General features: G+C 71.0%; 54 protein-coding genes and 1 riboswitch (2 of these 55 only partly in view). Of the genes, 18 read left to right on the plus strand and 36 right to left on the minus strand.

Annotation, left to right across the window (positions count from 1 at the left end; translation table 11 throughout):
• Positions 1-391, plus strand: partial view of a right-handed parallel beta-helix repeat-containing protein gene (locus ACIHFB_RS12005; RefSeq protein WP_400126620.1) — the final stretch only. It extends 764 nt beyond the left edge of the window; 391 of the gene's 1,155 nt are visible here — the last part of the coding sequence; its start codon lies off the left edge, out of view; it ends in the stop codon at positions 389-391.
• A 190-nt stretch (positions 392-581) separates the two neighbouring features.
• Here ACIHFB_RS12005 and ACIHFB_RS12010 read toward each other — a convergent pair whose 3' ends face one another.
• The 3 genes from ACIHFB_RS12010 to ACIHFB_RS12020 form a co-directional block, all read right to left on the minus strand.
• Positions 582-1,412: a pectate lyase gene (locus ACIHFB_RS12010; protein ID WP_400126622.1), complete on the minus strand. Its 831-nt coding sequence runs from the start codon at positions 1,410-1,412 to the stop codon at positions 582-584.
• A gap of 83 nt (positions 1,413-1,495) precedes the next feature.
• Entirely contained in the window at positions 1,496-2,350 is an 855-nt protein-coding gene (locus ACIHFB_RS12015; RefSeq protein WP_400126624.1) for a hypothetical protein, read from the minus strand.
• A complete protein-coding gene (locus ACIHFB_RS12020; protein ID WP_210593255.1) occupies positions 2,347-2,913 on the minus strand; it encodes a SigE family RNA polymerase sigma factor in 567 nt (188 codons plus the stop codon). The genes ACIHFB_RS12015 and ACIHFB_RS12020 overlap by 4 nt, the downstream gene beginning before the upstream one ends.
• A gap of 248 nt (positions 2,914-3,161) precedes the next feature.
• Between ACIHFB_RS12020 and ACIHFB_RS12025 the strand changes: the two genes are divergently transcribed.
• Entirely contained in the window at positions 3,162-4,613 is a 1,452-nt protein-coding gene (locus tag ACIHFB_RS12025; protein ID WP_365278220.1) for an NCS2 family permease, read from the plus strand.
• Between the two features lie 95 nt (positions 4,614-4,708).
• Here ACIHFB_RS12025 and ACIHFB_RS12030 read toward each other — a convergent pair whose 3' ends face one another.
• From ACIHFB_RS12030 to ACIHFB_RS12055, 6 genes are all read right to left on the minus strand, one after another.
• On the minus strand, positions 4,709-6,157 hold the full coding sequence (locus ACIHFB_RS12030) for a penicillin-binding transpeptidase domain-containing protein (protein WP_365278222.1): 1,449 nt from the start codon (positions 6,155-6,157) through the stop codon (positions 4,709-4,711).
• Positions 6,158-6,234: 77 nt separating this feature from the next.
• Positions 6,235-6,894 (minus strand): response regulator, encoded by a 660-nt coding sequence (locus tag ACIHFB_RS12035; protein WP_400126627.1) that lies wholly within the window; start codon positions 6,892-6,894, stop codon positions 6,235-6,237.
• The gene (locus tag ACIHFB_RS12040) at positions 6,891-8,141 is read right to left on the minus strand and encodes a sensor histidine kinase (protein WP_400126628.1); all 1,251 of its coding nucleotides are present in this window, start codon (positions 8,139-8,141) and stop codon (positions 6,891-6,893) included. Before ACIHFB_RS12040 ends, ACIHFB_RS12035 begins: the two co-directional genes overlap by 4 nt.
• Positions 8,138-9,196: a hypothetical protein gene (locus tag ACIHFB_RS12045; RefSeq protein WP_400126630.1), complete on the minus strand. Its 1,059-nt coding sequence runs from the start codon at positions 9,194-9,196 to the stop codon at positions 8,138-8,140. Before ACIHFB_RS12045 ends, ACIHFB_RS12040 begins: the two co-directional genes overlap by 4 nt.
• An 80-nt stretch (positions 9,197-9,276) precedes the next feature.
• A complete protein-coding gene (locus tag ACIHFB_RS12050; RefSeq protein WP_365278230.1) occupies positions 9,277-9,750 on the minus strand; it encodes a GNAT family N-acetyltransferase in 474 nt (157 codons plus the stop codon).
• A gap of 3 nt (positions 9,751-9,753) precedes the next feature.
• A complete protein-coding gene (locus ACIHFB_RS12055; protein ID WP_365278233.1) occupies positions 9,754-10,527 on the minus strand; it encodes an IclR family transcriptional regulator in 774 nt (257 codons plus the stop codon).
• Positions 10,528-10,669: 142 nt separating this feature from the next.
• Between ACIHFB_RS12055 and ACIHFB_RS12060 the strand changes: the two genes are divergently transcribed.
• A complete protein-coding gene (locus tag ACIHFB_RS12060; RefSeq protein WP_365278236.1) occupies positions 10,670-12,199 on the plus strand; it encodes an aldehyde dehydrogenase (NADP(+)) in 1,530 nt (509 codons plus the stop codon).
• Between the two features lie 104 nt (positions 12,200-12,303).
• Entirely contained in the window at positions 12,304-12,912 is a 609-nt protein-coding gene (locus ACIHFB_RS12065) for a DUF1349 domain-containing protein (RefSeq protein ID WP_365278239.1), read from the plus strand.
• 111 nt (positions 12,913-13,023) lie between these two features.
• Here ACIHFB_RS12065 and ACIHFB_RS12070 read toward each other — a convergent pair whose 3' ends face one another.
• From ACIHFB_RS12070 to ACIHFB_RS12090, 5 genes are all read right to left on the minus strand, one after another.
• Positions 13,024-13,701 carry a response regulator transcription factor gene (locus ACIHFB_RS12070; RefSeq protein ID WP_365278242.1) on the minus strand — a complete coding sequence of 226 codons (678 nt, stop codon included), beginning with the start codon at positions 13,699-13,701 and terminating at the stop codon, positions 13,024-13,026.
• Positions 13,698-14,921: a histidine kinase gene (locus tag ACIHFB_RS12075; RefSeq protein WP_365278245.1), complete on the minus strand. Its 1,224-nt coding sequence runs from the start codon at positions 14,919-14,921 to the stop codon at positions 13,698-13,700. Before ACIHFB_RS12075 ends, ACIHFB_RS12070 begins: the two co-directional genes overlap by 4 nt.
• Positions 14,922-15,043: 122 nt before the next feature.
• Complete coding sequence (locus tag ACIHFB_RS12080; RefSeq protein WP_400126634.1) at positions 15,044-15,559, minus strand: hypothetical protein; 516 nt, start codon at positions 15,557-15,559, stop codon at positions 15,044-15,046.
• Between the two features lie 105 nt (positions 15,560-15,664).
• The gene (locus ACIHFB_RS12085) at positions 15,665-16,984 is read right to left on the minus strand and encodes an MFS transporter (RefSeq protein ID WP_400126636.1); all 1,320 of its coding nucleotides are present in this window, start codon (positions 16,982-16,984) and stop codon (positions 15,665-15,667) included.
• Between the two features lie 117 nt (positions 16,985-17,101).
• Positions 17,102-17,953, minus strand: a complete 852-nt coding sequence (locus ACIHFB_RS12090) for an alpha/beta hydrolase (RefSeq protein ID WP_365278252.1) — start codon at positions 17,951-17,953, stop codon at positions 17,102-17,104.
• 208 nt (positions 17,954-18,161) lie between these two features.
• Between ACIHFB_RS12090 and ACIHFB_RS12095 the strand changes: the two genes are divergently transcribed.
• The 5 genes from ACIHFB_RS12095 (at position 18,162) to ACIHFB_RS12115 (ending at position 22,284) form a co-directional block, all read left to right on the plus strand.
• Positions 18,162-18,653, plus strand: a complete 492-nt coding sequence (locus ACIHFB_RS12095) for a GNAT family N-acetyltransferase (RefSeq protein ID WP_400126639.1) — start codon at positions 18,162-18,164, stop codon at positions 18,651-18,653.
• Between the two features lie 73 nt (positions 18,654-18,726).
• The gene (locus ACIHFB_RS12100) at positions 18,727-19,467 is read left to right on the plus strand and encodes a DsbA family oxidoreductase (protein ID WP_365287260.1); all 741 of its coding nucleotides are present in this window, start codon (positions 18,727-18,729) and stop codon (positions 19,465-19,467) included.
• 33 nt (positions 19,468-19,500) lie between these two features.
• The gene (locus tag ACIHFB_RS12105; RefSeq protein ID WP_365287258.1) at positions 19,501-20,586 is read left to right on the plus strand and encodes an aminotransferase class V-fold PLP-dependent enzyme; all 1,086 of its coding nucleotides are present in this window, start codon (positions 19,501-19,503) and stop codon (positions 20,584-20,586) included.
• A 56-nt stretch (positions 20,587-20,642) separates the two neighbouring features.
• On the plus strand, positions 20,643-21,248 hold the full coding sequence (locus ACIHFB_RS12110; protein WP_400126642.1) for an RNA polymerase sigma factor: 606 nt from the start codon (positions 20,643-20,645) through the stop codon (positions 21,246-21,248).
• Positions 21,249-21,279: 31 nt separating this feature from the next.
• Positions 21,280-22,284 carry a maleylpyruvate isomerase family mycothiol-dependent enzyme gene (locus ACIHFB_RS12115; RefSeq protein ID WP_400126644.1) on the plus strand — a complete coding sequence of 335 codons (1,005 nt, stop codon included), beginning with the start codon at positions 21,280-21,282 and terminating at the stop codon, positions 22,282-22,284.
• Between the two features lie 43 nt (positions 22,285-22,327).
• Here the strand turns inward: ACIHFB_RS12115 and thpD are convergent, their stop codons facing one another.
• From thpD to ACIHFB_RS12145, 6 genes are all read right to left on the minus strand, one after another.
• Positions 22,328-23,215, minus strand: coding sequence for an ectoine hydroxylase (gene thpD / locus ACIHFB_RS12120; protein ID WP_365287252.1), 888 nt, complete (start codon positions 23,213-23,215; stop codon positions 22,328-22,330).
• A 6-nt stretch (positions 23,216-23,221) separates the two neighbouring features.
• Positions 23,222-23,620, minus strand: coding sequence for an ectoine synthase (locus ACIHFB_RS12125; protein ID WP_365287250.1), 399 nt, complete (start codon positions 23,618-23,620; stop codon positions 23,222-23,224).
• 30 nt (positions 23,621-23,650) lie between these two features.
• Positions 23,651-24,922, minus strand: coding sequence for a diaminobutyrate--2-oxoglutarate transaminase (ectB, locus tag ACIHFB_RS12130; RefSeq protein WP_365287248.1), 1,272 nt, complete (start codon positions 24,920-24,922; stop codon positions 23,651-23,653).
• A 40-nt stretch (positions 24,923-24,962) separates the two neighbouring features.
• Positions 24,963-25,469, minus strand: a complete 507-nt coding sequence (ectA, locus tag ACIHFB_RS12135; RefSeq protein WP_365287246.1) for a diaminobutyrate acetyltransferase — start codon at positions 25,467-25,469, stop codon at positions 24,963-24,965.
• A gap of 328 nt (positions 25,470-25,797) precedes the next feature.
• Positions 25,798-26,325: a DinB family protein gene (locus ACIHFB_RS12140; protein WP_400126648.1), complete on the minus strand. Its 528-nt coding sequence runs from the start codon at positions 26,323-26,325 to the stop codon at positions 25,798-25,800.
• A gap of 53 nt (positions 26,326-26,378) precedes the next feature.
• Entirely contained in the window at positions 26,379-27,479 is a 1,101-nt protein-coding gene (locus tag ACIHFB_RS12145) for a pyridoxal-phosphate-dependent aminotransferase family protein (RefSeq protein WP_400126766.1), read from the minus strand.
• A 196-nt stretch (positions 27,480-27,675) separates the two neighbouring features.
• On the opposite strand from ACIHFB_RS12145, the gene ACIHFB_RS12150 reads away from it, so the two are divergent.
• The 4 genes from ACIHFB_RS12150 to ACIHFB_RS12165 are packed head-to-tail and all read left to right on the plus strand — an operon-like array spanning position 27,676 to position 31,268.
• Entirely contained in the window at positions 27,676-28,527 is an 852-nt protein-coding gene (locus ACIHFB_RS12150; protein WP_365287242.1) for a transporter substrate-binding domain-containing protein, read from the plus strand.
• A complete protein-coding gene (locus ACIHFB_RS12155; protein ID WP_365287240.1) occupies positions 28,524-29,363 on the plus strand; it encodes an amino acid ABC transporter permease in 840 nt (279 codons plus the stop codon). Before ACIHFB_RS12150 ends, ACIHFB_RS12155 begins: the two co-directional genes overlap by 4 nt.
• A complete protein-coding gene (locus ACIHFB_RS12160; RefSeq protein WP_365287238.1) occupies positions 29,360-30,151 on the plus strand; it encodes an amino acid ABC transporter ATP-binding protein in 792 nt (263 codons plus the stop codon). The genes ACIHFB_RS12155 and ACIHFB_RS12160 overlap by 4 nt, the downstream gene beginning before the upstream one ends.
• 22 nt (positions 30,152-30,173) lie before the next feature.
• The gene (locus tag ACIHFB_RS12165) at positions 30,174-31,268 is read left to right on the plus strand and encodes an amidohydrolase family protein (protein ID WP_400126651.1); all 1,095 of its coding nucleotides are present in this window, start codon (positions 30,174-30,176) and stop codon (positions 31,266-31,268) included.
• Between the two features lie 10 nt (positions 31,269-31,278).
• Here the strand turns inward: ACIHFB_RS12165 and ACIHFB_RS12170 are convergent, their stop codons facing one another.
• Positions 31,279-32,550, minus strand: a complete 1,272-nt coding sequence (locus tag ACIHFB_RS12170) for a serine hydrolase domain-containing protein (protein WP_400126653.1) — start codon at positions 32,548-32,550, stop codon at positions 31,279-31,281.
• A gap of 330 nt (positions 32,551-32,880) precedes the next feature.
• On the opposite strand from ACIHFB_RS12170, the gene ACIHFB_RS12175 reads away from it, so the two are divergent.
• On the plus strand, positions 32,881-33,786 hold the full coding sequence (locus ACIHFB_RS12175; protein ID WP_400126654.1) for an SCO1860 family LAETG-anchored protein: 906 nt from the start codon (positions 32,881-32,883) through the stop codon (positions 33,784-33,786).
• A gap of 45 nt (positions 33,787-33,831) precedes the next feature.
• On the opposite strand, the gene cobC is transcribed toward ACIHFB_RS12175, so the two are convergent.
• From cobC to cobM, 5 genes are all read right to left on the minus strand, one after another.
• The gene (gene cobC, locus ACIHFB_RS12180; protein ID WP_400126767.1) at positions 33,832-34,884 is read right to left on the minus strand and encodes an Rv2231c family pyridoxal phosphate-dependent protein CobC; all 1,053 of its coding nucleotides are present in this window, start codon (positions 34,882-34,884) and stop codon (positions 33,832-33,834) included.
• Positions 34,874-35,797, minus strand: a complete 924-nt coding sequence (locus ACIHFB_RS12185) for a sirohydrochlorin chelatase (RefSeq protein ID WP_365287230.1) — start codon at positions 35,795-35,797, stop codon at positions 34,874-34,876. Before ACIHFB_RS12185 ends, cobC begins: the two co-directional genes overlap by 11 nt.
• Positions 35,798-35,864: 67 nt before the next feature.
• Entirely contained in the window at positions 35,865-37,535 is a 1,671-nt protein-coding gene (gene cobJ / locus ACIHFB_RS12190) for a precorrin-3B C(17)-methyltransferase (protein WP_365287228.1), read from the minus strand.
• Positions 37,532-38,773 (minus strand): precorrin-6y C5,15-methyltransferase (decarboxylating) subunit CbiE, encoded by a 1,242-nt coding sequence (gene cbiE, locus ACIHFB_RS12195; RefSeq protein WP_400126657.1) that lies wholly within the window; start codon positions 38,771-38,773, stop codon positions 37,532-37,534. The genes cobJ and cbiE overlap by 4 nt, the downstream gene beginning before the upstream one ends.
• Positions 38,770-39,588 (minus strand): precorrin-4 C(11)-methyltransferase, encoded by an 819-nt coding sequence (cobM, locus tag ACIHFB_RS12200; protein WP_400126660.1) that lies wholly within the window; start codon positions 39,586-39,588, stop codon positions 38,770-38,772. Before cobM ends, cbiE begins: the two co-directional genes overlap by 4 nt.
• A gap of 153 nt (positions 39,589-39,741) precedes the next feature.
• On the opposite strand from cobM, the gene ACIHFB_RS12205 reads away from it, so the two are divergent.
• Positions 39,742-40,458 (plus strand): ZIP family metal transporter, encoded by a 717-nt coding sequence (locus tag ACIHFB_RS12205; RefSeq protein ID WP_365287222.1) that lies wholly within the window; start codon positions 39,742-39,744, stop codon positions 40,456-40,458.
• A gap of 20 nt (positions 40,459-40,478) precedes the next feature.
• Here the strand turns inward: ACIHFB_RS12205 and cobI are convergent, their stop codons facing one another.
• The 10 genes from cobI to ACIHFB_RS12255 all read right to left on the minus strand — a co-directional run bounded on the left by cobI (position 40,479) and on the right by ACIHFB_RS12255 (position 54,100).
• The gene (cobI, locus tag ACIHFB_RS12210; protein WP_400126663.1) at positions 40,479-41,225 is read right to left on the minus strand and encodes a precorrin-2 C(20)-methyltransferase; all 747 of its coding nucleotides are present in this window, start codon (positions 41,223-41,225) and stop codon (positions 40,479-40,481) included.
• Positions 41,210-42,679: a cobyrinate a,c-diamide synthase gene (locus tag ACIHFB_RS12215; protein WP_365287218.1), complete on the minus strand. Its 1,470-nt coding sequence runs from the start codon at positions 42,677-42,679 to the stop codon at positions 41,210-41,212. Before ACIHFB_RS12215 ends, cobI begins: the two co-directional genes overlap by 16 nt.
• Positions 42,673-43,272 (minus strand): cob(I)yrinic acid a,c-diamide adenosyltransferase, encoded by a 600-nt coding sequence (gene cobO / locus ACIHFB_RS12220; protein WP_365287216.1) that lies wholly within the window; start codon positions 43,270-43,272, stop codon positions 42,673-42,675. The genes ACIHFB_RS12215 and cobO overlap by 7 nt, the downstream gene beginning before the upstream one ends.
• Positions 43,272-45,260, minus strand: a complete 1,989-nt coding sequence (locus ACIHFB_RS12225; RefSeq protein WP_400126666.1) for a putative cobaltochelatase — start codon at positions 45,258-45,260, stop codon at positions 43,272-43,274. Before ACIHFB_RS12225 ends, cobO begins: the two co-directional genes overlap by 1 nt.
• Entirely contained in the window at positions 45,257-48,913 is a 3,657-nt protein-coding gene (cobN, locus tag ACIHFB_RS12230) for a cobaltochelatase subunit CobN (protein WP_400126668.1), read from the minus strand. Before cobN ends, ACIHFB_RS12225 begins: the two co-directional genes overlap by 4 nt.
• Positions 48,910-50,418, minus strand: a complete 1,509-nt coding sequence (locus tag ACIHFB_RS12235; RefSeq protein WP_400126670.1) for a cobyric acid synthase — start codon at positions 50,416-50,418, stop codon at positions 48,910-48,912. The genes cobN and ACIHFB_RS12235 overlap by 4 nt, the downstream gene beginning before the upstream one ends.
• On the minus strand, positions 50,415-51,368 hold the full coding sequence (locus tag ACIHFB_RS12240; protein ID WP_365287208.1) for a cobalamin biosynthesis protein: 954 nt from the start codon (positions 51,366-51,368) through the stop codon (positions 50,415-50,417). Before ACIHFB_RS12240 ends, ACIHFB_RS12235 begins: the two co-directional genes overlap by 4 nt.
• A gap of 100 nt (positions 51,369-51,468) precedes the next feature.
• A riboswitch (cobalamin riboswitch) is annotated at positions 51,469-51,611 on the minus strand.
• A 108-nt stretch (positions 51,612-51,719) separates the two neighbouring features.
• Positions 51,720-51,941 carry a hypothetical protein gene (locus tag ACIHFB_RS12245; protein WP_365287206.1) on the minus strand — a complete coding sequence of 74 codons (222 nt, stop codon included), beginning with the start codon at positions 51,939-51,941 and terminating at the stop codon, positions 51,720-51,722.
• Positions 51,942-51,971: 30 nt separating this feature from the next.
• Positions 51,972-53,207, minus strand: a complete 1,236-nt coding sequence (locus ACIHFB_RS12250) for an inorganic phosphate transporter (protein ID WP_365287204.1) — start codon at positions 53,205-53,207, stop codon at positions 51,972-51,974.
• Between the two features lie 143 nt (positions 53,208-53,350).
• Positions 53,351-54,100, minus strand: coding sequence for a lysozyme (locus ACIHFB_RS12255; protein WP_365287202.1), 750 nt, complete (start codon positions 54,098-54,100; stop codon positions 53,351-53,353).
• A gap of 196 nt (positions 54,101-54,296) precedes the next feature.
• Between ACIHFB_RS12255 and ACIHFB_RS12260 the strand changes: the two genes are divergently transcribed.
• The 3 genes from ACIHFB_RS12260 to ACIHFB_RS12270 form a co-directional block, all read left to right on the plus strand.
• Positions 54,297-55,028, plus strand: coding sequence for a class II aldolase/adducin family protein (locus ACIHFB_RS12260; protein WP_400126674.1), 732 nt, complete (start codon positions 54,297-54,299; stop codon positions 55,026-55,028).
• An 81-nt stretch (positions 55,029-55,109) separates the two neighbouring features.
• The gene (locus ACIHFB_RS12265; RefSeq protein ID WP_365287198.1) at positions 55,110-56,237 is read left to right on the plus strand and encodes an alpha/beta fold hydrolase; all 1,128 of its coding nucleotides are present in this window, start codon (positions 55,110-55,112) and stop codon (positions 56,235-56,237) included.
• Positions 56,238-56,395: 158 nt separating this feature from the next.
• Positions 56,396-56,603, plus strand: partial view of a hypothetical protein gene (locus tag ACIHFB_RS12270; RefSeq protein ID WP_365287196.1) — the 5' portion only. The gene runs 1,187 nt beyond the window's last position; 208 of the gene's 1,395 nt are visible here — the first part of the coding sequence; its start codon is at positions 56,396-56,398; the stop codon falls past the right edge of the window.

A 56,603-nucleotide genomic window follows, 5' to 3' on the forward strand; every position in this document is an offset into this window, starting at 1 on the left:
GCTGGGCGGCGGGGGTGTCACGGTCGCGCATGTCGTCAACAACGACGCCGCCTGGGACAACACGTTGAACGGGTTCACGGAGAACTCCAACCCCGGTGCGATCGTGCTGAACCGCAACACCGCGTACGCCAATGCCGAGGCCGGGTTCTACTTCGCCACGGGCAAGGCGCGGCTGGCGCGGAATCTTGCCGTGAGCAACAAGGGCGGGTTGTCGAAGGTGGGTTCCGGGACGGTGAGTGCGGCGAACAACTGGGACAGCGGGGTGAGTGCGCCGTCCTTCGAGTCGACCGACGCGACGACCGCGTACGGAGCCCGCAAGTCGGACGGCTCGCTGCCCGCGACGACCTTCCTGACGACCGGTTCCACCACCATCGGCTCCACGATGAACTGAACGCGCACAGCGAAACGCCCCCGCCGGTCGTCACCGGCGGGGGCGTTCTGTCGCCGGCTGAGGGGGGCTCAGGCCGACGCTGCTGATCGAGGGGGGCTCAGATCAGCAGGTCTGTGCACTAGCAGGGACGTCGAAATGGAACATGTGGTTGTTTCCGCGGCAGGAAGCCGTGGGGAGGGAGCGTGTTCACTCACTGGTACGAGAGGTCGGATGCCGTGAACCGGCAGAAGGTCCCGTCCGGGCCCGTGCCGATTTCGGTGGGTTCGGCGCCCGTGTTGTTGCCCTTGAAGCGCACACACGTCTTGATCTTCTTGCTGCTGTCGCCGTGGATGCGGACCTTGCGCAACGCGGCCGTGTCGCCGTAGTTCGAGTTGATCCCGACGATCGAGTTCATCGGCGCGGTCACGTCCACGTCGTTGACGATGATCGTGCGCTGGTACTGCGTGGAGCAGTTGCCGCAGCTCCGCACCAGCTTGCCGGAGCCCTCGACCTGGAACTTGGTCACGACCAGCTTGCCCGCGCCGTTGAACTGGAGGACCTTGTCCGCCCCGTTCTTCGCACCGCCGCCGTACACCGTGTACACGGACGAGGCGGACTTGCCCTTGAAGGTCGCCGCGTCCTCGCCGACGTCCGTCCACCACACGTTCTGGAGCGTGCAGCTGCCCGCGCAGTGGACGCCGTCCGCGGCCGGGGTGCCGATGATCACGTTCTTGAGGACGGCGCCGTCCGCCAGCTGGAAGACCGGGTCCTGACCCTCGTCCTGACTGTCGCCCCCCAGGGCACCGCTGCCGTAGAACTCCTTGTAGCCGCCGTCGTACGTGCCGGAGACCTTGATGGTGCTGCTCACGGCCTGCTTGCCCGTGGCGGTCGGCCAAGCGGACGCGGCGCCCGCGGAGGACAGCATCGTCGTGGTGAAGAGCGCCGCGCCCGTGATGCCGAGGGCGGTCGCTCCACCGATCACCGCCCGCCGCCTGGTGACCCGGCGACGGTGGCGGACGCGCTGTTCAGCTCGTGCAGTCATGCCATTTCCTTGCGTGGGAGGGGATCCTTACGTCTCCTGGTCGCCACGCGTGCGGAAAGGGTTGCCGCGTCCTCGGAACTTCTTTACGAATCGCCCTCGGACGTCGAGTCGTCGCCCTCGTGAGCCTTGAAGTCGCCCGCCACGGAGAGCTGTTGGCCGCCGACCGCAGCCGTCGCCGCGTAGCCGTCGTCCGCCGCGTCACGACCGCCGCGCGCGTGGTTGTACTGGCCCGCGAACACCCACTCGCCCTTGGCGACCGTACGGTCCTCCTTGAGCACCCAGGTGTAGACGAGGAATCCGTCCTGCTCGCCGACGGTGAGCGTGAAGTCCTGCTCGGGCAGCGACCGCCAGGCACCGGCGGAGCCGACCCCGCCGGTCTGCTTGACCTTCAACCGGACGGTCAGCGCGGTCAGTTGCTCATCGACCTTCAGGGTCACATTGCTCTGCGCCCAGAAGTCGTTGCTGTGCGGGTCGACCGAGCCGTCCGACCAGAGCGGGCCGTCCTCCTCGCCGCGCGCGGGCGCCGGCGTGGCGGAGGGCGCGGACGGCGATGTCTCGGGGCTGCTCGGCGCCCTGGACTCCGGCGGGTCGCTCGGCGCCGGGTCCACCGGCGGGACGGGGGCGCGGCTCGTCGCGTCGGGCGTCGGTGTGGGCGTCGGCGAGACGGCGACCGACTGCTGCGGGGCGGGTTCGTCCTGCACGGCGGACGCCACCGCGTAACCGCCGACCGCCAGTACGCTCGCGACCGCCGCGGTCGCGCTCACCACCCGCACCCAGCCGAACACGGGCGGGAGGGTGGCCCGGTGATCGGGCCGGGTCTGCTCGGTCATACCGCGTTCGACGCGGGCCAGGATGCGCGCGCGGTCGGGCTCGTGCTGTCCGGCCGCCTCGTGCAGCCGGGCGCGCAGCTCGTCGTGCACGTCCCGCCGCATCGTCATCGGTTCCTTCCTCCGGCGTCACCGGTGCGGGCCATCGCCGCATGCACCCTCTGCGGAGCACCCTGTGTGCCGAGCAACCTCTGCAACTCGGCCATTCCCTTCGAGGTCTGGCTCTTCACCGTACCCACCGAGACGCCCAGGGCGAGCGCCGTGTCCTTCTCCGAGAGGTCGAACGCATGCCGCAGCACCACACAGGCCCGTTTGCGGAACGGCAGTCTGCGCAGCGCCTCCTGGACATCGACCACGCCCGCTATGTCGGGGTTCTCGGTCTTCTCCTCGCGCTGCGACCAGAACAGGGCGATACGCCGTCGCTCGCGAACCGCGCTGCGGATCCGGGTACGGGCCAGATTGGCGACGACTCCGCGGGCGTACGCCACCGGATGGTCGGCGGCGCGCACCCGGTCCCAGCGATGCCACAACGCCAGCAGCGCATCGGCGGCCAGATCGTCGGCGGCGTCCGACTCACCCGTCAACAGATGGGCGAGACGCGACAGTTCGGCGTAGTGACGCTCGAAGAAGGCATGGAACTCCACGGAGGCGGCGTCGTCGACGACTGTGCCCACGGGCGACCTCTCCTGGCTCTGCGTGGCATGTGCTGGACATGTGATCGTCCGGCGATCATCCGGTCGAGGTGCGGAAGCGTAGCAGCGTTCGAATGCCAGGTTCGTACGACGCTTCGAACGACGTATGGCAGGCCGCACAGTGAGCAGCTCTGATTCCGTAACACGGAGAAAACCTGAAACAGGTTCAACACGGGAACAATCCAGCCAGCATCCGCACCGATCATTCAGGCAACAAGGAGTACGTGACCATGTCCGATGCACAGAAGGTGGCCGACCGGCCAAGTCCCGCGCCATCCGCCGGGAACAGCCTCGACCGGTTCTTCAGGATCTCCGAACGGGGCTCCACCTTCGGCCGTGAGATACGCGGCGGCTTCGCCACGTTCTTCACGATGGCCTACATCCTTGTCCTGAATCCGATCATCCTCGGCAGCGCCAAGGACAAGTTCGGCGAGCAGCTCGACGCCGTCCAACTCACCACCGCCACCGCCCTGGTGGCCGCGGTGATGACGATCATCATGGGCATCGGCGGCAATCTGCCGCTCGCCCTCGCCGCCGGCCTCGGCCTCAACGCGGTCGTCGCCTTCCAGATCGCCCCGCTGATGAGCTGGGACGACGCAATGGGCCTGATCGTCCTGGAAGGCCTGCTGATCTGCGTGCTGGTGGTGACCGGCCTGCGCGAGGCCGTCATGCACGCCATCCCGCAGCCGCTCAAGCAGGCGATCAGCGTCGGCATCGGCCTGTTCATCGCGTTCATCGGCTTCGTCGACGCCGGTTTCGTCAGCCGCATCCCCGATGTCGCGAACACCACCGTGCCGGTTCAGCTCGGTGGCACCGGCACGCTCACCGGGTGGCCGATCCTCGTCTTCTGCCTCGGAGTTCTGCTCACCATCGCGCTGCTCGCCCGGAAGGTGAAGGGCGCGATCCTGATCAGCATCGTCGCCATGACGATCGTCGCGCTCATCATCAACTCGATCGCCGACATCAAGGCCTGGGGTCTGACCACGCCCGAGTGGCCCGACAAGATCGTCGACACCCCGGACTTCGGGCTCCTCGGCCAGTTCAGCCTGTTCGGCGCCTTCGGTGAGACCACGGCCATCACGGTCGTCCTGCTGATCTTCACGCTGATCCTGTCGGACTTCTTCGACACCATGGGCACGGTCGTCGGTGTCAGCGCGGAGGCGGGCCTCCTCGACGAGCAGGGCAACGTCCCGAACCTCGGCCGTGTCCTGCTCATCGACGGTGCGGCGGCGGTCGCGGGCGGCGCGGCGTCCTCGTCCTCCGCGACGTCCTACATCGAGTCGGCGGCGGGTGTCGGCGAGGGCTCGCGCACGGGCTTCTCCAACCTGATCACCGGCGGCCTGTTCGCCCTCGCCCTCTTCCTGACCCCGCTGCTCACCATCGTCCCGCTCCAGGCGGCCGCGCCCGCGCTGGTCGCCGTCGGGTTCCTGATGATGACCCAGGTCAAGCACATCGACTGGGACAAGTACGAGATCGCCATCCCGGCGTTTCTCACCATCGCGGTGATGCCCTTCACCTACTCGATCACCAACGGCATCGGGGCGGGGTTCCTGGCGTACGTGGTGATCAAGTCGGTGCTGGGGAAGGCGAAGGAGGTGCACTGGTTGTTGTGGGGGGCGTCGGTGCTGTTCCTGGTCTACTTCGCGATCGACCCCATTGAGCAGGTTCTCGGCGTGAAGTGAGTGCGGCGCTGCGCGACCGGCCGCAGGTTCGTTGTGGCTGGTCGCGCACGCGCGGCGGAGCCGCATATTGATACGCCCCGCGCCCCTTCGGGGCGTTACTGCAACGCTGCTTGCATCATTGCCTTGGCCACCGGGGCCGCCAGGCCGTTGCCGCTCACCTCGGAGCGGGCCGCGTCCGACTGCTCGACCATGACCGCTACCGCGACCTGCTTGTCACCGGCCTTCGCGTACGACGTGAACCAGGCATACGGCGTCTTGCTGTTGTTCTCGCCGTGCTGGGCGGTACCGGTCTTGCCGCCCACCGTCGCGCCCGATATCCGGGCGTTGGTGCCGGTGCCCTTCGACACCACCGTCTCCATCGCGGACTGCAACTGGTCGGCCGTGTCGGAGCTGACGATCCGCGTGGTGTCGGCCGCGTCGTCGTAGTTCTCCAGCACATCGTCACCGCTGTCGGTGATCTCGGACACCATGTGCGGGGTGACCATCTCGCCGCCGTTGGAAATGGCGGCGGACACCATGGCCATCTGCAACGGCGTGGCCGTGACGTCGAACTGGCCGATGCCCGTCAGCCCGGTCTGGGCCTTGTCCATCCCGGACGGGTACACGCTCGGATAGGCGCGCACCGGCACGTCCTGCGTCTCGTCGTTGAAGCCGAACTTCTCGGCCATCGCCTTCAGCTTGTCCTGGCCGAGGTCGACGGCCATTTTCCCGAAGACGTTGTTGCAGGAGTACTGGAGGGCGGTGCGGATGGTGGCGTTCTCGCAGGGCGCGGACGCGCTCTCGTTCTTCAGTGGGGTCGTCGTCTCCGGCAGCGTGTACGGATTGGGACTGACCGTCTTCTCGTCCACGTTCGAGTACAGCCCGTCCTCCAGCGCGGCCGCCGCCACGACCAGCTTGAAGGTCGACCCCGGCGGCAGCGGCTGGCGCAGCGCCCGGTTGGTGAGCGGCTTGTCCGAGTCCTTGTTGAGCTTCGTCCAGGCGTTCCCGGCGGTGTCCGCGTCGGTCAGCGACGACGGGTTGTACGACGGGGTCGACACGACCGCCAGGATCTTGCCGGTCGTCGGGTCGATGGCGACGGCCGCGCCCTTCTTGTCGCCGAGCGCGTCGTACCCCGCCTTCTGCACGGCCGGGTCGATCGTCGTCACCACGTTGCCCGGATCGGCCCGTTTGTCGGTGACCGTGTCCATCATGGTCTTCAGCCGGGTGTCCGTGCCGTTGAGCAGGTCCTGGTAGATGCCCTCCAGCTGCGTGGGTGCGTAACTCTGCGAGGCGTAGCCCGTCACCGCGGCGTAGAGCTCGCCGTCGGTGTACGTGCGCTTGTACGCGAGGTCGCTGCCCTTCGTCCGTGCGGAGCCGGTGATCGACTCCCCGGCCACGATGATGTTCCCGAGGGGCGATGAGTACGTCTCGATCGCGTTCCGTCGGTTCTTGCTGTCGTCTGCGAGCGCCTGGCCGTCGTAGAACTGCACCCACGTCGCCCTGACCAGCAGAGCGAACACCAGCAGCAGCGCGAAGACGGATGCGCGCCTGATCGTCTTGTTCATCCCGCTCAGAAGACGATCGAGATGGTGCGGATCGTTCCATTCCGCTCGCCATTCTCATCGGGTGTTCATGAACCCGGTCAGGGCGACTTCAGGAATCCCGCCTCGTACGCGGCGATCACCGCCTGGGTGCGGTCCCGGGTGCCCGTCTTCGCGAGGACGGCCGCCACGTGCGTCTTCACGGTGGCGGGGCCGACCCCCATGCGCCGCGCGATCTCCGCGTTGGTCAGCCCGGCCGCCATGTGCCGCAGCACGTCGCTCTCCCGTCCGGTGAGCCTCGCCACCCAGGCCGGCGGCGTGGCGTACGCGCGCGCGTGCTCGGCGGCGAGGGCCCGTACGGCCGACGGGAACAGCAGGCTGTCGCTGTGTGCGACCAGCCGTACCGCCTGCACGAGTGCCTCGGCCTCCGCCCGCTTGAGCAGGAACCCGGCGGCGCCGGCGCGCAGTGCGTCGTACACATAGGAGTCGTTCTCGAAGGTGGTGACGACGACGACGCGGGGCGGTGCGTCGAGTGTGGCGAGGATCTGTTCGGTGGCCCGGATGCCGTCGATCTCGGGCATGCGCACGTCCATGAGGACGACGTCGGGTGTGAGGTTCCGTACGACGGACACCGCCTCGGCCCCGGTCGCCGCTTCGCCGACGATTTCCATGTCCGGCTCGGCGGAGAGGATCGCGCGCAGGGCGGTGCGGACCATGCGCTCGTCGTCGGCGAGGACGACACGGATGGGTGGGCGGGTCATGCGGGTCCCTTCGTCGGCAGTCGTACGTGCAGCCGCCAGGTGCCCTCGACCGGGCCCGCCTGCGCGGTGCCGCCGAGCAGTCGGGCACGGTCGGTCATGCCGGGCAGGCCGTGTCCGCGGGGGCGCTTCGCTGGATGGGGCGCTGCCGAACTGTCCAGTGGGTTCTCAACGGTGATGTCCAGGTGTTCGTCCGCGGCCTCGATGCGGAGGGTCACGGGCTGGCCGGCCGCGTGCTTGAGGGCGTTGGTGAGGCCCTCCTGCACGATGCGGTAGGCCTCGCGGGAGACGACGGGCGGCAGGGTTTCGGGGGTCACGCCGATCGTGTCCGTGATGTGCAGACCGCCGGCGCGGGTGCGGCGCAGGAGGCCGGCAAGGTCGGCGGCGAGTGTCGGAGCCGGGACGGTCGAGTCGCCGTCCCTCAACACGCCGAGGACGGCGTCGAGTTCGCTCACCGTGCGGCGGGTGGTCTCCTCGATCGCGGCGAGGGCCTCGCGGGCGAACTCCGGGTCGGTGTCGAGGACGCGGCGCGCCGCGCTCGCCTGGAGGGTGACGGCGCTGAGGGCGTGGCCGACGGAGTCGTGCAGCTCGCGGGCGAGCCGGTTGCGTACGGCGAGGTCGGCGGCGCGTGCCTCGGCGGCCACGAGCCGGTCCTCGGTGGTGGGGCCGAGCAGGGCGGGTGCCCAGCGGGCCAGCAGCGCGCCCGAGCCGGCGGCGCAGGCGGCGAGTGCGACGAGCATGGCCACGCCCGCGACCGGCGACAACGCCAACGCCCAGGCGTGGTCGAGGGCTTGGGGCAGTTCGAGCCGGGTGTCGCGGAGCCCCGCGAGGGCCGGCAGCACGATCAGCACGACGGCGAACGGCGGTACCGCGAGCGACATCCCGGCGACGACCCCGCCGAACCCGAGATGCAGCGTGAACCAGGCCGCCGTACGCCCCTTCGCGGACCGGGTCCGCGCGGGCCCGTCGGCGAGCCGGTCCCCGTCCACACCGCACAGCGACCGCACGACGGCGACTTCCAGCGGCCGGGTCAGCGGGAACAGAGAGGTGAGGGCGGCGAGGGGCAACCCGGCGGCGAACGAGAGGAGTTGGAGGGTGAAGGACCCGAACACGTCCGTGGAACCGGTCGCCGGTCCTACGACCACCGAGCCGACCAGGACGTACGGCATCGCGAGCGCCCCACCGAGGATCAGATGGATCCAACGCCGCCGGGCCCGCCGCCCGAACAGAAACCGGCCGGACGCTCTCACGCCGGTCGGTTCTCCACGGCGGTGGACCGCTCGGACGCCGGTGTCCGTGCCGGCGCGGCGACGGAGCGGTCCGGCACCGGTCGCCGCACCACCCCGGCGGACCGCTCCGCGAAGAAGTGGGTGCCGAGGGTCGCCACCAGGATGCCGACGATCATCTGGCCAGCGTAGGCGAGGTGCATGACCGGTGTGGGGCGGTCGGTGATGTCGTCCACGCCGGGGAGGGACGCGAGGGCGAGCCAGCCGCCCCAGCAGGCGGTGGCGGCGGAGCCGATCCAGGCGAGGGCGAGGGGCACCTTGACGGGCAAGGAGGGGGCGGTGCGGAAGGCGAGCAGGCAGGCTCCGGCGACAGCCGCGACGAGGAAGACGGCGGTCATGGCTTCCAGGACGTAGAAGTCGCAGGTGCGGTCGTCGGCCCGCCCCGCGCTGAGCCCGGCCGCACTGCCGAAAGCCCACAGGAGGTGCAGGGTGAGGGGCAGCAGGGCGAGTACGGCGGCCGCGCCGGCCGTGACGCGCTGGGCGGCGCCGACCGCGCCGAGGGGCAGCTCCCACACCCGGCCGCACCACAGGTGGCCCCAGCGGTCGCGGGCGTACAGCGCGAACAGCGTGCCGAGGGCCAGGCCCTGCACGATGAACCCGGTGTAGACGACCCTGAACACCCACTCGTCGAGGAAGGGCTCCCGGCCGGTGTCGGCGGCCCTGTTCACGCTGCCGCCGAGGGCCTTCACGAGGAGCTGCAACGGGAACCCGGTCATGATCGGCGCGAGCAGCCCGGTCGCGACCCAGACCGGGAACACCAGCAGCCACGCGGGCACCCGCAGGCCCCACGGCCGGGTCAGCACCAGCGCCAGCACGATCACGGCACTGTCCAGGACCACGGAGAGACTGTTGGCGACGGCCATCGAAGTCCGGTGCTCCAGCAGCGAACTGCCCTCCGGTATCCCCACCCGACTCCCGGCGACCCAGGCGACCTTGAGGGCGAGATACGGCACGCAGGAGACCACGGCGACGGCACGGAGGAGCCGACGGGACCTGGTGGCGACCAGTGTCTGCGTCATACGCCCACGCTCCCGCGCGGACCGGGCGGAGCACCTCCTGCCCCACGACGATCCGCCTCCGCCGGACGGGGGAGGCGGCCTCAGCCCTCCAGCGTCAGGACGATCTCGTCGATCTCCTCGCCCCGCGCCTGGGCGAACCCTCTGATCCGGGAGGTCAGCCGGAATCCGCACTTCTCCAGCACCCGCCGGGACGGCTCGTTGTCCGCCGCCGCCCGCGCGTACACCGGGCGTTCGGGCACCGTGGCCAGCAGCTCTCGCAGTGCCGCGGTGGCGATGCCCTGCCCCCAGTAGGCCCGGTCGATCCAGTACGTCACCTCGCGCTCGTCCGGCTCTCCGAAGACCGCCGAGTGCCCGACCACGTCACCGTCCGCCAGGATCGTCCGCATGACGACGTCCGGCGAGGACCGGATCCGCTTCCAGTGGGCGTCGAAGGCATCCCGGTCGGCCGGATCCTTCGGTGTGAAGGCCGCCATCCACAGGGCCTCCGGGTCGTTCAACTGCCGGTAGAAGACAGGCAGGTCGCTGTCGTGAACCGCGCGGAGAACCACATCCATGGGTCAGAGCCTACGGGTCGCCAGTGTCAGTCGGTCCCGCGCGTCGAACAACGCGTCCTTCACCATCTGCTCATGGGCGGGGGTCAGCCGGGCCACCGGCACCGAACAGCTGATCGCGTCCCGGGCCGGGGTGCGGTACGGGATCGCGACGCCGAAGCAGCGCAGCCCCAGCGTGTTCTCCTCGCGGTCGACGGAGAAGCCCTGCTCCCGGACCTGGTGCAGCTCCTCGATGAGCTTCTCGCGGTCCGTGATCGTGTGCTCGGTGAGGGCGGGGAGCGTCTCCGGGAGCATCTTGCGGACCTGCTCGTCGGTGTAGGTGCTCAGCAGCGCCTTGCCCAGCGAGGTCGAGTGCGCGGGCAGGCGGCGGCCGACCCGGGTGAACGGGCGCAGATAGTGCTGCGACTGCCGGGTGGCCAGGTAGACGACGTTCGTGCCGTCGAGACGGGCCAGGTGGATCGTCTCCGTCGTGTCGTCCGACAGCCGGTCCAGCGTCGGCCGGGCCGCCGCGACCACCTCGTCGCCGTCGATGTACGACGTGCCGACCAGCAGGGCCCGTACGCCGATGCCGTACCGCGTGCCCGTCGCGTCCGTCTCCACCCAGCCCAGCTCCACCAGCGTGCGGAGCAGCATGTACAGGCTGGACTTGGGGTATCCGACGGCCTCCTGGACCGCCGCGAGCGAGTGCATTCCCGGGCGTCCGGCGAAGTATTCGAGCAGTTCAACCGTCCGCACCGCGGACTTGACCTGCGCTCCGCCCCCCGTCTCGCCAGCCGACATCGCCCTTGACCCCTTCGTTCGACGAGAAGCTGAAGATATAGTCTCCGACAGCATATTCATCATCAGAGACAGCGTTCAGTATATCGAACGACCCTGGTGAATGACCCCGTACTGCGGCATTACATGTGTGGAGGGACCCGCGGTGGCAGCAGCACCAGTCTGGAGTGTCGACCCCCGAACCGGGAAGCAGCGGGAACAGGTTGCGGTGGAGGCCACAGCCCAGGAGGTGGACGCCACCGTCCGCGCCGCGCAGGACGCGCGCGGTGCCCTGGCCGACCGTACGGTCCGTTCTGCCTTTCTGCGTACCGCCGCCGACCGGCTGGAGGCGGCCAAGGACCAGCTGGTCGAGGCCGCCGACGCCGAGAGCGCGCTCGGCCCGGTCCGGCTGACCGGTGAACTCGCCCGCACCTGCTACCAGTTGCGCGCCTTCGCCGGCATCGTCGACGAGGGTGCCTTCCTCGACGTCGTCATCAACCACCCCGACGCCACCGCGACCCCGCCGATCCCGGACCTGCGCCGCTACAAGGTGCCCCTCGGCGTCGTCGCCGTCTACTCGGCCTCCAACTTCCCCTTCGCCTTCTCGGTCGCCGGCGGCGACACCGCGAGCGCGCTGGCCGCGGGCTGCCCCGTCGTCGTCAAGGCCCACCCCGACCACCCGGCCCTGTCCGAGCTGGTCGCGGCCGTGCTGCGGGCCGCCGCCGCGGCGCACGGCATCCCCGCCGGCGTCGTGGGTCTCGTCCACGGCTTCGAGGCGGGCCTCGAGCTGATCAAGCACCCGCTGGTCGCCGCGGCCGGTTTCACCGGTTCGGTACGGGGCGGGCGTGCCCTCTTCGACGCGGCGGCCGCACGTCCGGTCCCGATTCCCTTCCACGGCGAGCTGGGTTCGCTGAACCCCGTCCTCATCACGGAGGCCGCGGCCTCCGAGCGCGCCGAGGCCATCGGTACGGGCCTGGCCGGTTCCATGACGCTGGGCGTCGGACAGTTCTGTGTGAAGCCAGGGCTCGTGCTGGCGCCGCAGGGCGCTGCGGGCGACCGGCTGGTCAAGTCGCTGACGGAGGCGGTCAGCGACACGGAGGCGGGCGTGCTGCTCGATCACCGGATGCGGGACAACTTCGTGGCCGGGGTCGCCGAGCGGGCCCAACTGCCCGACGTGGACTCGCCGGTGACGCCGGGCGCGGGCAGTGAGCACACCGTGAGCGCGGGGTTCCTGACCGTGCCCGCGAAGAAGCTGGCGGCGGAGGGCGAGCACGAGCTGCTCCTGGAGGAGTGCTTCGGGCCGGTCACCGTCGTGGCCCGCTACGAGGACGAGGCCGAGGCCAAGGTCGTGCTGTCCCGCCTGCCGGGCAACCTCACCGCGACCGTGCATCTGTCCTCCGAGGAGGCGGCGGGGGAGGGGCGTGGGCCCGAGCTGCTGGCGGAGCTGACGCCGATCGCCGGCCGTGTGCTGGTGAACGGGTGGCCGACGGGGGTCGCGGTGGCGCCCGCGCAACATCACGGGGGGCCGTACCCGGCGACGACGTCGACGTCCACGTCCGTGGGCGGCACGGCCATCGAGCGGTGGCTGCGGCCCGTTGTGTACCAGGGGGCGCCCGAGGCGCTGCTTCCCGCGGAGCTGCGGGACGAGAATCCGTTGGGGCTGCCCCGGCGGTACAACGGGCGTCTGGAGCGGTAGCGCCGTCGGGGTGCGGTTGTTCGCGGGGTTGCCGGCCGGCTGTGGCTGGTCGCGCAGTTCCCCGCGCCCCCAGGTGGCTCCACCAGGCCTGAGATACTGGAGCGATGGACGTGGAACTCTCCGAACTTCCCTTCCCCCTCCGCACCTATGGACCCGACGGGCACTGGGCCTACGAGGACGGGTTCCTCTCCGGGTGGGCCGGGCCCCGGCAGGATCGGTTCGTCCCGCCCACCGGTGAGGGGCTGGACCCGGCGTCCGACGCGCCTCGCCTCCTCGGTGCCCCCGTCGGCGACTTTCAGCTGATCGCCCGTGTCACCGTCGGGTTCGCGGCGGCCTTCGACGCGGGGGTGCTGTACGTCCATGTCGGCGAGCGGGCCTGGGCCAAGTTGTGCCTGGAGTACTCCCCGGACGTGCCCACCGTCTGCACGGTGGTCACCCGGGGTCACTCGGACGACGCCAACTCCTTCACCGTGGAGGGCAGTTCCGTCTGGCTCCGGGTGAGCCGGACCGGCCGTTCCTTCGCCTTTCACGCCTCCCGCGACGGCGAACGCTGGACCTTCGTCCGGCTGTTCACGCTGGGCGGGGCGGAGGAGACCGGCGCCGCCCTGGTCGGCTTCATGACGCAGTCGCCGATGGGGGAGGGGTGTGTGGTGACGTACGACCACATCGAGTTCAGGGCGGACTGGCCGAAGGACCTGCGAGACGGCAGCTGAGCGCTCCGCGGGAAGCGCGGTGATGAACCCGCGGGCCCGGTGGGGGCTGGTCGCGCAGTTCCCCGCGCCCCTTACGGGGCGCGATACCGCACCGGACTTCACCAAGGCCGCTCAGCCGCCGTCGGCCAGGTTGTTGCGGTAGGCGTATCCCACCGCCTGGGCGCGGTCGGTGGCGCCGATCTTCGCGAAAATGCGGTTGATGTGTGTCTTCACCGTGGCCCGGCTCACCACGAGCCGGGCGCAGATCTCATCGTTGGACAGCCCCTGGGCGATGAGGGTGAGCACCTCGGCCTCGCGCGGGGTCAGACCGTCCGGCAAGGCATCCCGTCGGGTGTCGGGCGCGGCGGCCTCGGGCTGGAGGGTGGCGACGAGCCGGGCCTGGACCACGGGGTCGAGCCAGGTGCGTCCACGGTGGACGTTGCGGATCGCGGCCTCGACCTCGTCGTCGTCCGCGTCCTTGGTCAGATAGCCGCGGGCGCCCGCGCGCAGCGCCGGGAAGACGGAGTCGTCGTCGGCGTAGGTGGTCAGCACCAGCACCGCGCTGTCCGGCGCCCTCTCCCGTACGGCGGAGGTGGCCGCGACGCCGTCCAGTACCGGCATGTTGAGGTCCATGAGGACGACGTCGGGGCGCAGCCGCTCGGCCAGCTGGACGGCCTCCGCGCCGTCACGGGCCGCGCCGACCACCTCGATGCCGTCCAGCATGCCGATCAGCAGGACGAGCCCGCCCCGTACGACCTGCTGGTCGTCCGCGACCAGGACCGTGATCCGCTCGCCGTCGTGCTCGGTCATACCGGGACCTCCATCCGTACCCGCCAGCCCTCCGGTGTCGGTCCGGCACCGGCGCTGCCGCCGACCGCGCTCAGCCGCTCCCGCATGCCCCTCAGCCCCAGGCCGGAGCCCTCGACCGGCGCGGCCGGGGGCGGCTCGGATGTGGTGCGCCGGTCCTCGACCGTCAGGATCGTGCTCTCCGGTTCATAGCGGAGGGTCACCGTCGTGCGGGCCCCGCGGGCATACCGGGCCGCGTTGGTCAGCGCCTCCTGGGCGCCGCGGTACAGCGCCAGGTCCGCGTCCGAGGCCAGGGCGCGGCGGACCCCGGTGACCGACAGGGTGACGTCGAGTTCCAGATCGACGCGGTAGCGCTCGACCAGCTCGGGCAGGCGGTCCAGCGAGGGCGTCTGCTGTCCGCGCAGCGCGCCCACCGCACGCCGTGCGTCGCCGAGTCCCTCCTTGACGAGCTTCCCGGCCCGGTCGAGGAGTTCCTGGAGGTCCTCGCCGGCGCCATCACGCCGCGCCATCCGCCGCCCGGCCTGCACCTGCACCGCGAGCCCCGACAGGGTCTGGGCGAGTACGTCGTGCAGGTCCTGGGCGATACGGGTGCGCTCGGCCAGCGCGGCCGCCTCGGCCTCGGCCTCCCGGGCGTCCGCCAACTGCGCGAGCAGCAGCTCCGCCCGTTCCTCGTTGTCACCGGCCTGCCGCATGGTGATCGCCATCAGGGCGAGGACCACGCAGAACAGCAGCTGGCTGAGCAGGTTTCCCGCGCTGGCGTTCGCCCCGATCAGCTCGGCGGCGACGAGACCGCCCACCACGACCGAGCCGAGGACGACGGCCTGGCGCCGCGGGAGTACGAGAAACGCGGACAGCACCGCCACCGACGGCGGCAGGACGGACGTGGAACCGGGCTGGACGACACCGAGCGCGAGCCCGAACCCGGTGATCAGCAGGCAGAACAGAACACACGTGGCAGGGGACACCACCTGCCACAGCCCGGAGGCGACGGCGGCCAGCGGCAGCAGGCAACCGGCCAGGACGAGGGTGACGACGAGATGCTCCCCGTGCCCGCCGGGCGCCGGATCGGAGTACAGCGCCTGCACCACGATGGTGGCCATGATCCCCCACAGCACGGGCCGCAGCCGCCGGTTCCGGCGCTCGCGCCGGGCCCGGACGTCGGCGAGCGCCGCGGCCAGCCGTGGACTGACCACGGCCGACGCTTCGCCCGCGAGATCCGTCATGCTGTGAAGGATAGGGAGACGCCCGGTGACCGGCGCGACGGGCACCGGCCCGGACCCGGGAAGCCGGGGCCGAGCCGGTGGGTTGCTGCCGGGTCGGGGACTTTGTCGGAGCGCCATCGGGCTCAGGCCCGGGCCGCCGTGGGGGCGTGCGAGGAGATCTGCCGGGCCTTGAACCGCACCACCGCGAGCCGGAACGTGACCTGTGCCAGGGCCATCAGCAGCAGCGCTGCCGTCCAGGCGGCGGAACCGGTGATCAGGTTGTCCCGGCTGAACCGGGCGATCGTCGTGACGCCGCTGTGGGTCGCCCAGTACTCGAACCCGGCGCGAGCGGCCATGCCCACGATCCACAGCGCCGCGGCCACCACCCCGGCCTGCGCCAGGGCGACGCCGTCCGAGGCACGGCTCATCCGCGTGGTGGCACCACAGGCGATGCCCAGGACCGCACCGGCGACGACACCCAGGACGTACAGCCGGACGTCGTGCCCCTCGGTCGGGAAGGACTTCAGGTAGTAGGCGGCCGCGGCAGCGACGCACGCCACGGGCAGCAGCGCATTGCGCAGCGTCTGCCGGGTACCGCGGATCTGCGGGATGACCAGGAGGACCAGGGCCGCGGAGATCAGATAGTCAGTCGTCGTCATACCCACGAGCGTGCCGCGCGGGACGCATCCGATCGTCGGCCCGCGAGTTGACCGCGGGGTTGATTCCGGCGTCAACCCAGGGGTTGACGCACGAAGGCAGCCCGCCTATCCCGCCGGAAGACGGCGGCTGAGGAGACAGCTCACCGCGAACAGCGCCGCACCGAGCCCGAGACTCACCCGCATCCCCGCCACGAACCCACCGGCGACCAGCGCCCCGAACACGGCGATCCCCAGTCCACCGGACACTTGCCGCGCGGCGTTGAGCACCCCGGCCGCAAGACCCGCCCGCTCGGCCGGCACCGCTTCCATCATCACGGCCGTGAGCGGCGGCACGGTCAGCGCGCAGCCGACCGCCAACGGCACGAGGAGTACGGCCACCAGGGCGGGAGACGTGCCGGAGTCGACGTACAACAGGACGAGCAGGCCCGCCGTGGCCAGCCCCTGACCGATCAGCATCGGCCGCCGCGGCCCGTACCGTCCCGCGATCTTGCCCGACGTCACGTTCGTGATCCCGATCAGGCCCGCCATCGGCAGGAACATCAGTCCGGCGTAGAGCGCCGAGTGCCCCTGCACCTGCTGGAAGAAGAGCGAGAAGACGAACACGGCCCCGTAGAACGCCACGCTGCACGCGGCGCCCGCCACCACCGCCGCGGTCACCTCCCGGCTGCGGAAGAGCCCGAGGGGGACCACGGGGTGCGGGCGGCGGGCCTCGATACGGAGAAAGGCGAGCACCGCCACGACCGCCGTACCCAGCGCGGCAACTCCCGTCGCTCCGCCCTCGATGACCGCGAACGTCAGTGCCGTCAACGCCACGATCGCCGCCGTCTGCCCCGGCAGGTCCAGCGGGGCCGGCCGGCGTACGGAGCGCGGTGCCCGTACCAGCAGGGCGAGGGCCACCGCGCCCAGCGGCAGATTGATGAAGAAGATGCCCCGCCAGTCCCAGGCCGTCGTCAGCGCGCCGCCCGCCACCGGGCCCAGCGCCACCGCCACCGAACCGCCCGCCCCCCATGCGGCCACCGCACGGGCCCGCCGGGCGGGATCCGGATACGCCTGCCGCACCAGCGCGAGCGAGGCCGGCAGGACGAGCGCGGCGGCCACCCCCTGCGCCACGCGCGCGCCGATCAGCGTCGGCAGGCTCGGCGCCAGACCGCAGGCCGCCGAGGCGAGGGTGAACACCGCGATACCGATCGCATACGCCCGGCTCGCCCCGACCCGGTCCGAGAAGGCACCGGTGGACAGCATCAGCGCCGCGAACGCGAGCGTGTACGCGTCCACCACCCACTGCAAGCCCGACATCCCGCCGCCGAGCGCGGATCCGATGGACGGCAGCGCCACATTCACGACGGACGCGTCGAGGGTGATCAGGGAGAAGCCGAGGAGGGAGGCGGCGAGGGTGAGGGCGGGGGACGGAGGGGGCTTCAACATCCCATGAACGTGGGCGTGTTGATCCGCAGTGGTCGGGTCATGGCTCGGCATGCCTCCATCCTGCGAACGTTCGGCGCCCCGGTCCATGGTGCCGGACCGGGGCGCTTGTCCCGAGCGTCAGCCGACCGACCTGGCGGCGTCGCTGATGAGATCGGCGACGACCCTGGGGTGGCTGAGCATCACGACGTGGGAGGACTGGGGCACTTCAACCACCTTGCGTGCGTTCGCACGGCTGTACATCCAGCGCTCGCAGGCCGGCGGGATCGCCTTGTCGCGGCCGGCGACCAGACCCCACGACGGGATCGTCTTCCAGGCGGCGGCCGTGGTCGGGAAGACGAACGAATCGGCGTCGAACGGCCGCTGCGTGGCCTGAAGGACCCGGAAGTCACCGGTGGATATATCAGCGGCGAAGGCCGCCTGGCCGTCCTTGCTCAGGTACAGGTCGATTCCGGTCGTGCCGTCGGCCTTCGTGTACGGGACCGGCACACTCACCGGCTCGACCTCGCTGCCGGGGAACTTGGTGATGAGCTCCCCCTGCGTCTCGCCCACGTCGGGCGCGAACGCCGCGATGTAGACCAACGCCTTGACGTTGGCCTTCCCTGCCGCGGCATTCGTGATGACCGTTCCACCCATGGAGTGCGCGACCAGCACGACCGGTCCGCTGATGGAGTCCAGCAGGCTCGCGATGTACGGAGCGTCGGTCGGAATGCCCCGCAGCGGGTTCGCCGCGCAGACGGTGCTGTAGCCCCTGTCCTGCAACACACGGATGGTGGCGTTCCAGCAGGACGAATCGGCGTAGCCGCCATGCACCAGCACGATCGTCGGCTTCACCTTCGACCTCTCCTCACCGCTACCGGCCGGCGCCGTCGCCGCCCCGGCCGTTCCTTCCGACCCGGCGATCAGCGCCGCCGACCCGGCCAGCGCCGCTCCGGTGGCCAGCACCTGACGACGGGAAACATCGGTACTCATGGGAGTCCTCACGTAATGGGTTGGGGAAACGGCCTGAAGCTCGACTCATCCGCACACGGGCGGTTTGATCGGCGTACGCCGTGGACCCTATGAGGAGCACTTTTGCGACGGCATCCGTAAAATGACCTAGATTCGGGGGCCGACGGCCCGGCCGTCGCCTTCAGCTCTCGATCGGAACCGGCGCCCCGGTGGGCACGTCCTCATTGGCATGATCAGCGAGCGTCCGACCGGAAACCGAGTGATCCGTACGGCCCTGTCAGCCGAGGCGGAGACCGTGGCCGCGCTGCACGAGCGGGCGCGGGCGACGTACTACCCGGACGGTGTCCCGGAGGACGGCACGGACTGGCTCGCCGCCTGGCGGAGCGTGATCGAGCGGCCGGACGCCCATGTGCTGTGCGCCGTCGAGGACGGCCGTATCACCGGCATCGCCTCCTTCCGCACCCCGGACGGCGCCCCGCCGGACGCGGTCACGCTGTTCCAGTTCCACGTCGACCCCGGTCACTGGCGCTCCGGTGTCGGTACGTCCCTGCATACGGCCTGCGTCGAGCAGTGGCGGGCCGACGGCAAGAGCACCGCCGTACTCGATGTGCATGTCGACAACCGGCGGGCCCAGGCCTTCTACGGCAGCCGGGGCTGGGTCGCGGAGCCGTCCGGCGAGGGGCACCACCTGCGGCTCCGCCTCACGGTCGACGGGGAATGAACGTCGCCGCTTGAACGTTCACTCATCCCGCGGAGGGAGTCTCCGTTCCCGTGCGACCTGGAGAGCCGAAGACATGCGCGTCGAGATCTGGAGCGACATCGCCTGCCCCTGGTGCTACGTGGGCAAGGCCCGCTTCGAGAAGGCGCTCGCGGCCTTCCCGCACCGGGACGACGTCGAGGTGGTGCACCGGTCGTTCGAGCTGGACCCGGGCCGGGCCAAGGACGACATCCAGCCGGTGATCCGGATGCTCACCAAGAAGTACGGGATGAGCGAGGCGCAGGCGGAGGCCGGTGAGGACAACCTCGCTGCGCAGGCCGCCGCCGAGGGCCTGGACTACCGCACCCGCGGCCGTGACCACGGCAACACCTTCGACATGCACCGGCTGCTCCACTTCGCCAAGGAACAGGGCCGGCAGAACGAGCTGATCCAGCTCTTCTACCGGGCGAACTTCGCCGAGGAGCGCTCCGTCTTCAACGACGACGAACGCCTCGTGGAGCTGGCCGCGGCCGCCGGCCTCGACGCCGGCGACGTCCGCAAGATCCTCGCCGACCCCGACGCCTACGCCGACGACGTCCGGACCGACGAACGCGAGGCGGCCGAGCTGGGGGCGAACGGCGTGCCCTTCTTCGTCCTCGACCGGAAGTACGGCGTCTCGGGCGCCCAGCCCGCCGAGCTCTTCAGCCAGGCCCTGACCCAGGCGTGGGACGCACGCTCACCGCTGACGCTCATCGACCGGGGCGACGCGGACGCCTGCGGCCCGGATGGCTGCGAGGTGCCTCAGAGCCAAAAGCCGCAGGCCGGGGCTGACGTATAAGCGTTCCTTCGCGGAACCACGCAGAAAATCGCAATGGACTACGACTTCACCGGAGCCCAGAGTGGACTCATGGAGACCTTCGAGAGCCTCGTCCGTTCCGAGTTCGCCCCGAAGAACACCTATTTCAACACGGCGAGCACCGGGCTGATGCCGGCCCGTACGGTGGCCGCCATACGGACCGCCGTGGAGGCCTCGGCCGCCGGCCGGCCGACCGACATGTTCGCCGACGTCGAGGCCGCCCGCGCCTCCTTCGCGCGCCTGACCCGGGTACCCGACCGCAGGGTGGCGGCGGGGGCCTCGGTCGCCGTCTACACGGGCCTGATCGCAGCCTCCCTCCCCGAGGGCGCCGAAGTCCTCACCGCCGAGGCCGACTTCAGCTCCACGGTGACGTCGTTCCACATCCGCGGCGACCTCAAGGTGCGCACCGTGCCGCTGGAGCGGATGGCCGACTTCGTACGGCCCGGCACCGCGCTGGTCGCGGTGAGCGCCACGCAGTCGGCCGACGGCCGGATCGCCGACCTGCCCGCGATCCGCGCGGCCGCGCAGGCTCACGGGGCGCGCACCTACGTCGACGCGTCCCAGGCCATCGGCTGGCTCGACCTCGACGCGGGCGCCTACGACTACGTCACCTCCGTCGCCTTCAAGTGGCTCCTCTGCCCGCGCGGCGTCGCCTTCCTGGTCGTCCCGGAGGACCTCGGCGCCCTCACCCCGGTCTTCGCCGGCTGGGTCGCGGGGGAGGATCCCTGGGAATCCTGCTACGGCCCGGTCGAGGAACTCGCCCACTCCGCACGGCGGTTCGACGAGAGCCCGGCTCTCTTCTCCTACGCGGGCGCCCGCCGCTCCCTCACCTTGATGGAGGAGCTCGGCGCGGACGCCGTGCGCGCCCACGATCTGGCCCTCGCCGACCGGTTCCGCAGCGGCCTCGCCACCCTCGGCCACACACCCGTCCCGGCCCCCGGGTCACCGATCGTGTCCGTGCCCGGACTCGGCCACCGGCAACCCGAACTGAGCAGGGCCGGAATCGAGGTCTCCGACCGTGCCGGCAACCTGCGCGCCGCCTTCCATCTGTACAACACGACCGCCGATGTCGACCGTCTCCTGGACGCCCTGTCTCCCTGAACCACTGGCGCGGGCCGCGCGAGGACGCTAGGAAGGGCACCAGGGGTGGTGGTGCCGTGGAGTCCACGGGCAATACGTCCGTCGAGCTGCCCGCCGACGCGGAGCTGCACCGGCGGCTGGTCTACGGCGACGAGTCCGCGCTGGCCGAGGTGTACACGGCGTACGGCGGCCTGGTGCGGCGCGTCGCCATGCGGGTGACCCGCAGTCCCGGCGCCGCCGAGGACGTGGCGCAGGAGGTCTTCGCCCAGCTCTGGAGCAGACCGTACGCCTTCGACGCGAGCCGCGGCTCGATGCGCACCTGGCTGTCCATGCTGGCCCACCGGCGGGCCGTGGACTGGGTGCGCAGTGAGGCCCGGCACCGCAAGGACGCGCGCGCCGACGACTCCGCGCTGCAGACCATCCCGGACGCCGCACCGGGACCCGACGAGACGGTCGTCGACCGCGAACGCTCCCTCCTTCTGCACTCCGCCCTGGCCGAACTCCCGCAGCCGCAACGGGAAGTGGTGCACCTCGCCTACTTCGCGGGCCGCACCTACCGCCAGGCGGCCGTCGAACTCGGCATCCCCGAGGGCACCGCCAAGACCAGGCTGCGTACGGCTCTGCGCACCTTGGCCGAATCTTTGGCCGACCCGCCCGATCCGGCGCTGGAAAGAGGCGCATGATGGCCATGGACAGGGTGCGAGGAGGTACGGGGTGACCACGGACCACGACGGTGTACGGGATCTGCTGGCCGCCTGGGCGTTCGGTGCACTGGAACCGGCCGACGAGCGGACGGTCCCGCCGCACCTGGCCGAGTGCGAGAGCTGCGCCGCGCAGGCGGAGCGGTGGCGCCGGACGGTCCGTCTGCTGGACGGCCCACGCTCGTACGACACCCCTGAACGCCCCGCGTCCGACGTCCTGTCCGCCGTTCTGCGCACCCGCCCCGGCGCCCCCCGCGTCGCCGCGCACGCGGCCCCGTACGCGGCGGCCGTCGCCGGTCTGAAGGCGCTGCTGCCCGAGGCCGCCGGCCGCTGGGGCACGCCGGTCGTGCACGACTGGGACGTGCACGCGACGATCGCCCACCTCCTCGCCGCCGACGAACACCTCGCGCGACTGCTCGGCATCGACGCGCGCGTGCCGCCCTCGACGATCGCGGACGGCGCCGGCTGGACGGAGGCCTGGAGCCGGCGGACCGAGGACGTCATCGCCCACGAGTACGGCCGCAGCCCGGACGAGACGGTCGCGGACTGGTCCGCGCAGGCGGACGCGCTGCTCGCCAGCCCCGAAGCCCTGGACGCCGAACGGGCCGCCCACGCCGTGACGTTGATGGGGGCACGGCTGCCGGTCGCCGACCACTTCGTGGTGCGCGCCTTCGAGGCGTGGATCCACACCGACGACATCGGCCGTGCCCTGGGCCTGGCCGTCCCGCCGCCGCCCGAGCAGCACCTGTGGCAGTTGGTCCGGCTGGCGGTCCGCATCCTGGGCCTGGCCCTCGGACCCACCGCGCCGCCGGTGCTGTTCGCGGTCACCGGCGGCGAGGAATGGGTGCTGGGCTCGGAAGACGAGCCCGTACGGGCCGAACTCGTCCTGGATCCCCTCGACTTCTGTCTGCTGATCGGCGGCCGTCACACCGCCGACGAGGTCCCGCACGGCGCCACGGGCGACCGTACGGCCGTACGGAACGTGCTGGAGCGGGCGGCGTCACTGGCCTGGCTGTGACGCCGCCCGCTCACCAGAGGGCTTCTACTTGGCGAGAGGTCCTCTACCTCACGGGCGTGAAATCCGTCGCTCCAATGAACTCCGGGCGCCGAATGGGGGCCGCGAACGGGTCGACCGCCGCGTTCTCCACGCTGTTGAACACGATGAACACGTTGCTGCGCGGGAACGGCGTGATGTTGTCGCCCGACCCGTGCATGCAGTTGCAGTCGAACCAGGTCGCCGAACCCGCCCGGCCGGTGAACAGCTTGATGCCGTACTGGCCGGCCAGCGAGGTCAGCGCCTCGTCGGACGGCGTGCCCGCGTCCTGCATCTGGAGGGACTGCTTGTAGTTGTCCTTCGGCGTGGCCCCCGCACAGCCGAGGAACGTCCGGTGCGACCCCGGCATGATCATGAGGCCGCCGTTGGTGTCGTAGTTCTCGGTCAGCGCGATCGAGACGGACACCGTGCGCATGTTGGGCAAGCCGTCCTCGGCGTGCCAGGTCTCGAAGTCGGAGTGCCAGTAGAAGCCGCTGGCCCCGAAGCCGGGCTTGACGTTGATCCGCGACTGATGGACGTACACGTCCGAGCCGAGGATCTGCCGGGCCCGTCCGACGACCCGCTCGTCACGCACCAGCGTGGCGAACAGCTCGCTGATCCGGTGCACTTCGAAGACCGAGCGGATCTCCTGGGACTTGGGCTCGACGATGGAGCGCTCGTCGGCGCGGATCGCCGGGTCGGTGACGAGCCGCTCCAACTCCTGCCGGTACACGGCGACTTCGTCCTCGGTGATGATCTGCTCGAGGGCGGCGAAGCCGTCCCGCTCGAAGGCCTGGAGGTCGGCCGCCGAGAAGGGGCCCGGCGTGCCGGGCGCGGACCAGACGACGGGGTCCTGGCGGGGTACGGCCACCTCGGAAGCGCCTCGGGTGGGGTACAGGTCCGTGATCGTGGTCATGAGATGTCAGCCCTCCTCGGTGAGCAGCGGGTACACGCCGTTCTCGTCATGGTCCTCCCGTCCGGTCACGGGCGGGTTGAAGACGCAGATGCAGCGGAAGTCCTGCTTGATCCGCATCGTGTGCCGCTCGTGTCCGTCGAGGAGGTACATGGTGCCGGGCGTGATCGTGTACTTCTGCCCGGTCTCGTCGTCGGTCAGCTCGGCCTCGCCCTCCACGCAGACGACGGCCTCGATGTGGTTCGCGTACCACATCGACGTCTCCGTACCCGCGTACAGGATCGTCTCGTGCAGGGAGAAGCCGACCTTCTCCTTGGCGAGGACGATGCGTTTGCTCTCCCAGGTGCCGGATTCGGCCTTCACGTGCCGGTCGGTGCCTTCGATGTCCTTGAACGAACGGACGATCACGGTGCTGAACAGCTCCTTATCTCGGGTGATTCACACGGTTTCGCGTACGGCACGAGCGAGGACGCGCAGGCCCTCGTCGAGCTCTTCGGGGGTGGTGGTGAGGGCCGGCAGCAGTTTGACGACCTCGCTCTGGGGGCCGGACGTCTCGATGAGCAGCCCGAGTTCGAAGGCGCGCGTGGCGACCCGGCCGGCCCGGTCCTTGTCGTGGAACTCCAGGCCCCACACCAGACCGCGGCCCCGGTACTCCTTGATGTCGGCGAGGTTCTCCTCGGTGATGGAGATCATCGCCTGTTCGATCTGCTCGCCCTTGGACCGGGTCTGCTTCTCCATCGCGGATCCGTCGGCCCAGTACGCCTCCAGGGCCGCGGTGGCCGTGACGAAGGCGGGGTTGTTGCCGCGGAAGGTGCCGTTGTGCTCGCCCGGCTCCCAGATGTCCAGCTCGGGCTTGAACAGGCACAGCGACATCGGCAGGCCGTAGCCGCTGATGGACTTGGACACGGTGACGATGTCGGGCGTGATGCCCGCTTCCTCGAAGGAGAAGAAGGCGCCGGTGCGCCCGCAGCCCATCTGGATGTCGTCGACGATGAGCAGCATGTCCTGCCGCTCGCACAGCTCGGACAGCGCCCGCAGCCACTCCGGGCGGGCCACATTGATGCCGCCCTCGCCCTGCACGGTCTCCACGATCACGGCGGCGGGCTTGTTGAGCCCGGACCCCTGGTCCTCCAGGAGCCGCTCGAACCACAGGAAGTCCTCGACCGTGCCGTCGAAGTAGTTGTCGAACGGCATCGGCGTGCCGTGCACCAGCGGGATGCCCGCGCCGGCCCGCTTGAAGGCGTTGCCGGTGACGGCGAGCGACCCCAGCGACATGCCGTGGAAGGCGTTGGTGAACGACACGATGGCCTCGCGCCCCTTCACCTTCCGCGCCAGCTTCAGCGCGGACTCGACGGCGTTGGTGCCGGTCGGCCCCGGGAACATGACCTTGAACGGCAGATCACGCGGGCGCAGGACGAGGTCCTGGAAGGTCTGGAGGAAGCTGCGCTTGGCGGTGGTCGACATGTCGAGCCCGTGCGTGACGCCGTCCCGCTCCAGGTAGTCGATCAACGCCCGTTTCAGCACGGGGTTGTTGTGTCCGTAGTTCAGGGATCCGGCGCCGGCGAAGAAGTCCAGGTACTCGTGGCCGTCCTCGTCGTACATACGGCTGCCCTGAGCACGGTCGAAGACGGTGGGCCAGCCGCGGCAGTAGCTGCGCACCTCGGACTCCAGGGTCTCGAAGACGCTGAGGTCGGGCTGGGTGATGGTCACGACGAATCGCTCCTCGAAGCGTAAGTGTGTGGGGGGAAGGTCAGAGAGACAGGGGTCCGATGCGGTACAGGACCTCGGGATCGTGCGGACCGTCGGGGAACTGCCCGGTCTCGAAGAGGACTTCACGCTCGACGCGCGCACCGTGGCGTTCGGCGTACGAGATGAAGAGCCGCTCGGACGCGGCGTTGCCCGGCGTGATGGTGGTCTCGACGTCGGTCAGCGGACGCTCGGCCGCGACGCGCGCGGTGAGCCCGTCCAGCAGCCGGGCCGCGAGCCCCTGTCCCTGGTGCTCGGAGTCGACGGCCACCTGCCACACGAGCAGGGTCCGCGGGCGCTCGGGCCGCACATACCCGGTGACGAAGCCGACGGGCCTTCCGTCGGCGGCGCGCGCCACGGCCGACGTACCGGCGAAGTCACGGCACCACAGCAGATAGCTGTACGAGGAGTTGAGGTCGAGCTTCCCCGAGTCCCTGGCGATTCGCCAGAGTGCGGCGCCGTCCGACACCGCCGGACGGTCGATGTGCAGGTCTGCTTGTGCGGCAGTCATGCGAATTGAATTTACCGAGGGAAAATCCGAATTGCATGGCCGGACGGGGTTACGTGTCGACGGTCCGTGTGTTATCGCGCGGGCGCGAGCCGAGACGTGAAAGTGAGAGGTATGGGCTGTTTGGCCCGGCAGATAAGGGGCAAATCGGCAGCGATGTGTAACGCGTCACAACCATGTAACCCTCACGAGATCTGCCCGAATTACACCGGTTGGCGTTCGCGAAATCTTGGTGTTTAGGTCGAGGGAAAGCGGGCAGAAGAATACGGGAAGCTGCTCTCGATTGAATTCCCGAATTGCACGTCGAGAATCCTGTAATTCAATATCGAATTCAGGCTCCGGTCACCCCGTCGATCCGCTCCCGCAGCAGGTCCGCATGGCCGTTGTGCCGGGCGTACTCCTCGATCATGTGGATGAGCACCCAGCGCAGGCTGACCTCCAGACCGGTGAACGGCGCGTCCACCATCCGCCCGATGTCGTCGGGCGACCGTCCGGCACACAGCTCGTCATTCCGGGCGACCTCGTGCCGCCACACCGCGAGCGCCTCGTCCAGCCCGCGCTCAGGATCCAGTACGTACCCGGTCTCCTCGCCGTAGACCGGTGGCACGTCAAGGCCGGCGAACACCCGCTGGAACCAGTTCCGTTCGACCTCGGTGACGTGCTGGACGAGCCCGAGGAGCGTGAGCGAGGACGGCTCGACCGGCGCGAGCCGCACCTGGGCGTCGTCCAGCCCCGCGCACTTCAGCGCGAGAGTGGCCCGGTGAAACGCCAACCAGCTTTGCAGCATGGGGAGTTCGTCACCGGTCATGAGGGGGACGGGGCGGCCGTCGGGGAGGGTGAGGGGTGTGTCGGTGGTCATGGGGCGAGCATGGCACGGGGCACTGACATCGACCTGGGGTCGATCCGCGGGTGCTACCGCCAGGCCGCCTCTGCCGCCCGCCGGGCCGCCTCCGGATCCACGCCCAGGTCCTTCTCGGCCAGCGCGGCGCCCAGCGCCGTCAGGCTTGCCAGCACGACATCCCGCGTCGCGTCGACGCCGTAGTGGTTCACCCGGATCATCTCCTTGGCCAACGCGCCCCCGCCCGCCGCCAGCGGCAGCGCGGGATCCGACGCCAGCGCCCGGGCCACCAGCTCGGACGCCACCGTCCCGGCAGGTGCCCGCAGGGTCGTGGCCACCGGCGCCGCGTCCGCCGCCTCGTGCACGTACGACTCCAGCCCGCCGCCCAGCGCCGACGCCCCGGCCCTCGTCGCCGCGGCGGCACCGGCGTGCCGGGCCATGACCGTGTCCAGACCGTCCGCCTCGATCCGCTCCACACACGCTTCGAGCGCCAGCATCTCCAGCTGGGCCGGGGCGTGGAGCAGCGCACGGCGTCCGCCGTCGATCCACCGCTCCTTCCAGTCGAGCAGCGAGAGATACGACCGGCGCGGCGCCCGGGGATTCGCCGCCATCCGTGCCCACGCCCGCTCGCTCACCGACACGGCCGACACCCCGGCCGGTCCGCCCATCGCCTTCTGCGCCCCGATCACGCACAGGTCCACGCCCCACGCGTCCGGCAGCACCGGCTCGGCCCCGATGGAGGCGACGGCGTCCAGGTAGAAGAGGGCGCCGTGCTGCCGTACGACCTCACCGATCTCAGCGACCGGGTTCGTGTTGCCGGTCGCCGCCTCCGCGTGCACCAGCGACACGAAGTCGATCTCCGGGCGCTCGGCGAAGGCGTCCCGGATCTGCGCTGCGGTGACCGCCGTGTGGAAGGGCACGGCGAGATCGATCACCGTGGCGCCGCAGTCCCGCAGCCAGTCGCCGAAGGTCTGCCCGTACGGGCCGGTGATCACGTTCAGCGCGGTCGTGCCGGGCCCGGTGGTCCCGCGGATCGCGCCCTCCAGCGGCAACAACGCCTCGCCCTGCATGATCACGACGTCCTGCTGGGTACGGAGGAGTCGTGCCACGCGGTCCTCGATGGACGCGAAGTGCGTGGCGCTCAGCGGGGCCAGGTCGAGGAAGGGGTGGGTCACGGCGGTGCTCTCTTCGCTCACGGGGATCGACGGATCGCTCACGGGGAGCGACGCCAACGAGCGTAACCGGCGCCCCGGATCCGGCCCCGACCGGCGACTTCTTAGGCCGGACAGCGGCTCAGCCATCGGTTTGGTTTGAGGTACTCAAACTTCTCCTTATAATCGGAACTTATTGTTCCCTCACAGGAGGTCCCCCGTGATCACGGTCCTCGGGCGCCGGGCCCGCATTCTGGCCGCCACCACCGCGACGGCCGGGCTGGTGCTCGTGGCCGGCTGCTCATCGGACGACGGCGGCAGCGGCACCCAGACCGCCGCCGGCGGGGTCACCCTGGTCAAGGGCGGTCAGCTCACCACCTGCACCCACCTGCCGTACCCGCCCTTCCAGTCGGAGATCGACGGCAAGGTGCAGGGCTTCGACGTCTCCCTGATCGACCTGGTCGCCAAGAACCTCGGCGTGAAGCAGGAGATCCTCGACACACCGTTCGAGAACTTCAAGACCGGCGCGTTCCTCAACTCCGACGAGTGCGACCTGGCCGCCGCCGGCATGACCATCACCGAGGAGCGCAAGAAGAACGTCGACTTCTCGGACCCGTACTTCGACGCCACCCAGGCCGTGCTGGTCGACAAGAAGAGCGGCATCACGTCCTTCGCCGGCCTCAAGGGCAAGAAGGTCGGCGCCCAGGCGCAGACCACCGGCGAGGACTACGCCAAGAGCCAGGGCCTGGACCCGGTCTCCTTCGAGTCCTCCGACGCCGTCCTCAACGGTCTGCGCACCGGCCAGGTAGAGGCCGTCGTCATCGACTACCCGGTCGTCCAGGGCTGGCTGAAGGACAAGGCCAACGCCGCCGCCTTCGATGTCGCCGAGCAGGTCAACACCGGTGAGCAGTACGGCTTCACGGTGAAGAAGGGCAACGCCAAGCTCCTGGCCGCCATCAACAAGGCGCTCGCGGACGCCAAGGCCGACGGGACGTACAAGAAGCTGTACGAGCAGTGGATCGGCCCGTACGACGACTCCGCCGCGTCGCCCTCGGCCTCCGCCTCCTCATGAGCGGGACCACCGAGAGCACTGAAGTCCAGCCCCGCAAGAAGGGGTTGACCCGGAGTCAGAAGCGGCGCGTCTCGCGCGGCATCCAGTACGCCGTCTTCGTCGCGGCCGTGGTCGCCTTCGCGGTCTCGGCCGACTGGGACCGGCTGAAGAACCAGTTCGCCCAGTGGGACATCGCCGAGCAGATGTTCCCGGACGTCATCACGCTGGCGCTGAAGAACACCGTGCTGTACACGCTGTCCGGCTTCGTCTTCGGCCTGGTCCTCGGCATGGTGATCGCGCTGATGCGGCTGTCGTCCGTCGGGCCGTACCGCTGGCTGGCGAGCATCTACATCGAGATCTTCCGTGGTCTGCCCGCCCTGCTGATCTTCATCTTCGTGGGCGTGGCAGTGCCGCTCGCCTTCCCGGGCACCGAGATCCCCGGCGGCACCTACGGCAAGGTCGCGCTCGCCCTCGGTCTCGTCTCCGCCGCGTACATGGCGGAGACGATCCGCGCGGGCATCCAGGCGGTGCCCAAGGGGCAGATGGAGGCGGCCCGTTCACTGGGCTTCTCACCGGCCCGGGCCATGGTCTCGATCATCGTCCCGCAGGCGTTCAGGATCATCCTCCCGCCGCTGACGAACGAACTGGTGCTGCTGTTCAAGGACTCCTCGCTGGTGCTGTTCCTCGGCGTCACCCTGGAGGAGCGCGAACTGTCCAAGTTCGGCCGCGATCTGGCCAGCCAGACCGCCAACTCCACGCCGATCCTGGTCGCGGGCCTGTGCTATCTGCTCGTCACGATCCCGCTCGGCTTCGTCGTACGCCGCATGGAGACGAAGGCCCAGGAGGCCGTCAAGTGAGTCGTCCAGAGATCCAAGTCCGGGACCTGCACAAGTCCTTCGGCGACAACGAGGTGCTGCGCGGCATCGACCTGGAGATCGGCCAGGGCGAGGTCGTGTGCGTGATCGGCCCGTCCGGCTCGGGCAAGTCGACGCTCCTGCGCTGTGTGAACCTGCTCGAGGAACCCACCAAGGGCCAGGTCTTCGTCGGCGGTACGGAGCTCACCGACCCGGATGTCGACATCGACGCCGTACGTCGCCGTATCGGCATGGTCTTCCAGCAGTTCAACCTCTTCCCGCACCTGACGGTGACCGAGAACCTCACGCTCCCGCAGCGCCGGGTGCTGGGGCGGGGCAAGGCCGAGGCCGGGAAGGTCGCCGCCGAGAACCTGGCCCGCGTGGGACTGTCGGAGAAGGCGACCGCGTACCCGTCGTCGTTGTCCGGCGGTCAGCAGCAGCGCGTCGCCATCGCCCGCGCACTGGCGATGGGCCCCGACGTGATGCTCTTCGACGAGCCGACGTCGGCGCTCGACCCCGAGCTGGTGGGGGACGTCCTGGCGGTCATGCGCATGCTGGCGCAGGAGGGCATGACCATGATGGTCGTCACCCACGAGATGACCTTCGCCCGCGAAGTCGCCGACCGCGTCGTCTTCATGGACGGCGGAGTGATCGTCGAGGACGGCACCCCGGAGCAGGTCATCACCAACCCGAGCCACGAACGCACCCGCCACTTCCTGTCCCGGCTCCTGGATCCGGCGATGGCGGAGGTGGAGGAGGAGACGTCGGACCAGGTGGGCAAGGACCGATAGCGGCTTGGCTAGGGTGCCGTACATGAGCGATCAGGGTGCGGTGCTGCACGTGAAGGGCCGGGTCCTCGTCGGGCCCGACGACGTCCGCGACGAACTCTGGGTGATCGGCGGGAGGATCTCGTACGACCGTCCCGCCGACGCCCGCGACATCCGCACCGTCGAGGGCTGGGCGCTGCCCGGACTGGTCGACGCCCACTGCCATGTCGGCCTCGGCCTGCACGGCCCGGTCGACGCGGACGTGGCCGAGAAGCAGGCGCTGACCGACCGGGAGGCCGGCACGCTGCTCCTCCGCGACGCGGGCTCGCCCTCGGACACCCGCTGGATCGACGACCGCGAGGACCTGCCGAAGATCATCCGGGCCGGCCGGCACATCGCCCGCACCCGCCGCTACATCCGCAACTTCGCGCACGAGATCGAGCCGGACGACCTCGTCGCGTACGTCGCCCAGGAGGCCCGCCGCGGCGACGGCTGGGTCAAGCTGGTCGGCGACTGGATCGACCGCGACCTCGGCGACCTGTCGGCCTGCTGGCCGCGTGAGGCGGTGGAGGCGGGGATCGCCGAGGCCCATCGCCTGGGCGCCCGTGTGACGGCCCACTGCTTCGCCGAGGACTCCCTCCGCGACCTGGTCGAGGCGGGCATCGACTGCATCGAGCACGCGACGGGCCTCACCGAGGACCTGATCCCGCTGTTCGCCGAACGGGGCGTCGCCATCGTCCCGACCCTGGTCAACATCGCCACCTTCCCGCAGCTGGCCGCCGGCGGCGAGGCCAGGTTCCCCCGCTGGTCGGCCCATATGCACCGGCTGTACGAGCGCCGCTACGACACGGTCCGCAACGCCTACGACGCCGGTATCCCGGTGTACGTCGGCACGGACGCGGGCGGCTCCCTGGCCCACGGCCTGGTGGCGGGCGAGGTCGCGGAACTGGTCACCGCCGGCATCCCACCGGTCCAGGCCCTCTCCGCGACCGCCTGGGGCGCCCGGAGCTGGCTGGGCCGCCCCGGCCTCGACGAGGGGGCACCGGCGGACCTCGTCGTGTACGAGGGCGACCCACGAGCGGACGTACGGGTCCTGGCGGCACCGCGGCGGGTGGTCCTGAACGGACGGGTCGTCGGCTGAGCGGCAGACCCTAGTGGGCCGCGTTCTGGGCCGGCAGGTTGAAGATGTGCTCCGGGCTGACGATCTTCGTGATCGCGTCGCCGAAGAGCGTGCTGGGCTCGGTGTTCTTGTAGTTGATGTCGGTGTTCAGCAGCACGACGATGGTGGCTTGGGCCGACGGGAGGTAGATCGTCAGGGACTCGTAGCCCGGCAGTGAGCCGTTGTGCCCGATCCAGCCCTGGACGTTGAAGATGCCGAGGCCGTACCCGGCGCCCGGGATCGTGGTGGGCGGTGTGGTGAGCCGCTGCTTCTGGGTGGCGGGGCTGATCAGGGTGGTGCCGTCGGGCAGGACGCCGGTGGCGACGGTCGGCGCCCACAGGCGCAGATCCTCCAGCGTGGAGATCATCGCGCCGGCCGCCCAGGCCCATGAGGGATCCCAGTCGGCGGAGTCGGCGACCTTCCCGTCCGCGGTCTGGTCCGTGTACCCCTGCGCGTGCGGGTTCGGGAACGTCGCGTCGGTCGGGAAGACCGTGTCGTCCATGCCGGCCGGTTCGAGGACGTTCTCCTGGATGTAGTCGTTCAGCGGCTGATCGCCGGCCTGCTCGACGACCAGACCGAGCAGGATGAGGTTGGTGTTGCAGTAGTAGAACTCCGCGCCCGGTGCGAACAGCACGGGGTGCTTGAACGAGTAGGCGAGCAGTTCCTGCGGGGTGAAGGGGTCCTGCGGATCGGACGTCAGCGCCTTGAAGAAGTCCGGGTCCTGGGAGTAGTTGAAGAGCCCGCTGCGCATCCCGGCCAGCTGACGCAGGGTGATCTTGTCGCCGTTGGGCACGTCGTCGACGTACTGGTCGATGGTGTCGTCGAGGCCGACCTTGCCCTCGTCGACCAGCTTCAGCAGCGCCGTCACGGTGAAGGTCTTGGTCTCGCTGCCGATGCGCATGAACAGGTCCGGCGACATCTTCCGGCCGTCGCTCTTGTCGGCGACGCCGAACGACTTCACATGGGTCCCCTGGTCGGGCGTCCATATCCCCACGGTCACGCCGGGCACGTTCGCCTCTGACATGACCTGCTGCACGGCGTCGTCGACCTGCTGTTTCACCTCGGGAGTGAGCGTCACGAAACCGTCTGTCGCCGAGGGTGAGGGCGATGGTGGTTCGGTACCGGTGGGGGTGCCGGTGGCGGCGGTGGTGGGGGCGAGCGATGGCGCCCCGAAAGCGGTTCCGCCCCCGATGGGAACCGCGAGCGCGCCTACCGCCACGGCAGTCACGGCCCCCCTGCGCAGTCGTCCGCACGAACGCGTCATGGGCTGACTCCAAGCACCCGAAGAGAAGCCCGCGACCAGGGCCGCAAGGCCCTTTCCCCTCAGCATAGGAGCGCTTGTGCCGCGTTGCCTGTCGGCGCCCGGCGCGGCGTCGAGTTGACGTATGCGCCTCTTGGTGCTCCGGAGCGTCAACCGGCGCGTTCGAGTCAAGGCAGTTGAACGAGTGACTGTGGGGAACATCCGTGCCGAGCGATTCGAAAAGGTTCACGGAAAACCCACGATGGGGTGAAGTGGCACCGGAATGCCGCCGGTTCACCCTCAGTGCGTAATCCTTGCCGGGTCCCAGGCAAGTCTCCTTTGGGGGTCCCCACCTTGAATGGCTCCAGTTTCCGTATGCCCGCACGGCGTTTCGCCACAGTCGCGACGGCCACCGCGCTGGCCGCCGGTCCCGCGGCCCTGGCCGGCGCGGGCCCCGCCCACGCGACCGAGGACGGCCGCGCAAGCGCCGTCGTACTGCGCACCGGGCTTGATGTGTCCCTGCTGAACAAGACCGTGAACGTCCCGCTCACGGTCTCGCTCAACGAAGTGCAGGCGCCGCAGAGCGCCGAAAAGACCGCGCTCACCGCCCAGTTGAACGGGGTCGAGGGCGGACAGCCCATCCAGGTGCTGCGCGCGGACGTGGCGCAGTCGAAGGCGACGGTCGCCGACGGCAAGGCCGAGGCCTCCACCAACCTCGCCCATGCGAAGCTCCACGTCCCCGGTCTGCCGCTGCTGTCGCTCATCGAGGTCGACGGCGTGACGTCGAAGGCGACCTGCGAGGCCGGTGAGACGCCCAGCGCCTCCTCGAACCTGCTGGGAGCCGTCACCGTGCTCGGCAAGAAGGTGACGGTGAGTACCGGCGGCACCACGGACGTGAAGGTCCCCGGCATCGGTGAAGTCCGGCTGGATCTGTCGAAGACGGAGACGACGACGACCAAGGCGGCCGCCACCGCCCTCGAACTCACCGTCTCCGTCAACCCGTTGAAGCTGAACGTGGCCGAGGTGACGGGCACCCTCACACTCGCCGAGGCGACCTGTGAAGCGCCTGCCGCTCCCGCCGCCCCGAGCCAGGAGCCGGGCGCCGAGGTCGAGCCGCAGGGCGACCAGGCCGCTCCGGCCGAGGACGGGCTGGCCGAGACCGGCGGCAGTTCGGCGACCCCGTACATCGCGGGCGGCGCGATCGCCCTGGTCCTGGCGGGCGGAGGAGCGGTGGTGCTGTCACGTCGCCGCCGGAGCTGACCGGCGTCCGACCGTACGGCTGAGGGCGGGGCTGGGAGCAGGTGCTCAGTGACGCGCCAGTGCCCGGTCCAGCGCGTGAAGGAAGGAGCCGACCGTCCCCCGGTCCCGCACCGCCAGCCGCAGCCACTCCTCGTCCAGGCCGGGGAAGGTGTCCCCGCGCCGCACCGCGAACCCCAGCTCGCGCAGCCGCCGCCGTACGTCGGCCGCGTGCGGCAGCCGTACGAGAACGAAGGGGCCCTCGGCGGGCGCCACGACCCGCACCCCGTCGAACTGCCCGAGTCCGGCCACCAGATGGGCCCGGTCGGCGGCGACCCGGTGGGCGGCATGCCCGGCCTCCGCGAGCGCCTGCGGCTCCATGCAGGCCTCGGCCGCGGCCAGCGCGGGCGTGGACACCGGCCACAGGGGCTGGGCGCGCTCCAGGTCGGAGATGGTCTCCGGCGCGGCGAGCACGTACCCGATCCGCAGGCCCGCCAGCCCCCAGGTCTTGGTCAGACTGCGCAGGACGACCAGGCCCGGTACGTCCCTCCGCCCGGCCAGCGCCTCCCGCTCGCCCGGCACGGCGTCCATGAACGCCTCGTCGACCACCAACGTCCGTCCGGGACGGGCCAGTTGGGCTATCTCTTCGGCCGGATGAAGCACCGACGTCGGGTTGGTCGGGTTGCCGATCACGACCAGGTCGGCGTCCTCGGGTACGGCGGCCGGGTCCAGCCGGAAGCCGTCCTCCGCCCGCAGCACCACCCGGTCGACGCTGTGGCCGGCGTCCCGCAGCGCGGCCTCCGGCTCGGTGAACTGCGGGTGCACGACGACCGGTCGGTGCACCTTCAGCGCCCGCGCCAGCAGCACGAAGGCCTCGGCGGCCCCCGCGGTCAGCAGCACCCGTTCCGGTGCGAGCCCGTGCCGCGCCGCCACCGCCGCACGCGCGCGGCGCCCGTCCGGGTAGGCCGCGAGCCCGGCCAGCGAGGCGGCGATCCGCTCGCGCAGCCAGGGCGGAGGCGTGTCGGCACGGACGTTGACGGCCAGGTCGACGAGGGCCGAGCCGTCGTCCCGCACCTCGGCGTCACCGTGGTGCCGCAGGTCGTGCCCGCCCTCAGTGCGCATGCGCATGTCCGCCGTGGTGGTGCCCGTGCTGGTGGTGCCCGTCGTCGTCCGGGTGGAAGTGCGGCTGCTGCGGCAGACCCACCTTGTCCTCGAAGCCGGGCAGCGCGATCCGGTAGACGCAGGAGTCGCAGTTCATCCGCAGATCGCCCTGCACGGCCTCCTCGTACCGCTCCATCACCAGATCGAGCAGCTCCGGCTCCGGGCCGATCACCTCGGCCGAGACCACCTCGACCTCGGGATGCGCGGCCGCCCACCCCTCGGTCTGCGCCTTCACCCGGTCCGGCAGGATGCCGGTGAACAGGAAGTACGGCAGGACGACGATCCGCCGCGCGCCCAGCATCACGCACCGGTCGAGGCCGCTCGGCACGTCCGGCGCGGCGAGCGACACGAACGCCGTCTCCACGCCCGCGTATCCGCGCCCTTCCCACAGCAGCCGGGCCGCCTTGTGCACCTCGGCGTTGGCGTCGGGATCCGTGGACCCCCGCCCGACCAGCAGCACGGTGACGTCCGCCCGGTCGTAGGGCGTGCGGGCCGGACCGCCGAGCACCTCGTCGAGCCGCCGCTCCAGCACGTTCAGCAGCGCCGGGTGCGGGCCCAGCGGACGGCCGTAGGTGTACGAGATCCCGGGGTGCCGCTCCTTCTCGCGGGCCAGCGCCGCCGGGATGTCCCCCTTGGCGTGCCCGGCGGAGACCAGCATCAGCGGTACGGCGGCGAACCGTCGTACCCCGCGCTCCACCAGCTCGGCCACCGCGTCGCCCAGGGGCGGCGGGGACAGTTCGATGAAGCCGCCCGCGACCGGAAGTTCGGGGTGGCGCAGCCCCAACTCCCGTACGAAGGCACGGAACGCCTCGGCTCCGGCATCGTCCCGGGTGCCATGGCCGGCGATGAGCAGGGCGGGCGGAGCGGTGGTCACTGTTTCTCCTCGGCGTATGAAAGGGGGTGGTGCAGCGGGGTGCAGGGGGTCGACCGAACCACGCGGTTCACAGGGCCTCCTCCTGCCAGCGATAACCGCGCGGCGTCACCATGCGCCCCGCGATGTCCCGGGTCGCCGTGTTGCCCACGGTGACGACGGTCATCATGTCGACCGTCGCCGGATCCAGGGCGGCCAGGGTCGTCAGCCGAGCGGACTCGTCCGGCCGTGAGGCATTCCGTACGACTCCGACCGGCGTCGTTCCCGTCCGGTGCTCGGCGAGGATCGCGAGCGCCTTCGGCAGCTGCCAGTCGCGGCCGCGGCTGCGCGGGTTGTAGAAGGTCACGACGATGTCCGCCTCGGCCGCCGCCCGCACCCGCCGCTCGATGACCTCCCACGGCGTGTGCAGGTCGGACAGGCTGATCGACACATGGTCGTGTCCGAGCGGCGCACCGAGGATCGCGGCGGCCGCGAGCGCGGCGGTCACGCCGGGTACGCCCACGACGTCGATGTCGTCGGAGGCCTCGGCGAGCGCGGGGGAGGCCATGGCGTAGACACCGGCGTCGCCGCTGCCGATCAGGGCGACGGCCTGTCCGCGCCGGGCTTCCTCGACCGCGGTCCGGGCCCGCTCCTCCTCCGCGCCGAGCCCCGACTCCAGCACCCGGGTGCCGGGCCGCAACAGGTCGCGGATCTGGTCGACGTACTGGTCGAGGCCGACGAGCACGGCAGCGCGCCGCAGTTCGGCCTTGGCGCGCGGGGTGAGCAGATCCCGGGCGCCCGGTCCGAGCCCGACGACCGCGAGGCGCCCGCGCGCGGGGCGGCGTACGACGGCACAGGTGACCATCGCCGACTTCCGCTTGGGCACGAGGAGTTCACCGCCGCCGATGAGCGCCGACGCCTCCGCCACGGAAGGCGTGCCGACGGCGGCGAGCGGCGCGTTCGAGGGGTTGGGCACCCGGACCCGGGCCAACTCCTCGGCGGAGTACGTCACCAGCGGCACCCCGAGCCGCTCGGCGGCCGCGACGATCCCGGGCTCCTCGGCCTTGGCGTCGACGGTGGCGAGCGCGGCGATGCTACGGCCGGACAGTCCCGCCTCCCGCAACGTGCCCTCGACGAGCCCGAGGACCTCGTCGGCCGGGGCGTTCCTGGAGGCGCCCACACCGACGACGAGCGACGGCGGGCGCAGGACGACCTCGTGCCCGGAGAGTTCGACCGTCCGGTCGGTGACCCGGATGGTGTACGCACCGTGCGGTGCCACGGGGAGGGGCGGCAGCGGCCACGGGACCTCGGTCTCGAGGGTGACGGGTTCGCCGTCCAGCAGCGCACGGGAGACCGCGGACACGGCCCCCTCCACCGGGAACCCGAGCATGTCGAGACCCGGCACGCCGACGGAGTCGGTCGCCGTGGTGACGACGGGCTCGGAGCCCAGCAACTCGCCCACTTCCAGGGCGAGTTCATTGGCCCCGCCGCCATGCCCGCCGACCAGCGACACGGCGAACCGCCCGCCCTCGTCGACGCACACCACACCGGGATCGGCCCGCTTGTCGGACAGCAGCGGCGCGATCAGCCGGACCACCGCCCCGGTGGCCAGAAAACACACCAGCTGCTCGCACTCCGCGAACGCGAGCCGTACGGCGTCCCCGACCGGGCCGTCGTACACCCGGGTCCGCTCCGGCCACGCGGCGGCCAGCCGGTCTCGCGCAGCCGCGCCCGCCGCGGTGGCGGAAATGAGGCCGATCACTGGGCAACTCCCTTGATGTCGTCGGGTTCTTGAGGTCTGACGCCCCACAGCAGAAAAACGGGATTGGTCGCCGCGAGCCGGGTCACGTCTCCCGGCAGCGGCGCGAGCCGCGAGGACTGGAGCAGCACTCCGTCGCAGCTGAACCCGGCGCCGGTGAGCGCCTCGCGCACCGCCGGTACCCGGTCGAGTGCGGCCATCGCGACGACGACCGTGCGGCGGGCGCGCCCTGCGCATCCCGCGACGATGGCGGGCAGGTCGCGTCCGCCCCCGCCGACGAACACGGCGTCGGGATCGTCGAGTTCGGACAGCGCGCCGGGCGCGCTCCCGTGGACGACCCGCACGTCCACCTCGTGTGCGTCGGCGTTCGCGCGGATCCGCTCGACGCCGTCCCCGGTCTTCTCGACGGCGACTACGGCGGCGCCGAGCCGTGCGCACTCGACGGCCACGGAGCCGGAGCCCGCGCCGATGTCCCAGACCAGCTCGCCGAGACGCGGTCCGAGCCGGGCCAGGGCGAGCGCCCGTACCTCGAACTTGGTGATCATGGAGTCGCGGTGGGCGAACGCGGCCTCGTCCAGCGCCCATCCGGCCGGCCCGACAGCGGGTCCGGCCACCGTGCGCACGCCCTGCGAGAACCGCGCCTCGTCCAGGCACAGCACCACACTCACCGCCGTACCCCAGTCCCGCCCGGCGGCCTCACGCGGCGTCACCCGCTCCACCCGTTCACGCTCGGGGTCGCCCAGCGCGGACGCCACGACGAGGACGCGCTCACTGTGCAGCAGGGCGGCCCCCAGCTCGGCGGGACCGGCCCCGGGGCCCGTCAGCACCGCGACCTTCGCCTGCGCCCGGCACACATTGACCGCCGTCCGCAGCTCCCGCCCGTGCGCGCTGACCACCACCGCGTCGTCCCACGTCAGCCCGGCCCGCGCGAAGGCGGCGGCGACGGAGGACACCCCGGGCCGGATGTCGAGCAGCCCGGGGCCGAAGCGCTCGGCGAGCACACGGACGATCCCGAAGAACCCCGGGTCACCGGAGGCCAGCACGACGACCGGCGCCTGCTTGCCGACGTACGCCTCGATCCGGTCGAGGGCGGGCGCCAGTGGACCGAGCACGACCCGCTCGGCCCCCGACGGCAGCCGTACGGCGTCGAGATGACGCTGCCCCCCGACGACCAGCTCCGCGACGCCGAGGACGTCCTCGGCGGGCGGCGCCCCCGTCCCCGTACCGATGACCGTGATCATGTACTCGCCCCGCGTTCCCGCAGCGCCCTGCGGGCCTCGGGGTCGGCCTTGCGGTAACCGTGGAAGTGGCCGGGGTGGTACAGGTGCGAGCGGGTGCCCTGGGCGTCGAGGGCGGGGCCGACCAGGAAGAGGGTGTGCTTCCAGAGCTTGTGCTCCTTGACGGTCTCCTCCAGGGTCTCGATCGTGCAGCGCACGACCAGTTCCTCGGGCCAGGTCGCCTGGTAGGCCACCACGACCGGCGTGGTCGTCGGATAGCCGCCCTCCAGCAACTCCCGTACGAGCTGCCCGCTGCGGGCGGCCGACAGGAAGATCGCCATGGTCGTGCCGTGCTTGGCGAACTCCCGGACCTCCTCGCCGGGCGGCATCGGCGTCTTGCCCCCGCCGAGCCGGGTGAGCACCACGGACTGCGCGACCTCGGGGATCGTCAGCTCCCGCTGGGCGAGCGCGGCCACGGCGGAGAACGCGGAGACACCGGGCACGATCTCGGTGGCGATGCCGAGCACGGCACACCGGTCGAGCTGCTCCTGCGTACCGCCCCAGAGCGCGGGGTCCCCGGAGTGGATACGGGCGACCCGCAGACCATGGGTCCGGGCCCGCTCGTACACCGCGACCACGTCCTCCAGGGACATCGTCGCCGAGTCGAGGATCTCCGCGTCCTCGCGCGCGTGCTGGAGAACCTCCGCCTGGACCAGGCTGGCCGCCCAGATCACGACATCGGCCTCGGCGATGGCGCGCGCGGCACGGAACGTCAGCAGATCGGCGGCGCCGGGGCCGGCACCGACGAAGGTCACCTTGCCGGCGGTGGCATCGGCCATGGGGAATCGGTCCTCTCGTACAAGCAGAAGCGGTCTTACAAACTGCAACGCGGTCTTACGAAATTCGGCGGTGCTGCGAAGTCGGGCGAAAAGTCAGTGCGTTCGGGAGTGCCGGACATGCGCGCACGCACAGTGATCGGATAGCAAGGCTCTATGGCGGTCTTCGTCGCGCTCGGCGCGTTCCTGATGACGCTGGCCGGCGGCTGGACGGCACAGCGCGTGACCGACCGCCGTCATCTGGTCCTGGGCCTGGCCGGCGGACTGATGCTGGGCGTGGTCGGCCTGGACCTGCTGCCGGAGGCGCTGGACGCGGCGGACACGGACGTCTTCGGCGTACCCGCGGCCCTGGTGCTCTTCGTGGCCGGCTTCCTCCTCGCCCACCTGGTGCAACGGCTGCTGGCCGCCCGCGCGGCGCCGACGGGTCACGGCCGGACGCCCGAGGTGGGCATGTCGGCCGCGGCCGCGATGGTCGGGCACAGCGCCATGGACGGCATCGCGATCGGCGCCGCGTTCCAGGTCGGCGGGGACATGGGCGTGGCGGTCGCCCTCGCCGTCATCGCCCACGACTTCGCGGACGGCTTCAACACGTACACGATCACCCGCCTGTACGGGAACGCCCGCCGCCGGGCGGTCGCCATGCTGGTGGCGGACGCCGCGGCCCCCGTCCTCGGCGCGGCCTCGACGCTGCTGTTCACCATCCCGGAGGAAGCGCTCGGCTACTACCTCGGCCTCTTCGGCGGCGCACTGCTCTACCTCGCCGCGTCCGAGATCCTCCCCGAGGCCCACCAGGCGCGTCCCGCCCGCTCGACGCTGCTGTGCACGATCGCCGGGGCGGCCTTCATCTGGCTGGTCGTGGGCATCTCCGGCTGAGCCGCCCGCACCGCGGCCGTTCACAGCTTGCCGCCCCGCCCGCCGTCGCGTCGCGCGGGCGCGATGAGCGTCGACAGATAGGGGAGGGGCGAGCCGTCGAGCTCCGCGGCGGGCCGTACGGACTCCTCCGGCAGCCCGAGCGCCGAGCCCCATACGGCGTCCTCGAGCCGCCCGGTCTCCCTGAGCGCCTCCGCGACCTCCGCGGCCTGCCGCCCGAACTTGTAGGCGACGACGGTCCCCGGCCCGGCCAGCGCGTCCTTGAGCACCGCGGCCCCGGCGGTCACCGGCACGAGCGTCAGCGGCTCGGTCCCCTCGGTGAGCACGGCCCCCGACCGCGAGGCGAGATCCTGCATGGCGGTGATGCCGGGAACGGTCTCCACGACCGTTCCGGGCACCGACTCGCCGATGGTCTGGGCGAGATAGGTGAACGTCGAATAGACGTTGGGATCGCCGATGGTCGCGAAGGCGACGGCCTCGTGCGCCTTGAGCAGCTGGGCGACCCGCTCCCCGGCGGCGTCCCAGGCGGCTTCGCGCCGTTCCCGGTCGCTGCGCTCGTTCAGCGCGAAGACGACCCGTACGACCTTCTCCTCGGGCACGTAGTGCAACACGGTGGCCTCGGCCCGCCCCCGTTCACCGGTGTCCATCACGGGAACGACGACGACATCCGCGGCACGCAGAGCGTTGACGCCCTTGACGGTCACCAGCTCCGGATCGCCGGGACCCACACCGACTCCGATCAACCTGCTGCTGCTCATGACGTCCGGCACCTCTCCACGAACCGACGGGCGACACCGGGCTCGGACGCCCAGTGCGTGTGCAGATAACTCGCGTGCACGCCCTGTTGTACAAAACCTTCGACCCGCCGCCGCGGGGAGCGCACGCCCCATGCGGGAGCCGCCCCCGCCTCCGGCTCGACGACCGTCCGATGAAACTCATGCCCCCGCATCCGTGTCCCGGCCACCGCAAGCACACTGTCGCTCACGGCCACCGCGTCCCGATACCCGAGCGTGAGCCGCCCGCTCATCCGTGCGCTCACCTCCAGCACCCCGCACATCGGCCGCCCGTCCAACTCCCGGCACAGATACAGCAGCCCGGCACACTCGGCGGCGACAGGAGCACCGCCCTCCGCGAGAGCGGCGACAGCCTTCCGCAGCGGTTCATTGGCGGACAGCCGCTCGGCATACACCTCGGGGAAACCACCCCCGATCACCAACCCCCGCGTCCCGTCCGGCAGTTGCTCATCCCGCAGAGGATCGAACGCGACGACTTCGGCACCGGCGGCGGTGAGGAGTTCGGTGTGCTCGGCGTAGGAGAAGGTGAACGCTTCTCCGCCGGCGACGGCAACAACGGGCGCTTTGAAGCCCTGGCGGGCATCTTCCAGCCCGTCCGGCGTTTGAGGACGAGGCCTTTCGGGCCGAAAGCGGGGGTCTGGGGGCGCAGCCCCCAGGGTTGGGACGGGAAGGGGCGGCGGGGGCGAAGAAGCCAGCACCTCAGCCGCATCCCAGGCCGCACACGACAACGGACCCGCGCTCCGCGCCACCCCGAGCAGCGCCTCCAGATCGCACCCTCGCGCAACCTGCTCGGCCATCGCCGCCACCGCGTCCACGGCCTCCGCCCGCCGCTCGGCGACCGGCACCAGCCCCAGATGCCGCGAAGGCGTGTCCACCTGCGCAACCCTCCGCAGCACGCCCAGTACCGGCACCCCCACCGACTCCAACGCCTCCCGCAACAACCCCTCATGCCGATCGGACGCGACCTTGTTCAGGATCACGCCCCCGACCCGCACCTGCGGATCCCACGACACGAACCCGTGCACCAACGCCGCCACGGACCGCGACTGCGACGACGCGTCGACGACCAGCACCACCGGCGCCCGCAACAGCTTCGCGACCTGAGCCGTGGACGCCAGTTCACCTTCCCCCGCGGCCCCGTCGTACAGCCCCATCACACCCTCGACCACGGCGAGGTCACACCCACGAGCCCCGTGAGCGAACAACGGCCCGATCAACTCCGGCCCGCACATGTACGCGTCGAGATTCCGCCCCACCCGCCCGGTGGCGAGCGCGTGATACCCGGGATCGATGTAGTCCGGCCCCACCTTGTGCGGAGACACGTCAAGCCCCCGCGCGGCGAACGCGGCCATCAGGCCCGTGGCAACGGTGGTCTTGCCGCTGCCGGACGAGGGCGCGGCGATGACCAGCCGGGGAACGGATGTCACCACTCGATGCCTCTCTGCCCCTTCTGCCCGGCGTCCATCGGATGCTTGACCTTGGACATGTCGGTCACGAGATCGGCGAAGTCGACCAGCTTCCCGGGCGCGTTCCGCCCGGTGATCACGACATGCTGGTTCCCCGGCCGGTCCCGCAGCACGGAGACGACCTCATCGACGTCGACCCACCCCCAGTGCATCGGATAGGCGAACTCGTCCAGCACATACAGCTGGTACGTCTCGGCGGCCAGATCCCGCTTGACCTGCTCCCAGCCCTCGCGGGCCTTCTCCTCGTTGTCCATCTGGGAATCCCGCTGGACCCAGGACCACCCCTCGCCCATCTTGTGCCAGGCGACGGACCCGCCCTCCCCGGAGTCCCCGAGCACCCGCAGCGCCCGCTCCTCGCCGACCTTCCACTTGGCCGACTTCACGAACTGGAACACCCCGATGGGCCAGCCCTGGTTCCAGGCCCTCAGCGCCAGCCCGAAGGCCGCGGTGGACTTGCCCTTGCCCACGCCGGTGTGCACGACGACCAGCGGACGGTTGCGCCGCTGACGGGTCGTCAGTCCGTCGTCCGGCACGACACTCGGCTGTCCCTGAGGCATTACGCGGCCCTCCTCTGTACGTCCTTCACCAGGCCGGCGATGGAGTCCGCCCGCAGCTCGTCCAGCGTCACGGCCGTACCCCCCAGCTCACCCGCGAGCTGCCCGGCGAGCCCCAGCCGCACGGGCCCGGCCTCGCAGTCGACGACGACGGACGCGACCCCGTCGGCCGCGAACAGCCGAGCCGCACGCCCGGCGAGCGCGACCGGCTCGGGCCCACCGGTGGCCCGCCCGTCCGTCACCAGGACGACCAGCGCCCGCCGAGCCGGATCCCGCAGCCTCTCCACCCGCAGCACGTCATGCGCCTTCAGCAACCCGGCAGCCAGCGGCGTCCGCCCACCGGTCGGCAGGGACTCCAGCCGAACAGCCGCGGCATCCACGGACGAGGTGGGCGGCAACGCCACATCGGCGCTCGAACCCCGGAAGGTCACAAGCCCCACCTTGTCCCGCCGCTGATACGCATCCAGCAGCAGCGACAGCACCGCCCCCTTCACGGCGCTCATCCGCTGCCGGGCCGCCATCGACCCGGACGCGTCGACGACGAACAGCACGAGATTCCCCTCGCGCCCTTCCCGGGTCGCCTGCCGCAGATCGTCCCGCCGTACGACGAGCCCACGCCCGACCCGCCCACGGGCTCGCTGATGCGGGGCGGCCGCCTGCACGGTCGCCGCCAGGTGCAGCTTGGTCAGCGCCCCTCGGGGCCGCCGCGCCCCCGTCGTCCGCCCGTGCTCGGTCCGCGCCCGCGAACGCCGCCCGGCGGCACCCTCCCCGATGCCGGGGACGCTCAGCACCTTCGTACGAAAGGGTTCCGCGGCCCGTACGGCGGACTGCTCCCCGGCGCCCGAGGCCTGCGGCTCGCCGCCCTCACCGGCCTCGGGCCGGGCGCCCGTGTCACCGCCCTGCGGACCGTCGTCCTCGGGCGACTGCCCGCCGCCCCCGCCCGGTCCGCCGCCGTCGGGATCGGGGTCGGGGTCGTCGTCGCCGGAGAACTCCTCCAGCGTCTCGTCGAGCTTGTCCTCGTCGAGTCCCGGCGCGTCAAAGGGATTCCGCCGCCGCCGGTGCGGCAGCGCGAGCAGGGCGGCCTGCCGTACGTCCTCCGCCAGCACCTCGGTCCGCCCGGCCCAGGCGGCGAGCGCGGTGGCCGTCCGTGCCATCACGATGTCGGCGCGCATTCCGTCCACCTCGAAGGCCGCGCAGGTCGCCGCGATCTGCCGCAGCGCACCGTCGCCGAGTCGCACGGACGGCAACAGCTTCCGCGCCGCCACGATCCGCGCCCGTACGGCGGCCTCCTCGTCGGCCCAGCGGGCGGTGAAGGAGGCGGGATCGTCGTCGTAGGCGAGCCGTCGCCGTACGACCTCCACCCGCTGGTCCGGCTCACGGGAGGCCGCGACCTCGACGGTCAGCCCGAACCGGTCGAGCAACTGCGGCCGCAGCTCGCCCTCTTCGGGGTTCATGGTGCCGACGAGCAGGAAACGGGCGGCGTGACGGACCGAGACGCCTTCGCGCTCCACGTACGAGGCGCCCATCGCGGCCGCGTCCAGGAGCAGGTCGACGAGGTGGTCGTGGAGGAGGTTGACCTCGTCGACGTAGAGGATTCCGCGGTGTGCGTCGGCGAGCAGGCCGGGCTCGAAGGCCTTGACGCCCTCGGCCAGCGCCCGCTCGATGTCGAGCGCGCCGACGAGCCGGTCCTCGGAGGCGCCGACGGGCAACTCGACCATGCGGGCGGGGCGTTGCACCCCGGCGCCGGTTTCGTGCGGGCCGTCCGGGCAGGCCGGGTCGGGTGCGCCCGGGGCGCAGGAGAAACGGCACCCGGCGACCACGTCCACCTCCGGCAGCAGCACCGAGAGCGCGCGTACGGCCGTCGACTTGGCGGTGCCCTTCTCGCCGCGCACCAGCACGCCGCCCACCGCCGGTGACACGGCGTTCAGCAGCAGCGCGAGCCGCAGATCGTCCTGGCCGACCACGGCCGTGAACGGGAACGGGGTACTCACTTCTCGTCGCCCTCCAGATCGCCTTCGAGCTCCAGGTAGGTGGCGCGCAGCCGTTCGAGCGTGTCCGCGTCGGGCTCGGCCCACAGTCCGCGGTCGGCGGCTTCGAGCAGCCGCTCGGTGATGCCGCGCAGCGCCCAGGGGTTGGACTTCTTCATGAAGTCCCGGTTCTCCGGGTCGAAGACGTACTCCGCGCTCAGCTTCTCGTACATCCAGTCGTCCACGACCCCGGCCGTCGCGTCGTAGCCGAAGAGATAGTCGACGGTGGCCGCCATCTCGAAGGCTCCCTTGTAGCCGTGCCGCCGCATCGCCGCCATCCAGCGCGGATTGACCACGCGGGCGCGGAAGACGCGGTGCGTCTCCTCGCCGAGGGTGCGGGTCTTGACCTGGTCGGGGGTGGCGGAGTCGCCGACGTAGGCCTCGGGGCTGGTGCCGGTCAGATGGCGCACCATGGCGACCATGCCGCCGTGGTACTGGAAGTAGTCGTCGGCGTCGACGAGATCGTGCTCGCGCGTGTCGACGTTCTTGGCGGCGACCGCGATCCGCTTGAACGCCGTCTCCATGTCCCCGCGCGCCGCCCGTCCGTCCAGCCCGCGCCCGTAGGCGTAGCCGCCCCACACCGCGTACACCTCGGCGAGGTCGGCGTCGGAGCGCCAGTTGCGGGCGTCGATGAGCGGGAGCAACCCGGCGCCGTACGCGCCCGGCTTGGAGCCGAAGATACGGGCCGTCGCGCGCCGCCGGTCGCCGTGCTCGGCGGTGTCCTCGTCGGCGTGCGCCTTCACATGGTTCTGCTCGACGGGCTCGTCCAGCTCGGCGACCTTGCGGACGGCGTCGTCGATCAGACCGACCACGTGCGGGAACGCGTCCCGGAAGAAGCCGGAGATACGGACCGTGACGTCGATGCGGGGCCGGCCGAGCTCCGTCAGGGGTACGACCTCGAAGCCGGTCACCCGGCGTGAGGCGTCGTCCCACACCGGGCGGCAGCCGAGCAGCGCGAGGATCTCGGCGATGTCGTCGCCCTGGGTGCGCATGGCGGACGTGCCCCAGACCGTGAGACCCACGGACTTCGGGTACTCGCCGGTGTCCTGGAGGTACCGCTGCACCAGCGAGTCCGCCAGCGACTGCCCGACCTCCCAACTCAGCCTGGACGGAATGGCCTTGGGGTCGACGGAGTAGAAGTTGCGGCCGGTCGGCAGGACGTTGACGAGACCGCGGGTCGGGGAGCCGGAGGGGCCCGCCGGGACGTAACCGCCGTCAAGTGCCTTGAGGATGTGGTCGATCTCGTCGGTCGTCCTCGCGAGCCGCGGCACCACCTCGTCGCAGGCGAACTCCAACACCGCGACGGCATCCGGGAGTTCGACGCCCACGACCTCGCGCACCAGAGCGGGAACGGCCGTCCTGTTCCAGTCGCGCTCCTCCATGCCCTCGGCGAACCGGCGGCACAACTGCTCAAGGAGGTCGATCGCGTCGGCTCCCGTGCGCGCAGGCCCCTCGACCAGCGAGGTCAGCCCGTCCGGCACCTTCACCGGCGCGCCCGGCTCGCCCAGCAACTCCTTCTCGCTCAGCCCGAAGTGCTCGGCCAGCGAAGCCCGCAGCCCCGGCAGCGCGTTGGCCTGTCCGCCCCACACCTGAGAGGCGCGCAACACGGCGAGCACGAGGTTCACGCGCGGCTCGCCGACCGGCCCGCCGCCGAGGATGTGCAGCCCGTCCCGGATCTGCACGTCCTTGATCTCGCACAGATAGCCGTCGATGTGCATCACGAACTCGTCGAAGTCACCGTCGTCCGGCTGGTCGTCGACGTGCAGGTCGTGGTGCAGCTCGGCCGCCTTGACCAGCGTCCAGATCTGCGCGCGGACCGCCGGGGCCTTCGTCGGGTCCAGGTCGGAGACGAGCGCGTACTCGTCGAGGAGCTGCTCCAGCTTCGCCAGGTCGCCGTAGGTGTCGGCCCGCGCCATCGGCGGCACGAGGTGGTCGACGACGGTGGCGTGTCCGCGCCGCTTGGCCTGGGTGCCCTCGCCGGGGTCGTTGACGATGAAGGGGTAGATGAGGGGCAGTTCACCCAGCACGGCATCCGGCGCGCAGCCGCCGCTGAGCCCGAGTCCCTTGCCGGGCAGCCATTCCATGGTGCCGTGCTTGCCCATGTGGACGACGGCGTCGGCGCCGAACGAGTTCTCCAGCCACCGGTACGCCGCCATGTAGTGGTGCGACGGCGGCATGTCGGGGTCGTGGTAGATCGCGATCGGGTTCTCGCCGAAGCCGCGCGGCGGCTGGATCATCACGACGACGTTCCCGAACTGGAGCGAGGCGAGGACGATGTCGTCCCCGTCCACGTACAGGCTGCCCGGCGGCTCGCCCCACGCCTCCAGCATGGCGTCCCTGAGCTGCGGATCCAGCGTGTCGAACCACGCCCGGTAGTCGGCGAGCGGCACGCGCGCGGGCGCCGAGGCCAGCTGGTCCTCCGTCAGCCACTCGACATCGTGACCTCCGGCCTCGATGAGCCGGTGGATCAACTCGTCGCCGTTGTCGGGATATTCGGTCAGCGCATATCCGGCGTCCCGCAGGGCGTCGAGCACCCGTACCGCGGAGGCGGGCGTGTCGAGGCCGACCGCGTTGCCGACGCGCGAGTGCTTGGTCGGGTAGGCGGTGAAGACGAGCGCGAGCTTCTTGTCCGCGTTCGCCTTGTGCTTCAACCGCGCGTGCCGTACGGCGATCCCGGCGACCCGCGCAGCCCGCTCGGGGTCGGCGACGTACACCGGGACGTCGTCCGGGCCCTGCTCCTTGAAGGAGAAGGGGACCGTGATCAGCCGGCCGTCGAACTCCGGGATCGCGACCTGCATCGCCGCGTCCATGGGGGAGAGGGCGGCATCGGACTCGTCCCAGGCCGCCCTGGACGACGTGAGGCAGAGCCCCTGCAGCACAGGCACGTCGAGGTCGGCGAGCGCCCCGATGTCCCAGGCCTCCTCGTCACCGCCGGCCGACGCCTGCGAGGCGTGGGTGCCGCCGGCGGCGAGAACCGTGGCGACCAGCGCATCCGCCGTGCCGAGGAGCCCGTACAGCCCCGCGTCGGCGCCGCGCAGTGAACCGCAGTACACGGCAAGGGCGTTGACGCCCCGCGCCTCGATCGCGTCGCACAGGGTGTCCACGAAGCCCGTGTTGCCGCTCAGATGGTGCGCCCGGTAGAAGAGCACGCCGACCGTCGGCCGGCCCTCGACGCAGGCACGCTCGCCGTGGACGCCGTACTCGGGCATCTTCTGCGGCTCGACGAACCCCTCGCCCGTGAGCAGCACGGTGTCGGAGAGGAAACGGGCCAGTTCGGTCAGGTTCTCCGGCCCGCCCTCGACGAGATACCTGAGCGCCTCCGCGACGACGCCGGCGGGCACGGACGACTCGGCCATCAACTCGGCGTCGGGGACGGCCTCTCCACCGAGCAGGACGGTCGGGATGCCGGAGGCCTTGAGCGCGGCGAGCCCGTCCTCCCAGGCCCGCTTGCCGCCCAGCAGCCGTACGACGGCGATGTCGGCGCCCTCGACGAGCGCGGGCAGCTCCTGCGCCACATCCACTCGGGTCGGGTTGCCGATCCGGTAGTCGGCAGCGGAAGCGGCCCGTGCCGCCAGCAGATCCGTGTCGGCGGTCGACAACAACAACACTGTGCTCATACGGGCGCTCCCGGTGGAATGAAAGGCAGTCCTTGTGGCGCGCCCGACTCGATGAGCCGCCAGAGCGCGTCCGTGTCCGCGTGCTGTTCGATCAGATCGCCGAGCCGGTCGAGCTGCTCCTCGCGCAGCGCGGCGAACGACGTGTCGGGGGCCGGCACGAAACGACGGCCCGCGGCGGCCGCCACCTCACGCAGAAACGCCCGCCGGAAACCGTCCGACTCCAATGAACCGTGCCAGTGCGTGCCCCAGGTCTGTCCGACCCGGCAGCCGTCCAGGAAGGGCTCCCCTCCCAGGACTTCGGCGACCCCGTGATGGATCTCGTAGCCGTCGACCTGCTCGCCGAGGGCTTGTCCTGCCGGCCGGGTGAGGGTCTTCTCCCTCGCGAACCGCACCCGCACGGGGAGGATCCCGAGCCCGTCGACCTGTCCCCGGCGGCTCTCGACGTCGTCCTCGATGTGCTCACCGAGCACCTGGAACCCACCGCAGATCCCGAGCACGGGCCACCCTTCGAAGGCCCTGCGCTTCAGGGCGTCGGCCAGCCCCCGTGCCCTGAGCCACTCCAGGGCCCTGACCGTTCCGCGGGTGCCCGGAACGATCACGAGATCGGCGTCGGCCAGCTCCTCCGGCCGGTCCACGAACCGCACCACGACGCCGGGTTCGGCGGCGAGGGCGTCGACGTCCGTGAAGTTGGACATGAGCGGGACGGCGCAGACGGCGACCCGCAGCACGTCGTCTCCGACCGGGGGAGCGACGACGGACTCGCGCACCGTCCCCCGCATTGAGACCCGCAGCCCGTCCTCCTCGTCGATACCGAGGCCGTGCCGGAAGGGCAGGACGCCGTACGTGCGCCGTCCGGTGAGCCCGTGGAGCATCTCCAGCCCGGGTTCGAGCAGGGACACATCTCCGCGGAACTTGTTGACGAGGAACCCGGCGACGTACCGCTGATCCTCGGGGGACAGCAGGGCGACGGTCCCGAAGAACGAGGCGAAGACCCCGCCACGGTCGATGTCCCCGACCACGAGCACGGGCAGCCCGGCATTCCGGGCGATGCCCATGTTGACGATGTCGGTGCGCCGCAGATTGATCTCGGCAGGACTGCCGGCCCCCTCACAGATCACCGCGTCATACGTGCCCCGCAACTCGGCAAGACAGTCGAGGACGGTCCCGAGCAGCCGCTCCTGCCGCCCACCGTGATAGCCACGTGCACTCAGCTCGCCCACGGGCTTCCCCATGAGCACGACCTGACTGCTCTGTTCGCCCCCGGGCTTGAGCAGCACGGGATTCATCAGCACGCTGGGCTCGACACGACAGGCCTGCGCCTGCATGGCCTGCGCCCGCCCGATCTCCGCGCCCTCCTTGGTGACGAACGAGTTCAGGGACATGTTCTGCGCCTTGAAGGGCGCGACCTTGACCCCCTGTCGCACGAGCCAGCGGCAGATCCCGGCGGTGACGACGCTCTTACCGGCGTCGGAGGTGGTGCCGGCGACGAGCAGACCGCCGTTCATGAGGTACGTCCCTTCGTACGTCGCCTGGCGAGCAGCCGGCCGGCGACACCGACGCCGAGCGCGAGCACGCCGACGCGACGGGAGAGCCGTACGGCCCGTTCGATGTCGTGGGTGGCGACGGGACGCCCCTCGGTGTTGAGGACGGGCCGGTGCTCGATCCGCCCCCCGTACGACAGCGTTCCCCCGAGCCGCACCCCCAGCGCCCCCGCGAACGAGGCTTCCACGGGCCCCGCGTTGGGACTCGGATGCTGCGCGGCGTCGGCACGCCAGGCCCGCAGGGCCCCCCGCGGCTCGGCACCGGCCACGGCGGCGAGTACGGCGGTGAGCCGCGCCCCCGGCCAGCCGGCGAGGTCGTCGAGGCGGGCCGAAGCCCAGCCGTAGCGCCGGTACTTGGGAGACTTGTGCCCGACCATGGCGTCCAGCGTGTTCACGGCCCGGAACCCGAGCAGCCCCGGCACACCGCCGACGGCGCCCCACACGAGCGCCCCCACGACGGCATCGGAGGTGTTCTCGGCGACGGACTCCACGACAGCGCGGGCGATCCCGTCCGCATCCAGCGCCTGCGGATCCCGCCCGCACAGATGCGGCAGCCGGGCCCGCGCCCCCTCGACGTCCCCCGCCTCCAGTGCCCGTCCGATGCCCCGCGCCTCACGGGCGAGCGAAGTCCCGCCGACCACCGCCCAGGTGGCGACGCCGGTCAGGGCGACGGACGCGGCAGGGGAGGACCGTACGATCCGGGCGGCGACGGCACCGAGTGCGACGGTGCCGCCGGCACACACGGTGGTGTGCAGGGTGCCCCACCCTCGATGGTCACGCCACAGCACCCGTTCCACGGCCCCGGCGGCTCGCCCGAACGCGGCGACCGGATGCCCGCGGCGCGGATCGCCGAGCAGCAGGTCGCCGATGAGTCCGGCGGCGGCGCCGTACGCGAAGACGCGATCGGCACGCATGCGGCTCAGCCGGCCACGGGGTCAGGCAGAGACCTGGTACTGCACCTCGAACGGCAGCCGAGCATCGCGATATGTCCTCACTCAGGGTGTCCACGCCCTGGTTCGACTAGACCGGCGGTGAGAGTTCCTGGCTCCCGGGGATTGCTACCCCGGTGACAGTGGCGGGACCGCGCCGGATTCACACCGGCTTCCTCTCCTGCCGCCGTATATGGCTCCGGCAGTCCACCATGGGGCCGGAAGGGGCGTCAACTTGCCGTTGACCTGCAACGGGAGAGTGTGCTGAGGCCCACACACGAGGGGTGCGGGACGGTGATCCGTCCCGCACCCCTGGGTGCCTTCACGCGCGGCGTGTCACGCGACGATCAGATAGATCCCGTAGGCCACCGCCGCCGCGCACGCGGCGAAGCAGGCGTATGCGCCGGTGATCGCGAGCGCCGCGGAGTCGCCCTGGACCGTGGCGCGTTCACGCCGGGACAGGCCCGCGACGCCGAGGGTGAACAGGGCCACGAGGGCCACGGTGACCACGAGGCTGACGCCGAAGACGGAGCCCAGGGTCGCCCAGTCGATCTTCATGATGCTGCTTTCTCGAGTGCTGGGTGGGGGTCAGACCGTGGCCTGCGAGGGCGCGGGTTCCGAGGACGGGGCGGGGATCGTGGCCGTCAGCTCCTCGGCCGTCGTGCCCGCGGGCGGCGGGGTCACCGCGGCGATCGCCGTCGTCACCACGCCGGCCGGCTCCTCCGCCGAGTCGTTGACGTTCGTGTGGTCGACGACCTCGCGGCGGGAGCGCTGCCAGATCGCGGCGCTGGAGGCGATCAGGAAGACCGCGACCAGGGCGGTGCCCCAGCTGCCGAAACCGGTGACCCATTCCGCGACGGCACCGACCAGGGCCGCCGCCGGCAGCGTCAGACCCCAGGCGACGAACATCCGGGTGGCCGTGGACCAGCGGACGACCCCGCCCTTGCGGCCGAGGCCCGCGCCCATCACCGCGCCGGAGACGGAGTGCGTGGTGGACAGGGAGAAACCGAGGTGGGAGGAGGCCAGGATGACCGTGGCCGCGCTGGTCTGGGCGGCGAAGCCCTGCTGCGGCTGGAGGTCGGTGAGGCCCTTGCCCATGGTGCGGATGATGCGCCAGCCGCCGAGGTAGGTGCCGAGCGCGATGGCCAGGCCCGCGGAGAGGATCACCCAGGTGGGAGGGTTCGAGTCGGGGGCGATGGCGCCGCCGGCGACCAGGGCGAGGGTGATGATGCCCATCGTCTTCTGCGCGTCGTTGGTGCCGTGGGCCAGCGAGACCAGACCGGCCGAGGCGATCTGGCCGGCCCGGTAGCCCTTCGCGGCCGCCTTGCCGTCGGCCTTCTTGCCGAGGGAGTACGACAGGCGCGTGGCCAGCAACGCTGCGACACCGGCGACGATCGGGGCGGCGATCGCCGGGATCAGCACCTTGGTGACGAGCGCGTCGCCGTGGACCGCACCGACGCCTGCCGAGGCGATGGTGGCGCCGATCAGACCGCCCATGAGGGCGTGCGAGGAACTGGAGGGGAGCCCGACCAGCCAGGTCAGCAGATTCCAGAGAATCGCGCCGACCAGGGCGGCGAAGATGACCTCGGGACGTATACCGGTCTCGTCGACGAGCCCTTTGGAGATCGTGTTGGCGACCTCCACCGAGAGGAAGGCGCCGACGAGGTTGAGGACGGCGGACATGGCCACCGCGACCTTCGGTCTGAGCGCACCGGTCGAGATGGTCGTGGCCATCGCGTTGGCGGTGTCGTGGAAACCGTTCGTGAAATCGAACGCGAGTGCGGTTACCACCACAATCGCGAGGATCAGCGAGAAGCTTTCCATTTACCCAGGCAATCGTTCGAGGTCGTTGGCCGGTTGAACGTAGGTAACCTGAATGAACGGAAGGTGAACTGAGGGGGGCCGCAGGGTGCCGAGAAGTGCCGATATTGCCCCTCGGGTTCCGTGCGGCCCATGCGTCCCAAGAGTTAGGAGCCTCGGGCAAACTTCTTCAGCTGGGACAGGGAGCCGTTGAAGAGATTCTGGTCGCCGGGCAGGCTGCCGCTGTTGTCGTACTGCCAGAAGGTCCAGAACCCCCACCCTGCCGGCAGGGTGCCCGCCGTCGACGAGTTGTAGCGGGCGACCCACAGCGCATGGTTCGAGGCGAAGGCCCGGCTGCTGCCGGTGCACTTGTTCCACCAGTGGGCGGTCGTGTAGATCACCGGGCGGCGTCCGGTCAGCCGCTTCACCTCGTTGCTGAACCCCTTGATCCAGGCGACCATCCTGGAATTGCTCATGTTGTAGCAACTGTGCTTCTTGTCGTACGGGTTGTACTCGATGTCGAGCGCGGGCGGCAGAGTCCAGCCGTCCGCCCGCCAGGCTCCGCCGTTGCGGATGAAGTAGGCGGCCTGGGTCCTGCCCGACGACTTGTTGGGCAGCGCGAAGTGGTAGGCCCCGCGGACCAGGCCCGCGTTGCGCGAGCCCTGGTACTGCTGGCTGAAGTAGGGGTTGCGGTAGGTGTGGGACTCGGTCGCCTTGACGTAGACGAACTTGGCGCCCTTGTTCGCCGCGCTCTTCCAGTTGACGTTCTTCTGGTGCGACGAGACGTCGTGTCCCTTCGGCCTGCTCGCGGCGAAGGCGGGAACCTCGGTGAGGGCGATCCCTCCGACGGCGAGCGCCGTCATGGATGCCGCTATGACATGGGTGCGATGACGGAACGGTTTGCGATCACGAGCCATATTTCCCCCCGGAATGGCGACGTGCACGACAAATCCCCCAGAGGTTACTGGAAGATCCTTGAACGCTCATCGATCTCCGGCCAAGCCCGGAGCGAGGGGTATCTGTACCTGTATGCACTCTTCCGGGCGCCCGTCCCCTGCCCTAAAGTGCCCCCGCCCGACGGCGGGTTGACGCCGCGCCTGGCAGGATCGCGGCATGGCTGAGCAGCGGCGGGATCAGCGGGACGCGCGGGGTGCGCAGGAGGAAGCGCAGGTTGTGGGGGAGCCGTGGCGGAGGGGTGTGCTCGAGGAGGAGGCGGACGCCTGGGCGGACCTCGTCGCCACGGCCCGCAGGACCGTGTCCGAGGGGCTCGTCGTCGGCACGTCCGGCAATGTCTCCGTACGCGTCGGGGACACGGTCCTGGTCACGCCGTCGGGCGTCCCTTATGACCGTCTCGCGCCGGGCGACGTGACCGGCGTCGACCTCGACGGCCGGCAGGTGCTCGGCACGCTCGTCCCGACCAGCGAGCTGCCCATGCATCTCGCCGTCTACCGCACGACCGACGCGCGAGCCGTCGTCCACACCCACGCGGTCCACGCCACGGCCGTCTCCACCCTCGTCGCCGAGCTCCCGCTGATCCACTACATGGCCGCGGCGCTCGGCGGACCCGTCCGAGTCGCCCCATATGCGACGTACGGCACCGACGAGTTGGCCGAGAACATGCTCCACGCCCTGACCGACCGCTCCGCCTGTCTCCTCCAGAACCACGGCACGATGGCCTACGCCCACACCCTGGACCAGGCCTACGACCGCACAGCCCAGCTCGAGTGGATGTGCCGCCTGTGGCTCACGGCGTCCTCGGTACCGGGGCTGTCACCGAGCCTGCTGTCGGGAGAGCAGTTGCGCGAGGTGGGGGAGAAGCTGCGGGGGTACGGGCAGCGGGGGTGAGGGTGCCCGATGTCGCGCACGCGCCGCCGCACGTCTCGCTTTCGGCTGGCCTACAGCCCCGTCCGCCCCGACACTGAATCCGTGCGCACTGTCAAAGCGGCGGCCGCGGCCGTCACCGTAGCCCTGGCAGCCGGCGCAGCCAGCGTGGCCGCCGGGCGATTCGCCAGCGATGCCGCGCTCAAGGCGCCAGCGGGCCGGCCACTGCCCAGCGAACCCCGGCTCACCGTGCATGCGACGGCCGCCGGCCAGATCGCGCTCACCCGGGCCCTGGCCTCCCTGCGCCCCGGCACCTACGGCCTCGCCGGCGACGCCTCGCACGCCGTCGTCGGTCCCGTCCTCGAAGCGGCGAACCACTCCGCCGACTCCGTGGTGCGCCGCCTGGAACGCGTCACCCACGGCACCTTCGTGCCCGGAGACAAGGTGTGGCTCACCCCGAACATGTACGTCGGCAACCCCGGCGCCGCCCTCGGCCTGGACCACGCCGACATCGACATCCCCGGCGAACTCGGCTCCCTGCCCGCCTGGTTCGTGCCCGGCGCGCGGGACACCTGGGTCATCGCGGTGCACGGCCTCGGCACCACCCGAGAGCACGCCATGAACATCATGGAGTTCCTCAACCGCCGTGGCTTCCCGGTGCTCGCCCCCGCCTACCGCGGCGACCTCGGCGCACCCCGCTCACCGGACGGTCTGAACCACCTCGGCGAGACCGAGTGGCGCGACCTGGACGCGGCGATCCGCTACGCCGTGCGGTACGGCGCCAAGCAGGTCGTCCTGCACGGCTGGTCCACCGGCGCCACCATGGCGCTGCGCGCCGCCGCGCACTCGGGACTCCGCGACCGGGTCTCGGGGCTCGTCCTGGACTCCCCGGTGCTCAGCTGGGAGGCCACGCTGCGCGCCCTGGCCTCCGCCCGGCGTACCCCGGGTGTGCTGCTGCCGCTGGCGGTCCGCGCCGCGCAGGGCCGCACCGGAGTGCACGGCGACCGCATCGCGGAGGCCGCCGACCCCGCCCGGCTCTCGATGCCGGCCCTGATCTTCCACGGTCCCGACGATGCGGTGGCCCCCTGGGCCCTCTCCCGCCGCTTCGCCGCCGGCCGGCCCGACCTGGTCTCCCTCCACCCGGTCCAGCGAGCCCCGCACGGAGCCATGTGGAACGCCGACCCGGAGTCCTACGAAGAGACGCTGCGCCGCTTCCTGACACCGTTGATGTGACCGCCCCGCAGTCCGGTCCCGCAGATTCCGTTTAACGCCGTATCACTGGCCTGTTCTCGGCCCTCCGCCGCTCGCAGAACCCCGTGCGTTGGCCATCCCCGTCGCCCGCCGTGACATTCCGTTTGGGTTTTCCGACCGTCAACCGGAAGACTGCACCCGTGACGTCCCGTATCCCGCGCGACTCCAGGCTTCGACTCGTCCGCCCGCGACCCCTGGCCGCCGCCCCCCGAGCGATGAACCAGCGGCGCTCGCGCCGCCCCGCACCGCGCCCCCCGGAAGGCACTCCCGCCCAGGCGGAACTGGCCAGAATGGCTCGCTCCGGTCTGGCCTCCGCGGCCCGCGTCGCCCACTGGGCCGACACCGCAC

The organism is Streptomyces sp. NPDC051963, assembly GCF_044593495.1.
Taxonomy (GTDB): domain Bacteria; phylum Actinomycetota; class Actinomycetes; order Streptomycetales; family Streptomycetaceae; genus Streptomyces.

Excerpts from the sequence above, each read along its gene's own strand:
- ACIHFB_RS12010 (WP_400126622.1), bottom strand. The coding sequence starts at position 1,412 with ATGACTGCACGAGCTGAACAGCGCGTCCGCCACCGTCGCCGGGTCACC.
- ACIHFB_RS12015 (WP_400126624.1), bottom strand. The coding sequence starts at position 2,350 with ATGACGATGCGGCGGGACGTGCACGACGAGCTGCGCGCCCGGCTGCAC.
- ACIHFB_RS12025 (WP_365278220.1), top strand. The coding sequence starts at position 3,162 with ATGTCCGATGCACAGAAGGTGGCCGACCGGCCAAGTCCCGCGCCATCC.
- ACIHFB_RS12030 (WP_365278222.1), bottom strand. The coding sequence starts at position 6,157 with ATGAACAAGACGATCAGGCGCGCATCCGTCTTCGCGCTGCTGCTGGTG.
- ACIHFB_RS12035 (WP_400126627.1), bottom strand. The coding sequence starts at position 6,894 with ATGACCCGCCCACCCATCCGTGTCGTCCTCGCCGACGACGAGCGCATG.
- ACIHFB_RS12045 (WP_400126630.1), bottom strand. The coding sequence starts at position 9,196 with ATGACGCAGACACTGGTCGCCACCAGGTCCCGTCGGCTCCTCCGTGCC.
- ACIHFB_RS12050 (WP_365278230.1), bottom strand. The coding sequence starts at position 9,750 with ATGGATGTGGTTCTCCGCGCGGTTCACGACAGCGACCTGCCTGTCTTC.
- ACIHFB_RS12055 (WP_365278233.1), bottom strand. The coding sequence starts at position 10,527 with ATGTCGGCTGGCGAGACGGGGGGCGGAGCGCAGGTCAAGTCCGCGGTG.
- ACIHFB_RS12065 (WP_365278239.1), top strand. The coding sequence starts at position 12,304 with ATGGACGTGGAACTCTCCGAACTTCCCTTCCCCCTCCGCACCTATGGA.
- ACIHFB_RS12070 (WP_365278242.1), bottom strand. The coding sequence starts at position 13,701 with ATGACCGAGCACGACGGCGAGCGGATCACGGTCCTGGTCGCGGACGAC.
- ACIHFB_RS12075 (WP_365278245.1), bottom strand. The coding sequence starts at position 14,921 with ATGACGGATCTCGCGGGCGAAGCGTCGGCCGTGGTCAGTCCACGGCTG.
- ACIHFB_RS12080 (WP_400126634.1), bottom strand. The coding sequence starts at position 15,559 with ATGACGACGACTGACTATCTGATCTCCGCGGCCCTGGTCCTCCTGGTC.
- ACIHFB_RS12085 (WP_400126636.1), bottom strand. The coding sequence starts at position 16,984 with ATGTTGAAGCCCCCTCCGTCCCCCGCCCTCACCCTCGCCGCCTCCCTC.
- ACIHFB_RS12090 (WP_365278252.1), bottom strand. The coding sequence starts at position 17,953 with ATGAGTACCGATGTTTCCCGTCGTCAGGTGCTGGCCACCGGAGCGGCG.
- ACIHFB_RS12095 (WP_400126639.1), top strand. The coding sequence starts at position 18,162 with ATGATCAGCGAGCGTCCGACCGGAAACCGAGTGATCCGTACGGCCCTG.
- ACIHFB_RS12100 (WP_365287260.1), top strand. The coding sequence starts at position 18,727 with ATGCGCGTCGAGATCTGGAGCGACATCGCCTGCCCCTGGTGCTACGTG.
- ACIHFB_RS12105 (WP_365287258.1), top strand. The coding sequence starts at position 19,501 with ATGGACTACGACTTCACCGGAGCCCAGAGTGGACTCATGGAGACCTTC.
- thpD (WP_365287252.1), bottom strand. The coding sequence starts at position 23,215 with ATGACCACGATCACGGACCTGTACCCCACCCGAGGCGCTTCCGAGGTG.
- ectA (WP_365287246.1), bottom strand. The coding sequence starts at position 25,469 with ATGACTGCCGCACAAGCAGACCTGCACATCGACCGTCCGGCGGTGTCG.
- ACIHFB_RS12140 (WP_400126648.1), bottom strand. The coding sequence starts at position 26,325 with ATGACCACCGACACACCCCTCACCCTCCCCGACGGCCGCCCCGTCCCC.
- ACIHFB_RS12155 (WP_365287240.1), top strand. The coding sequence starts at position 28,524 with ATGAGCGGGACCACCGAGAGCACTGAAGTCCAGCCCCGCAAGAAGGGG.
- ACIHFB_RS12165 (WP_400126651.1), top strand. The coding sequence starts at position 30,174 with ATGAGCGATCAGGGTGCGGTGCTGCACGTGAAGGGCCGGGTCCTCGTC.
- ACIHFB_RS12170 (WP_400126653.1), bottom strand. The coding sequence starts at position 32,550 with ATGACGCGTTCGTGCGGACGACTGCGCAGGGGGGCCGTGACTGCCGTG.
- cobC (WP_400126767.1), bottom strand. The coding sequence starts at position 34,884 with ATGCGCACTGAGGGCGGGCACGACCTGCGGCACCACGGTGACGCCGAG.
- cbiE (WP_400126657.1), bottom strand. The coding sequence starts at position 38,773 with ATGATCACGGTCATCGGTACGGGGACGGGGGCGCCGCCCGCCGAGGAC.
- cobM (WP_400126660.1), bottom strand. The coding sequence starts at position 39,588 with ATGGCCGATGCCACCGCCGGCAAGGTGACCTTCGTCGGTGCCGGCCCC.
- ACIHFB_RS12205 (WP_365287222.1), top strand. The coding sequence starts at position 39,742 with ATGGCGGTCTTCGTCGCGCTCGGCGCGTTCCTGATGACGCTGGCCGGC.
- cobO (WP_365287216.1), bottom strand. The coding sequence starts at position 43,272 with ATGCCTCAGGGACAGCCGAGTGTCGTGCCGGACGACGGACTGACGACC.
- cobN (WP_400126668.1), bottom strand. The coding sequence starts at position 48,913 with ATGAGCACAGTGTTGTTGTTGTCGACCGCCGACACGGATCTGCTGGCG.
- ACIHFB_RS12235 (WP_400126670.1), bottom strand. The coding sequence starts at position 50,418 with ATGAACGGCGGTCTGCTCGTCGCCGGCACCACCTCCGACGCCGGTAAG.
- ACIHFB_RS12240 (WP_365287208.1), bottom strand. The coding sequence starts at position 51,368 with ATGCGTGCCGATCGCGTCTTCGCGTACGGCGCCGCCGCCGGACTCATC.
- ACIHFB_RS12245 (WP_365287206.1), bottom strand. The coding sequence starts at position 51,941 with ATGAAGATCGACTGGGCGACCCTGGGCTCCGTCTTCGGCGTCAGCCTC.
- ACIHFB_RS12250 (WP_365287204.1), bottom strand. The coding sequence starts at position 53,207 with ATGGAAAGCTTCTCGCTGATCCTCGCGATTGTGGTGGTAACCGCACTC.
- ACIHFB_RS12255 (WP_365287202.1), bottom strand. The coding sequence starts at position 54,100 with ATGGCTCGTGATCGCAAACCGTTCCGTCATCGCACCCATGTCATAGCG.
- ACIHFB_RS12260 (WP_400126674.1), top strand. The coding sequence starts at position 54,297 with ATGGCTGAGCAGCGGCGGGATCAGCGGGACGCGCGGGGTGCGCAGGAG.